The 57,671-nt window shown below is 44.5% G+C and carries 51 protein-coding genes, 1 tRNA gene and 1 pseudogene (1 of these 53 running past the window's edge); 32 read left to right on the top strand and 21 right to left on the bottom strand.

The features are described 5' to 3' along the window. Positions 1-76: 76 nt before the first annotated feature. Positions 77-1,258, top strand: coding sequence for an integrase core domain-containing protein (locus ICN27_RS00005; protein WP_216268528.1), 1,182 nt, complete (start codon positions 77-79; stop codon positions 1,256-1,258). Positions 1,259-1,504: 246 nt separating this feature from the next. On the opposite strand, the gene ICN27_RS00010 is transcribed toward ICN27_RS00005, so the two are convergent. Both ICN27_RS00010 and ICN27_RS00015 read right to left on the bottom strand, forming a co-directional pair. Continuing rightward, a complete protein-coding gene (locus ICN27_RS00010; RefSeq protein ID WP_216268529.1) occupies positions 1,505-2,854 on the bottom strand; it encodes a hypothetical protein in 1,350 nt (449 codons plus the stop codon). A gap of 2 nt (positions 2,855-2,856) precedes the next feature. Beyond that, complete coding sequence (locus ICN27_RS00015) at positions 2,857-4,515, bottom strand: hypothetical protein (protein ID WP_216268530.1); 1,659 nt, start codon at positions 4,513-4,515, stop codon at positions 2,857-2,859. Between the two features lie 122 nt (positions 4,516-4,637). Here ICN27_RS00015 and ICN27_RS00020 point away from each other — a divergent pair, with 122 nt between their 5' ends. Next, the gene (locus tag ICN27_RS00020) at positions 4,638-5,750 is read left to right on the top strand and encodes a hypothetical protein (RefSeq protein ID WP_216268531.1); all 1,113 of its coding nucleotides are present in this window, start codon (positions 4,638-4,640) and stop codon (positions 5,748-5,750) included. Here ICN27_RS00020 and ICN27_RS00025 read toward each other — a convergent pair whose 3' ends face one another. Further along, on the bottom strand, positions 5,751-6,998 hold the full coding sequence (locus tag ICN27_RS00025) for a DNA cytosine methyltransferase (RefSeq protein WP_071540160.1): 1,248 nt from the start codon (positions 6,996-6,998) through the stop codon (positions 5,751-5,753). Between the two features lie 38 nt (positions 6,999-7,036). After that, positions 7,037-7,612: a site-specific integrase gene (locus tag ICN27_RS00030; protein WP_216269205.1), complete on the bottom strand. Its 576-nt coding sequence runs from the start codon at positions 7,610-7,612 to the stop codon at positions 7,037-7,039. A gap of 1,016 nt (positions 7,613-8,628) precedes the next feature. Between ICN27_RS00030 and ICN27_RS00035 the strand changes: the two genes are divergently transcribed. The 3 genes from ICN27_RS00035 (at position 8,629) to ICN27_RS00045 (ending at position 10,730) form a co-directional block, all read left to right on the top strand. After that, positions 8,629-9,150: a hypothetical protein gene (locus ICN27_RS00035; RefSeq protein ID WP_216268532.1), complete on the top strand. Its 522-nt coding sequence runs from the start codon at positions 8,629-8,631 to the stop codon at positions 9,148-9,150. Between the two features lie 742 nt (positions 9,151-9,892). After that, entirely contained in the window at positions 9,893-10,336 is a 444-nt protein-coding gene (locus ICN27_RS00040) for a DUF6641 family protein (RefSeq protein ID WP_216268533.1), read from the top strand. A 124-nt stretch (positions 10,337-10,460) separates the two neighbouring features. Continuing rightward, positions 10,461-10,730 (top strand): hypothetical protein, encoded by a 270-nt coding sequence (locus tag ICN27_RS00045; protein WP_255534089.1) that lies wholly within the window; start codon positions 10,461-10,463, stop codon positions 10,728-10,730. Here ICN27_RS00045 and ICN27_RS00050 read toward each other — a convergent pair. The 10 genes from ICN27_RS00050 to def all read right to left on the bottom strand — a co-directional run bounded on the left by ICN27_RS00050 (position 10,715) and on the right by def (position 21,477). Continuing rightward, positions 10,715-11,167 (bottom strand): hypothetical protein, encoded by a 453-nt coding sequence (locus ICN27_RS00050; protein ID WP_216139791.1) that lies wholly within the window; start codon positions 11,165-11,167, stop codon positions 10,715-10,717. The two genes, ICN27_RS00045 and ICN27_RS00050, sit on opposite strands and share 16 nt — an antisense overlap. Before the next feature lie 21 nt (positions 11,168-11,188). Then, positions 11,189-12,466: a tyrosine-type recombinase/integrase gene (locus tag ICN27_RS00055; protein ID WP_216268534.1), complete on the bottom strand. Its 1,278-nt coding sequence runs from the start codon at positions 12,464-12,466 to the stop codon at positions 11,189-11,191. Between the two features lie 123 nt (positions 12,467-12,589). After that, positions 12,590-12,665 (bottom strand) — tRNA-Phe (locus tag ICN27_RS00060). 111 nt (positions 12,666-12,776) lie between these two features. Then, the gene (locus ICN27_RS00065; RefSeq protein WP_216268535.1) at positions 12,777-14,981 is read right to left on the bottom strand and encodes an OsmC domain/YcaO domain-containing protein; all 2,205 of its coding nucleotides are present in this window, start codon (positions 14,979-14,981) and stop codon (positions 12,777-12,779) included. A 110-nt stretch (positions 14,982-15,091) separates the two neighbouring features. Next, positions 15,092-15,772: a response regulator gene (locus ICN27_RS00070; protein ID WP_216268536.1), complete on the bottom strand. Its 681-nt coding sequence runs from the start codon at positions 15,770-15,772 to the stop codon at positions 15,092-15,094. 2 nt (positions 15,773-15,774) lie between these two features. Beyond that, the gene (locus ICN27_RS00075; RefSeq protein ID WP_216268537.1) at positions 15,775-18,069 is read right to left on the bottom strand and encodes an ATP-binding protein; all 2,295 of its coding nucleotides are present in this window, start codon (positions 18,067-18,069) and stop codon (positions 15,775-15,777) included. Next, positions 18,066-18,647 (bottom strand): DUF4390 domain-containing protein, encoded by a 582-nt coding sequence (locus ICN27_RS00080; protein WP_215308645.1) that lies wholly within the window; start codon positions 18,645-18,647, stop codon positions 18,066-18,068. Before ICN27_RS00080 ends, ICN27_RS00075 begins: the two co-directional genes overlap by 4 nt. Beyond that, positions 18,644-19,957: a 16S rRNA (cytosine(967)-C(5))-methyltransferase RsmB gene (rsmB, locus tag ICN27_RS00085; RefSeq protein WP_215308646.1), complete on the bottom strand. Its 1,314-nt coding sequence runs from the start codon at positions 19,955-19,957 to the stop codon at positions 18,644-18,646. Before rsmB ends, ICN27_RS00080 begins: the two co-directional genes overlap by 4 nt. A gap of 1 nt (position 19,958) precedes the next feature. Beyond that, positions 19,959-20,954: a methionyl-tRNA formyltransferase gene (fmt, locus tag ICN27_RS00090; RefSeq protein ID WP_216268538.1), complete on the bottom strand. Its 996-nt coding sequence runs from the start codon at positions 20,952-20,954 to the stop codon at positions 19,959-19,961. A gap of 7 nt (positions 20,955-20,961) precedes the next feature. Further along, positions 20,962-21,477, bottom strand: coding sequence for a peptide deformylase (def, locus tag ICN27_RS00095; protein WP_215308648.1), 516 nt, complete (start codon positions 21,475-21,477; stop codon positions 20,962-20,964). Between the two features lie 71 nt (positions 21,478-21,548). Between def and dprA the strand changes: the two genes are divergently transcribed. Further along, entirely contained in the window at positions 21,549-22,247 is a 699-nt protein-coding gene (dprA, locus tag ICN27_RS00100; protein WP_216268539.1) for a DNA-processing protein DprA, read from the top strand. A gap of 198 nt (positions 22,248-22,445) precedes the next feature. Then, positions 22,446-25,124, top strand: a complete 2,679-nt coding sequence (locus ICN27_RS00105) for a DNA topoisomerase III (protein WP_216268540.1) — start codon at positions 22,446-22,448, stop codon at positions 25,122-25,124. Between the two features lie 59 nt (positions 25,125-25,183). Here the strand turns inward: ICN27_RS00105 and mnmC are convergent. The 7 genes and pseudogenes from mnmC to rpmH all read right to left on the bottom strand — a co-directional run. Next, positions 25,184-26,185: pseudogene (gene mnmC, locus ICN27_RS10380) on the bottom strand (FAD-dependent 5-carboxymethylaminomethyl-2-thiouridine(34) oxidoreductase MnmC); the annotation flags it as partial. Positions 26,186-26,232: 47 nt separating this feature from the next. After that, the gene (locus tag ICN27_RS00110) at positions 26,233-28,080 is read right to left on the bottom strand and encodes a phosphoenolpyruvate carboxykinase (GTP) (RefSeq protein ID WP_216268541.1); all 1,848 of its coding nucleotides are present in this window, start codon (positions 28,078-28,080) and stop codon (positions 26,233-26,235) included. A 90-nt stretch (positions 28,081-28,170) separates the two neighbouring features. After that, positions 28,171-29,550, bottom strand: coding sequence for a tRNA uridine-5-carboxymethylaminomethyl(34) synthesis GTPase MnmE (gene mnmE, locus ICN27_RS00115; RefSeq protein WP_216269206.1), 1,380 nt, complete (start codon positions 29,548-29,550; stop codon positions 28,171-28,173). Positions 29,551-29,593: 43 nt separating this feature from the next. After that, on the bottom strand, positions 29,594-31,300 hold the full coding sequence (yidC, locus tag ICN27_RS00120) for a membrane protein insertase YidC (protein ID WP_216268542.1): 1,707 nt from the start codon (positions 31,298-31,300) through the stop codon (positions 29,594-29,596). 10 nt (positions 31,301-31,310) lie between these two features. Continuing rightward, complete coding sequence (yidD, locus tag ICN27_RS00125; RefSeq protein WP_216268543.1) at positions 31,311-31,550, bottom strand: membrane protein insertion efficiency factor YidD; 240 nt, start codon at positions 31,548-31,550, stop codon at positions 31,311-31,313. A 1-nt stretch (position 31,551) separates the two neighbouring features. Next, positions 31,552-31,800: a ribonuclease P protein component gene (rnpA, locus tag ICN27_RS00130; protein WP_255534905.1), complete on the bottom strand. Its 249-nt coding sequence runs from the start codon at positions 31,798-31,800 to the stop codon at positions 31,552-31,554. A gap of 77 nt (positions 31,801-31,877) precedes the next feature. Continuing rightward, entirely contained in the window at positions 31,878-32,012 is a 135-nt protein-coding gene (rpmH, locus tag ICN27_RS00135) for a 50S ribosomal protein L34 (RefSeq protein WP_011903922.1), read from the bottom strand. 222 nt (positions 32,013-32,234) lie between these two features. Between rpmH and dnaA the strand changes: the two genes are divergently transcribed. The 25 genes from dnaA to priA all read left to right on the top strand — a co-directional run. Next, positions 32,235-33,659 carry a chromosomal replication initiator protein DnaA gene (dnaA, locus tag ICN27_RS00140; protein ID WP_216268545.1) on the top strand — a complete coding sequence of 475 codons (1,425 nt, stop codon included), beginning with the start codon at positions 32,235-32,237 and terminating at the stop codon, positions 33,657-33,659. A gap of 265 nt (positions 33,660-33,924) precedes the next feature. Next, positions 33,925-35,040: a DNA polymerase III subunit beta gene (dnaN, locus tag ICN27_RS00145; protein WP_216268546.1), complete on the top strand. Its 1,116-nt coding sequence runs from the start codon at positions 33,925-33,927 to the stop codon at positions 35,038-35,040. A gap of 11 nt (positions 35,041-35,051) precedes the next feature. Next, on the top strand, positions 35,052-37,550 hold the full coding sequence (gene gyrB, locus ICN27_RS00150) for a DNA topoisomerase (ATP-hydrolyzing) subunit B (RefSeq protein ID WP_216268547.1): 2,499 nt from the start codon (positions 35,052-35,054) through the stop codon (positions 37,548-37,550). 5 nt (positions 37,551-37,555) lie between these two features. Then, positions 37,556-38,050: an SET domain-containing protein gene (locus ICN27_RS00155; RefSeq protein ID WP_216268548.1), complete on the top strand. Its 495-nt coding sequence runs from the start codon at positions 37,556-37,558 to the stop codon at positions 38,048-38,050. A 14-nt stretch (positions 38,051-38,064) separates the two neighbouring features. Then, on the top strand, positions 38,065-38,289 hold the full coding sequence (locus tag ICN27_RS00160) for a DUF3717 domain-containing protein (RefSeq protein ID WP_216268549.1): 225 nt from the start codon (positions 38,065-38,067) through the stop codon (positions 38,287-38,289). Positions 38,290-38,384: 95 nt separating this feature from the next. Then, entirely contained in the window at positions 38,385-39,152 is a 768-nt protein-coding gene (locus ICN27_RS00165; protein WP_216268550.1) for an ABC transporter ATP-binding protein, read from the top strand. Continuing rightward, positions 39,149-39,853, top strand: a complete 705-nt coding sequence (locus ICN27_RS00170) for an ABC transporter ATP-binding protein (protein WP_215308661.1) — start codon at positions 39,149-39,151, stop codon at positions 39,851-39,853. The genes ICN27_RS00165 and ICN27_RS00170 overlap by 4 nt, the downstream gene beginning before the upstream one ends. Positions 39,854-39,875: 22 nt before the next feature. Continuing rightward, positions 39,876-41,099, top strand: a complete 1,224-nt coding sequence (locus tag ICN27_RS00175; RefSeq protein ID WP_216268551.1) for an ABC transporter substrate-binding protein — start codon at positions 39,876-39,878, stop codon at positions 41,097-41,099. Between the two features lie 17 nt (positions 41,100-41,116). Continuing rightward, a complete protein-coding gene (locus ICN27_RS00180) occupies positions 41,117-42,037 on the top strand; it encodes a branched-chain amino acid ABC transporter permease (protein ID WP_215308663.1) in 921 nt (306 codons plus the stop codon). Further along, positions 42,038-42,967: a branched-chain amino acid ABC transporter permease gene (locus ICN27_RS00185; protein ID WP_370624458.1), complete on the top strand. Its 930-nt coding sequence runs from the start codon at positions 42,038-42,040 to the stop codon at positions 42,965-42,967. Between the two features lie 244 nt (positions 42,968-43,211). Further along, the gene (gene mnmG / locus ICN27_RS00190; protein ID WP_216268552.1) at positions 43,212-45,137 is read left to right on the top strand and encodes a tRNA uridine-5-carboxymethylaminomethyl(34) synthesis enzyme MnmG; all 1,926 of its coding nucleotides are present in this window, start codon (positions 43,212-43,214) and stop codon (positions 45,135-45,137) included. Further along, complete coding sequence (gene rsmG, locus ICN27_RS00195) at positions 45,130-45,792, top strand: 16S rRNA (guanine(527)-N(7))-methyltransferase RsmG (RefSeq protein WP_216268553.1); 663 nt, start codon at positions 45,130-45,132, stop codon at positions 45,790-45,792. The genes mnmG and rsmG overlap by 8 nt, the downstream gene beginning before the upstream one ends. Positions 45,793-45,816: 24 nt before the next feature. Beyond that, on the top strand, positions 45,817-46,587 hold the full coding sequence (locus ICN27_RS00200; RefSeq protein WP_215308666.1) for a ParA family protein: 771 nt from the start codon (positions 45,817-45,819) through the stop codon (positions 46,585-46,587). Between the two features lie 24 nt (positions 46,588-46,611). Continuing rightward, entirely contained in the window at positions 46,612-47,502 is an 891-nt protein-coding gene (locus ICN27_RS00205; RefSeq protein ID WP_216268554.1) for a ParB/RepB/Spo0J family partition protein, read from the top strand. Between the two features lie 33 nt (positions 47,503-47,535). Continuing rightward, positions 47,536-48,024, top strand: coding sequence for an ATP synthase subunit I (locus tag ICN27_RS00210; RefSeq protein WP_216268555.1), 489 nt, complete (start codon positions 47,536-47,538; stop codon positions 48,022-48,024). Between the two features lie 34 nt (positions 48,025-48,058). Next, positions 48,059-48,949: a F0F1 ATP synthase subunit A gene (gene atpB, locus ICN27_RS00215; RefSeq protein WP_216268556.1), complete on the top strand. Its 891-nt coding sequence runs from the start codon at positions 48,059-48,061 to the stop codon at positions 48,947-48,949. Between the two features lie 42 nt (positions 48,950-48,991). Further along, positions 48,992-49,258, top strand: coding sequence for a F0F1 ATP synthase subunit C (gene atpE / locus ICN27_RS00220; protein WP_028818346.1), 267 nt, complete (start codon positions 48,992-48,994; stop codon positions 49,256-49,258). 63 nt (positions 49,259-49,321) lie between these two features. Continuing rightward, positions 49,322-49,792 carry a F0F1 ATP synthase subunit B gene (locus ICN27_RS00225; RefSeq protein WP_216268557.1) on the top strand — a complete coding sequence of 157 codons (471 nt, stop codon included), beginning with the start codon at positions 49,322-49,324 and terminating at the stop codon, positions 49,790-49,792. 1 nt (position 49,793) lies between these two features. Next, positions 49,794-50,330 carry a F0F1 ATP synthase subunit delta gene (locus ICN27_RS00230; RefSeq protein ID WP_216268558.1) on the top strand — a complete coding sequence of 179 codons (537 nt, stop codon included), beginning with the start codon at positions 49,794-49,796 and terminating at the stop codon, positions 50,328-50,330. 45 nt (positions 50,331-50,375) lie between these two features. Beyond that, positions 50,376-51,917 (top strand): F0F1 ATP synthase subunit alpha, encoded by a 1,542-nt coding sequence (gene atpA / locus ICN27_RS00235; protein ID WP_215308672.1) that lies wholly within the window; start codon positions 50,376-50,378, stop codon positions 51,915-51,917. 17 nt (positions 51,918-51,934) lie between these two features. Beyond that, entirely contained in the window at positions 51,935-52,804 is an 870-nt protein-coding gene (atpG, locus tag ICN27_RS00240) for a F0F1 ATP synthase subunit gamma (protein WP_216268559.1), read from the top strand. Between the two features lie 55 nt (positions 52,805-52,859). Beyond that, positions 52,860-54,260, top strand: a complete 1,401-nt coding sequence (atpD, locus tag ICN27_RS00245; protein WP_215308674.1) for a F0F1 ATP synthase subunit beta — start codon at positions 52,860-52,862, stop codon at positions 54,258-54,260. A 21-nt stretch (positions 54,261-54,281) separates the two neighbouring features. Further along, a complete protein-coding gene (locus tag ICN27_RS00250) occupies positions 54,282-54,698 on the top strand; it encodes a F0F1 ATP synthase subunit epsilon (protein ID WP_046329360.1) in 417 nt (138 codons plus the stop codon). A 9-nt stretch (positions 54,699-54,707) separates the two neighbouring features. After that, positions 54,708-55,826, top strand: a complete 1,119-nt coding sequence (hemE, locus tag ICN27_RS00255) for a uroporphyrinogen decarboxylase (protein ID WP_216269208.1) — start codon at positions 54,708-54,710, stop codon at positions 55,824-55,826. 281 nt (positions 55,827-56,107) lie between these two features. Next, positions 56,108-57,671, top strand: the 5' portion of a protein-coding gene (gene priA / locus ICN27_RS00260; RefSeq protein WP_370624459.1) for a primosomal protein N'. Its footprint extends 548 nt past the window's final position; 1,564 of the gene's 2,112 nt are visible here — the first part of the coding sequence; it begins with the start codon at positions 56,108-56,110; its stop codon lies off the right edge, out of view.

Here is a 57,671-nt window from a genome sequence, read left to right on the forward strand (position 1 = left end):
TGTACGACTCGACACATAGTTAACACTTTATACCGGACACATACTTTACAGTTTTTGGCATAGGAGGGACCACTCTATGCCGTGGAATGAAAGTACGAAGATGGATGAAAAGCTACGTTTTGTGTCTCGTTACCTCGATGGCGAGAAAATTACTACCCTGTGCCAGGAGTTTGGCATCTCCAGAGTGACTGGCCATAAGATCATTGATCGTTATAAAGACAGTGGTTTAGAAGCCTTTACCGATCGATCAAGAAGGCCTTTTAGACAAGCCAACCGGCTGCCCTTCCAGGTTGAGCAATTGATTGTGAACCTGAAAAAAGAGTTCCCGACCTGGGGCGCTCCTAAACTGCGAGACCGCATCCATACTCACTACCCCGAGCTGTCTTTGCCAGCCAAGAGTACGGTACATGCAGTTCTCGATCGCCATGGTCTAGTGAAGAAGAAACGGATGCGCCGCCATCCCAAGCTTACCGGGACCAACTTATCCGATCTCAAAGAGCCCAATGCTCTGTGGTGCGTCGATTACAAGGGCGAATTTATGCTGGGTAACAAGCAATATTGTTACCCCTTAACCGTAACGGACTACGCCTCTCGCTTTTTGATTTGCTGTGAAGGTTTAGAGAGTACTCGTGAAGCGCAGGCCTTTACCGTCTTTGAGCAACTCTTTAAAGAGTATGGGCTACCGGGCAGTATCCGCTCAGACAACGGCGTACCGTTTGCGTGCGCTAATGCGCTTTATGGCCTGAGCAGTTTGTCAGTGTGGTGGTTGCGCTTGGGTATTGGCATTGAGCGCATTAAGCCCGGTAATCCCCAGCAAAATGGTCGCCATGAACGCATGCATTTAACACTCAAGCAAGCCACGACTAAACCGCCAGCCAAAACGATGTTGCAACAACAAGATAAGTTCGAAGACTTTATCCATGAGTACAACTATGAGCGTCCCCATCAAGCACTAGAGATGAAAAAACCGGCACAACTCTATACCCCCTCGACTCGAATATATGAAGGATTGCCAGATGTCAGTTATCCCTTCCATGATAAGACGGTCACGGTGACCAACTGTGGACGCATCTGCCTTGATGGTAAGAAGATTCACTTTAGTACGGTGTTCGCTGGTCATGACGTGGGCCTGCGGCAAGTCGAGGACGACGTATGGTTAGTGAGCTTTATGGATTACGATATGGCTTACTTTGATATGGAGTCTTCAAGGGTACAAGCCCTAGAAAACCCATTTGGTCCCAAAGTATTGGGGATGTGATTGGTAAATGTGTAAACCATGTGGTCGGTACCGGACGTAAAGCATGTGTCCGGTACGTACCATTTGAGTTTGGTGGCCCGGGGCGGAATCGAACCACCGACACAAGGATTTTCAAGACATTTGTTAGCGTAAGAGCCTTATTTTATATGCTTCAAATGCTTTTTTTGTGCTATGTGTTACAGACTGTGTTAAGCATACAACCTATATAATATAAGGATTTGCTGTCTATTTGGTAAGTGTATCACGTCACTTAACAATAATCACCTCATCCTTGCTCATCTTATCCACAGCATCAAATAATCTCTTATTACTGGTAATTCGTGCTTTCCAGTTCTTTGTACACATAAGTTCTTCTATTAAATGTAGGCAAGCTAATAGGTTTTTGGGCACAAATTGCTCTGCGTCTGCTTTGTCCAAAAATGCTAACTCATTAGCTTCTAACATTGAACGTACATATACCCACGTGTTGTGATGCGTTAAAAACGCTTGTGTCACATCATCAAACTTAACGTTGCTGTACTTGTCATACTTAACATTCAAGTGCGATAGCTTCAGCTTGTCACCTAATGGTGAGGGGAATGGGAACGCAAACTCATCCTTACTGTTTACATAGATTTTGGCACTTGGACAACGCACAGCACTAATTACCCAGCTTTCCTCTTTGTTTGTAAATTTGGGATAAACAGCAAGCTGTTCAAATTTGCCAGCAAGTATGTTTGGACTGGCACTATCAAAACTTACACGCAAGTTTGGATTAGTAGATTTACGTAATCCACGTTGTATCGCACTTAGTATTACTGCCCACTTTGTTTGCGAAACACCCAATACGTGTAACCAATCCATTCCTTTATCAAAAGCTCCTTCGTCACGCATCATTAATACTTGCGTAACTACTGCCATACTGCCACCCCTCCATCCAGTATCGCCAGCTAAAGCCCATCCACCAAACCTATAACCCTTTACAGCATCCCACCACTGCTTCATATCCTTGCTGTTAGTGCCTTGTATAACGTTTAGCCACTTAGTGTTGCCACGCTTATTCTTTTTAATAAATTCTAAGTTTTCAACTGTTAAATCAATTAACTGTTGCGTACTACATTTGTGGAATGGAGTGCTTTTGTTTTGCTCTAACTGTGCCCACAAAGGCATATCCAAAGTCATTGCGTAATCGCTATGTGTTTCTAACCAATTAACAATCCACTTCTTTAGTTCTGTTGCGTTTCTCCACGCATCGCATACTTCGTCTGCTGTCTTTAACTTGTTTAGTGCTGTAAAGCCAGCTAACGTGCCTTTACCAATTTGGAAGCCACCACTATCACCCAAAATGACTGTCTGCTTTTCATCCCTTGTAGTAACTATGTCGCTTTGTGCTTCACCAATCTTAAATTGCCCAGCACTATATAAAGCGTACTTGTAGTGCCATAACTTGTTTGCTGGGCTTAAGAAATCCAGCGAACGCATTGTGATGCCTTTGGGCATTGGACGCTTCTTATCCCTTGCCTTTTCACCAGCCACGCTTGCGGCTTTTGCGTAACCCTTTTGGATAGATGGCAAATAAACAGCAAAGTTATCCCAACGCTTATTAAAGTCATCCATTGTTATGCTCCGTATGCTTGGAAATAGTCTTCGTTACGTATGCCTTTGCTGTTCGTTGTAGGCACAGCAACAATATATTCTGCTGATTTGGTTTTGTACTTAAAGAAGATGCCTTTGCTATCCACTTCTACAGTAACCCCACCCACTAAGTCGCTATACACAAGGGAGTTCAGTATGGGAATGATGTCCTTAGCTAATGCCTCCACTGTTATTGCCTTTGCGTTGCTTGCGTGAGTGTACTTAATCAATTCCTCTTCCACGTAAGTATTGGCACGTTGGCAAAACTTAAAGGTAATGCCACTTTTGCCAAAAGCTAAAGCAATCACAGCGTATTCCTTACGCTTAATACTTTTGCCCAATCCATTTACCCATCTACTTAAAAACTCACCATTTAATTCTGCCAACCAATTTGTGTCCAACTTAGCTGTATGAACAGCTTTGAATTTCATTCCACGCTTAAGAATGGCTTGTTGTTTGCTTGCCTCTGATTTATGGATGGTAAGTGGATAAAAGCGAACATAACGATACTTTTTAGTAATGGTATTTTCTAATTCAAGTTTGTGTGTTGCTGCCTCACCTTTAATGGCTAATACTTTAGTAGGGGTGTCCGTTGTATAAAAATTTAAGTCACCACTATGTATTAAGCTATTTTCAATATACGTTCTATCGTTGATATTCAATGCCACACTTTGCTTGCTGTCTATTATTTGCTTGTTTGGCATTGCGATAGTTACGGGACTACACGCACTACGATTGGCACTTAATACAAATACACGCTTTTCTGCCATATATAGCAATCGCTTCAACATCATCATTGCTGTGCCATCAGCAGATTTGAACTTGCTTTTGTCTGCTAAAGAACGCGATAGACTTTGTAATGGTTTTGGCACTGTTTGCGTAGCAATAATTTCAGTAATTAAACGTACTGTGTAAGGCACGCTATCAGTACTACGTGCGTATGAACCAATTAACGCTTGCTCTATTAACGCTTTATCGTCAATTGCCTTTAATAGCTCATATCCACTTTTAGTCTTTCTAAACAACCCCAAACCAATGGAGCTGTCTGCTGTGGGTAATGAATGCTTAGTAGTGAACTTGGCTATGGGTGTGGCATTAGTAGCGTAGTACACATTGCCTTTTGCCAAATGCTCTTCGTGTCGTTTCTTCTCTACATTTACGTCAATTTTGGTTTTTTTGAGTTTTGGTTCTTTTGCTACGTCTACTTGGGTGCTGTCGTATGCTGCCAACCCTCTAATGCCACCTTTTGTATCTATAAACGTAATAATCTTTTGGATTGTGTTTTGCTTGTAAAACACCTTGTCTGCGTTGATTGCGGCATTAACCTTGTTTAATGCTCTATTCCATAAATCTATTGTGTTGCTATTAACTGTGCCATCCATACCCCACAAGTAACGTAGCAATGGGGAATAATTTTCGTCTGCCTTAATCTCTTTTTTGTACTGTATGCCGTTTTCTTTGTATAGCTTCTCTAATAAGCCTTTTTCCTTATTGGCTTCTTGCCACCACAAATAGACTTTGGCTAAACCCTCGTACAGCATATTGCGAGAACTGACATACATATGGGATTGTTTGTCAGCAAGCTGTTTTAACTGTGCCAGTTCTTTTTGTAACTTACTCTTTAAGGTTTGCTTTATAGCCATTTAACGCTCCTTATCAATTAATTGCTACTAAACAGAGATTATCATTTTTATAGGGATTATTTGATATCTTCGCTATTACTTTTGGAATATGATTATTGCTATCAGAAATCAATAAAAGTCATATGTCCGCAATCAATTTGGAACAAGTAAATCAAATTCTCTCTTTAGCTGTTAAAAATGGGAATGCGATATTACAAACAAATAACGCACCAACTTATGGTGATTCAATTGTTTGCGAGAACTTTTTAGTAACACTCTTAAAAGATGCGTGTAGCTCACTTGGAATTGATAGCAATGTAATAACTCATCACGGCGGACATTCATTCCCTGACGTAACAATTAACAACACTACTTTTGGCATTGAAATAAAAGGTGCGAAAGCACACAGGTCATTTAATGGCAATAGTGTGATAGCAAGCACTATGCGAGGCGGGTTAAAAAAAGTTTTTCTAATGTATTGGATTGGTGACGATAAAGAAGTAGGCTATCGCGATTACTTTGAATGTGTAGCCACCCCTGTTGTAACTCACTCTCCCCGCTTTCAATTGGACATTGATTTAGATTTAAGCAAATCAATGTTTGGAAGTGGTGAAGATAAAGTGGGCTTAGTCGAAGATGTTATTTTTGGTGGCAAGAACATCAACTCTGAAAAAATAATTCAGTGGATGGCAAATAGAGCGAGAGCAAAAGGGGAGACGCCGTGGTGGATAGCTACAGATGAATCCTTGCCAACAGGCTCAACAGGTTTAAGTAAGTTTACAAACCTTACGATGGACGGCAGAAATGCTTTCTTAAAAGTGGCTTTCTTAGCATTCCCACAAATATTTGATAAGTCGTCACCAACAAAATACAACGGCTTATTTGAATGGGCTATTCAGAGAAAGTCTATTTACACAACAAGAGATGATTATTCAGCAGGTGGAAAAGTTGAGATTCAAATTCCTGCCTTTTCTAAAGCAACTATTTTGGTTCCACAAGTAATACAAGTGGCGTCTGACGCACTCAAAAGTAACAGCAAAGTTTTTGTTAATGAGTTTGGAAACTTAAGTACAAGTCAATTCACAGACGCACATACATTTTTGGATGCCTACGCATTGGTACTTAAAAAACATCTACAGCACATATATGAAGAAGTAAAAGATAGCGATGCGGGAAATATTGGAGCAGATGAATTCTCTACTATGCTTGCTACCCACCTAATATCTAAAATTGATGTTGGTACGTTAATTGCTTAATTATCTTTTCTTAAACAACTCATCCCATATTTCATCAACTCTTTGTGCCAACCTGTAAGCCAATAACGGCGGGACAGCGTTACCTATAAGCCTGTAGCCATCTGAAGCAGAAAGTTTATTGGGTATAACAAATTCGTAGTCATTTGGGAATGTTTGAATCCTCGCACATTCTCGTACAGTCAACCTTCTTTGCTGTAGTCCTTTGCTCAATTCTTCAATATTCTTTCCACCGTTTTCTTCACTCAATCTTCTGAATTCAATGTTGCCGTGATGTTCAGCACGAATGGTTGGACCAGCTTTATATAAATTTACTTCTGCTTGTCCTTGTAGTTTTTTCCCAATGTACTTTGCTTTTGAATATGCTTGCTGTGATAAGTCTTTGCTTAACTCAGGCTCCTTAAGTCCAGCAAACGCAGATTTAGTTGTGCTTATTGGTAATATTTTTCTACCATCACTTGTTTGGTTGCCGTGTGTTTGTAATGGGTATGGGCTAAGTGCGTCAGGTAATGTGCCGTGCTTTTCAATATGCCTTACTACATCCGCTTTCAGCTTCTGCTTATTAATCCCAATAAAAATAACCCTCTCGCGAGTTTGTGGAATCCCGTAGTGCGTGGCATTCAAAACTTTTACAGGGACTACTATGTATGAGCTTCCGTCGATTGATGAAAAATCTTTTTCAATTACAGCTTTAGCATCCCCAAGTGACACCAAACCTTTAACGTTCTCAGCATAAAATATTTTTGGTTTTACTTGTGCGACATACTCACGCATCCAGTAGTAAAGCATTCCGCGATTTTCAGCTGTAGGATCTTCGTTGTCTTGTAATAATTTTTTATTGCCCAAGTGGCTTTTGTCAGAGCTAAACCCCAGCCTTTTTCCCGCAACGCTAAAGTCATTACAAGGGAAGCCACCAGTCACCACATCAATATCAGATAAGTTTTTTCTTGTACCCGCTTTTATGCTCTTAACAATGTCAACGATGCTTTCAGCTTCATAAACCCCAGTCACATCTCTTTTTTTACTGAAGTATGAATTCCACGCCTCTTTAGCCTTCTGATTTACGTCACACGCAAATACAGTTTCAAATCCCAAGCTATCTAATTTTACAAAGCCACTTTTATCTGCTCTTTTAATTAAATTTTGTTCTGCGAAATTGAGGCAAGACTTATGAACTTCAAAGTCGCCTTCAAAGCCAATGTCCATACCACCACAACCTGAAAATAAGGAGGCTACTTTACGCTTAGTCATTGTTTTCTATATTAAATTAGTGTTTGATTATATGACGCTTAAGCAAGCTCCACAGCCTTGCGTTTCATATCGTCATTAACATCTATGTAGCACTGTGTAGTGCTTATGTTCTTGTGTCCCGCCAAGCTCATTAGCACACGTACACTCACCCCTTGTGTAGCCAAATTCGTAATAAACGTTCTGCGTCCGCTGTGGCTACTTGCTCCATCTACACCTGCCCGTTTGTACAGATAGTGGAAGAACTGAGTAAGCGTATTAGGTGTAAATCCATCACTATCTCGTTTTTGACTGTAGAAGAACTTAACTGTTGGGGCACTTGGCTTATACACAGCTACGTATTTTTCAAACTCCTTACGTAGCTTGTCATTTACAAATACAGTCCTTGCTTCATTTGTTTTGGTGTTTTCAGCACTTAAGCGTATTTCGTTCTTAATTGTGCCGTCTGCGTTTACAACGTCGCTGTAGCGTAGCGTCGCAACCTCCCCAACCCTCATACCACTTAAAAACGTTGTGTACAGCAAACAGCGATTACGTGTGCTGTGCTTGCGTGTCGCCGTGTAATCCAACACTTTACGTATTTCGTGTTGATTTAATGTTTTTGCCTGCTTAGCCATAGTGTCTTTTCCTAACCAAAGTTTTGCTATAGCTACAGTTTGTTTTCTTTGTTTATTTTTTCCTACCTCTTTGTGCCAACTTGCTGTCATTTATAAAACCTCCATTTTTTACCCCTGTAAGTGCGAGAACCACTGTTTTTGAACCAATACCAAAGGATTTGTAAGAATCCTTTTGTTGTTGTATTTATTGGATATGTGTTCTAAATCCCACAGAAATACATAGACTTGTTAAAACCGTCTATGTGCTGTTTTACCTACCCCCCGTATGTGTTGGCATTCATTTGGGTGTGTTAATTGCTTACAGCGTTGATTTGAGGTGTTTACTATGCGTAGCGACGAGAGAAGAAGGTTTTGAAGTGTTTAACACTATCCATTTAGCAATTAAATGATTCAACCATTTAATTCTTTTTTTGCTAATTTCTATTAATCAGAGATTCTTTTAATTTGCTATTTTTGCTGTCGCTATTAAGCAGGCATTTGAGTGCTGTACTTTAAGAAACACACATACGCACATTAGGGAGCTGTAGGCTTGAGCGAAGAATGCCAAAGGATTGCTCCTTACCGTCCTTCTCTACGTGCGAAACGGGAACAAGCCTACCAAAATATAGTAATCAATAGCTTGCTGTGTGGCAACACAAATGAAAAACCCCGTAGGGCAATATGGAAAGCTCACATTTAAGTAAGACTCGCTCCATCCGTTTACGGGGCATTTAAATATTAACATTAAAAATTGGCTCCAACACGACTATCTACGCTGTTGGATTTAAGAAGGCGACTCGCTTCCTACCAAATAAGGTGGGTTCTTTTAAAAAGAACCCATAGTAACTTTGTGCCATCAGTACGAGGACAGACACTACTGACTATATGTTGAAGGTGACACAGCTCGCTTCAACGGCACGCTTAATTCTGACACAACTATAAATTTGAGGCAAATTGAGGCAGGCAATTCTGTTGTTTTGGGTGCTATGCTTTTGTAAACACAATTTATCTACCTTAAATAAAGGGCAATTGTTGATATGAATGAATTTCCAAAATTAGTTATTTTTTCAAATACAGCAATCCCACGCCTCAAAAGCACCTACAAAGGGGCTACTGTTAATACATATGATTTAAGGAAATTAGCTGTAGATAGCAATGAGCCTATTACTCAGCTATTAAGTATTTCGCAATACTTTGACAACACTCATCGTAAAAAAGCGATAGTGATTAGTGGCATTACTGAAGAACAGCTAACCTTCTTTAACCTAAGCAATACATCGTATCCATCGCTTAAAGTTGATAAAGAAGATGATTATGCTATTTTGCCTGCTTTAGAAGATGCCTTGTATTTCTTACAAAATAGATACCAAGCGTTAGGCGTATTTGAAGAGGCTACTTCAAGCATCTTTGATATTTTCAAATTTATGGGTGTTGTGAATTTGAATAAGATGAAAAAAAAGAATGATGCTGTAGTTGATAAAGCATACGATGGTAGTGATGAATTACATTACACATTAGAGGCTTGGTTCTTTGGTTGGTTTGGTGTTCACGTACCTTAACTGCTCACTGTTCTTTCTTTAAGCCAAAGTAATATAACTACCCATTGCGTCCAATAGGTAGCCATATAAGCTAAACACAACTTCAGTCAATGTTTAGTGCGTTGTAGGGGATTTGAGTATTTTCAAAATCCCAACAACTTAAGTTTCCAAATTGCGTTTCCTTAGTGCCGTAATGTAATAGGTGCGATTGAGTGTTAGCTAACGGTTCTGTGATGTAGATGTCGTTTGATTGATTTGCCTTAATGTGCCAACAATATGTCCATAATTCTTTTATGTCCTCTGTTGTCAGTATTTTTGGTATGTTGCCTAAATAGATGTTGTAGTGAAGTGTAAGTGTGGGTGATGCTGTATTGGTAGTTCCTTCAAGCGTAGGGATTAGTAATGGTTGATATGTAAGGGGTTTTCGTTTTGCTCCATTGCCATAAAGTTCTTTGTTAAAACAGTTTCGTGCGTGTCGCAAATCTTTACCCAAATTCACCTTCATTTGCTCTATGTCATTTGGGAGCTTGTGATAAGGGCGATAGTGACTATGGGCAACTACATAATGACTTATGTGCTTTGCTTGCTCATCTAAAAAACTACGGACGGTATTTGCTGTTATTCGCATATGTTTATTTATGCGAACCAAATAAAACCAATATATTTTTAATGAATCGTTTGGTTTACATAGGCAAATAGAGGTTGCTCATACCGTTTTTTTGGTACTAAATTAAGAGTGCCCATTAACTTATAGGAGAACGATATGAGCACATTAAGCACTTTGAAATTGGTAATAAGCAAGAAACATCAAACAGTCGCACCCATAGTTATTCGTCGCAATAAGCTATGTTCCAAATTGGATGAACAGCTCAATTTATGTTTGGCACAAAAGGAAGGTAAAACTTACGCGCCTACACGCTTGAAGACTTACGTTAACAAGCAAACAGGTGAACGTATGACAGCAGAGGTTGTTAAGCGTGTTAAAGAATGGTTTTGGGTAAGCGATAGTGGGAAGATTAATTTAGCTGTTAAGTATGGCGCCAAAACACTACCCTTAAATCGCAAAGGCGCTAACGCAATTGAGCTTAGCAATGGTGATGAACTTATCAGCACACTCAAATCATTAAAAGTGATGGTAGCTAATGGTGAATTGGATGACGCTATGAATGAGGTAAGCACAGCAACACGCGAAGCGTTTAATAAGTGATTTTATTTGCGTGCCCCATCTAATATGTATTTGGGGCACGTAAATGTAATAAAAAATAAATACTGTATGAAACGATACAAAGCTACAGTAAATGCGAGTGGAATGTGGATAGAAACTATCTTGTATGCCCAAAATCAAGCACAGGCATATAAATTATTTCAAACAATATTTGGAAGTGGCAATGTGCCTCATCAGCCCACACAACTTGGATGATATGAAGATACTTGAAATAACAACAATAAAGCCTTTAACTCCACAGCAAGCACGTATAGATGGACTTAAGCGACAAAAGGAAGCTAGTACGAAAGCACTACAAGCTGAGCGTGATAGGCAAAAGGTTGCTAAAGCACAGCAAACGATTGCCAATACCAAAAACAATCAATCAACTTTGTAGCCAATCCCAATCTCTTTTCTTTGTGCCGTTCGTAAAGCATTTAATTCTTTTGCCAAATTTAATGCTCTATCTGCCATTTCTTTGTCAAACTCATCTAACCTCCACATAGCACCGTGTAGCAAACTATTCCTTGCTTTAATTTCAGCCTCTATTTTCTTTGCCGTAGCTAACGGAATGGTTTTCTTTTTTTCCAAATAATTTATGTATTTCATCATTACGTCACGTGGGTTCTTTGTAATTGCTATCTCGCCCGTTTCCACTCTTTTAGCAACTACGTACATTGAAAATACTCTGTCTTCAATAATGCTAAAAGCCGTAACGTAAGCCGCTATATAAATTTCATCGTTTATTGACTTGTTAATAAGGCTAAATGCTTTACGCAAATTAATATGAACTTGTTTTCGTGCTTCTGCCGTATCGCCTATAGGACGTGCCATTGCTACCCCTATTTTAGATAATTACTGTTTATCAGAGATTATGGGTTTTACAGGTTTATGTTTGCCCATTCGCTTGCCTGCCAATTGGTTAGCTACGTGTGCGGGTGTTACGTGCCCATAATATTGCTCAATCATTGGTACGCTTGTACCCATTTGTTTAGACAGCTTATAAACGTCTATTCCCTCATCTAATATTGCTAAGTGCGCGTATGTATGTCGCAAGCTATAAAGCGTCCTTGCTTTGCTTCTGCCCTTATTCAAACCACTATCACGCATTAAGTGCCTAAACGTGCCACCTAAGTTTTCTGTCGTAGTGCCATCACGTAACCTAAACACAAATTCATCTACTCGCTTTTTGAGCAAGTTATCAAAACTCAATTTAGCAATTGCCTTATCCCGTAACTGTATGCGTTCCAAATAGTCCTGTACGTTGTGACGTGCGATTAAATCTCGTTTGCCTGTTTTGCCATCTACAGTAAATTGTAGATAACGCTCACCATTTGTTGTTACCCAATGTATGTCCTTCCATTTAAGTCCCAATGCCTCTGTGCCGTGTCGCATTCCTGTATTGGCAAGTACAAGTACGTAATCACGTAAAAGCTCCCTCATATCTTTTGTACGCTGTGTGTGTCCCTTTTTGCTCCACCTTGTCATAAAGCTCGTTAAGCTCTTATATTCAGATTTGCTAAATGCGGGACGTGGCTCGCTTTTACTACCTTCATTTTGTAGGTTGGGTAAATGAACTTTGCTCATATACCCCATATCTATTGCGTATTCCAAAACCCTATTTAATGCTGTGTTGTGATTGGTTATGGTTGAAGCACGTGGTTTTTTCTTCATTTCCCCTTCACGCCAAGTATCAAACTTTTTAAGTGCTTCGTAATCTATGCCGTTTACGTTGTATTTTTCAAAGAATGGAATAAGGTATTTGTTAATAACAGCGATGTATGTGTTGTAGACGCTTTTGCCATTGCCACTGTCTAACTCGTCTTGTAACTGCTTTACAACCACCTTCGCTACAGCACCAAACTTCTTACTTGTAATAACAATATCTTCGTCAGCTAAGAATCTTGCTCTGTCGTATGTTTCACAAGCCATCTTGCTTGCGTAGTCTGTGTTTTTTTCTTTTGTACTAATGCGTTGCCATTTATTAAACAGCTTGTAACGTGCTTGCCACTTGCCACTATTTTCACGTCTATATAAAACTACGTCACCATCACGCAGATGAATTAGCGTGTCACTGATAGCAACAGATTTAGTTGTTTTGGATTTGTGTGGGACAGCAAGTTTTTTTGGCATATGGGCACGCAACCCTTGTAAACATTGAATGTAATGTTTTACAGCGTATACCCATTTAAAAACTGTGTAAAGAGTGTGTTATAGAATTTTGTAACACACTATCGGGCTGTAGCCCTTTATTCTTGGTGGCCCGGGGCGGAATCGAACCACCGACACAAGGATTTTCAATCCTCTGCTCTACCGACTGAGCTACCAGGCCAAGAGTGGGAATTATAAATGAAAGTGCGTTCCCGCCTGAAAATCGGGTCAATTCTTCTTAAGTCTTGGATAAATCCCGATATTCCTTAGCTAGAGGCTCTTACATCAAGGCCTAAATGGTCGCGCCTGTTAATTTAGCTCTGGCAGCATGCAATTTTCTATAACTATCAATCAAACGGTGATGCCTATCGAGGCCCTCGAGCTTCATGCTTGTGGGGGTCAGGCCATAGAAGCGGGTAGTTCCATCTACGGACCCCACTACAGCATCCATTCTCTCGCTACTAAACATCCGGCGAAAGTTAACTATGTAGTCATCAAGCTCTAAGTCATCATCTAGCGCCATCTCTAACACTGCATTTAATGCCTGATAAAACAATTTACGCTCGACTGTATTGTCGTTGTACTGGAGGAAGGCACCAACTAGCTCATGCGCCTCGTCAAGTTGCTTTAAGGCAAGATGAATAAGCAGCTTCAACTCCAACACGGTTAGCTGACCCCAGGGCGTATTTTCATCAAACTCGATACCGATCAGCGTGGCGATATCACCGTACTCGTCAAGCTCATTATTTTCCAAGCGCTCAAGCAGTGCGCCTAAGCTTGCATCATCTAAATTGGCTATATTCAAAATATCGGCGCGGAACAGTAATGCCTTATTCGTGTTATCCCAAACCAAATCTTCAATTGGATAAACCTCAGAATAGCCTGGCACTAAGATCCGACATGCAATTGCCCCAAGCTGGTCATACACTGCAACGTAAGCTTCTTTGCCAATAGATTTAAGAATGCCGAACAAGCTAGCAAGCTCTTCATCGTTCGAGTTTTGACCTTTACCGGAAAAGTCCCACTCAACAAAATCGTAATCTGGTTTTGTACTAAAGAAACGCCAAGAGACGATGCCGCTCGAATCAATAAAGTGCTCAACAAAGTTATTGGGTTCAGTGACCGCTTCACTTGCAAAAGTGGGTGGGGGTAAATCATTGAGGCCCTCTAAACTGCGTCCCTGAAGTAGCTCGGTCAAACTTCGCTCCAACGCCACCTCTAAACTTGGGTGCGCACCGAATGATGCAAACACTCCGCCTGTTCTTGGGTTCATCAAGGTAACGCACATAACTGGATATACACCGCCCAGTGAAGCGTCCTTTACTAGCACTGGAAAGCCCTGCTCCTCAAGGCCCTGAATACCCGCCAAGATGCTGGGGTACTTTGCGAGCACTTCTTGCGGAACATCTGGCAAAGCAATCTCACGTTCAAGAATCTCACGTTTAACTGCTCGCTCAAATATCTCAGATAAGCATTGCACCTGAGCTTCAGCCAGCGTATTACCAGCGCTCATGCCATTACTGACATAGAGATTTTCAATCAGGTTCGAAGGAAAATACACAGTCTTGCCATCGGACTGGCGCTGATAAGGCAAAGAACAAATCCCGCGCTCGCTATTACCAGAATTGGTATCAATTAAATGTGACCCACGCAACTCGCCATCAGAGTTAAAAATGTTGAGGCAATACTCATCAAGTATTTCTTTAGGTAGGGCACCTTTAGGGCCAGGCTTAAACCAGCGCTCATTCGGATAGTGGACAAAAGCGTCATTAGCAATCTCTTCACCCCAGTAAGCGCCCGCGTAAAAATGGTTATTACTCAGTCGCTCGATATACTCGCCTAAGGCTGAGGCAAGAGCGCTTTCTTTTGTAGAACCCTTGCCATTGGTAAAGCACATTGGTGAGTGTGCATCGCGAATATGCAAAGACCATACATTCGGGATTAAATTGCGCCATGAAGCGATTTCAATCTTAATTCCTAAATTAGCCAACACACCAGACATATTGGCAATAGTTTGCTCTAGCGGTAAATCCTTTCCAGCAATGTAAGTGCTCAAATTTGAATCTGGCTTTAAAGCCAATAAAGTTTGAGCATCGGCATCTAAGTTTTTAACCTCTTCAATCACAAACTCTGGACCTGCTTGCACCACCTTCTTCACTGTGCAGCGCTCGATGGAGCGCAAAATACCCTGCCGATCGTTGGCAGAAATATCTTCGGGCATCTCAACTTGAATTTTGAAAATCTGTTGGTAACGATTTTCTGGGTCGACAATATTATTTTGAGAAAGGCGAATATGCTCAGTTGAGATATTGCGCGTATCACAATATAACTTCACAAAATAGGCTGCACATAAGGCTGACGAAGCTAAGAAATAATCAAAGGGGCCCGGGGCCGAACCGTCACCTTTGTAACGGATGGGCTGATCAGCAATTACCGTGAAGTCATCGAACTTGGCTTCAAGGCGTAGCTTATCGAGAAAATGAACCTTTATTTCCATGGGAATAATTCCGGAATGATATGAGCACTATTATCAGTCGCAACGGTGATACTGTGTGCCTTATCAACAGCCTCAGAATCATTAGCAGCGACTGATGGCGGGGCGGCGCCTTATTGCTCAGCTTTATTGCGTGAAGTATCGATTCCTAAAGCTTTTAGCTTGCGATATAGATGGGTCCGCTCTAGGCCAGTGTATTCAGAAATTTTGGTCATGCTGCCGCCCATGATGATCATTTGATGCTCGAAGTAGGCTTTTTCGAATAAGTCCCTAGCCTCGCGAAGCGGTAGATCAAAATAGGTTTTTGCAATCCCGCTGATGTACTCGCCGCTCTGAACTTGTGAGGCTTGCTCACTGACTACCGCTTTAGGACTTGGGCTTGATGATGGCGCAACTGACATTTTTTCTTCAGCGAGCTCAACATACTTAGGCGAACTTTCTAAGGCCTTACTTACCGTCTTGAGTAGCTTTTGGAGGGCAATCGGCTTTTCTAAGAAATTGAGTGCGCCTATGCGAGTAGCCTCAACAGCAGTATCAATCGTGGCATGCCCTGACATCATCACCACAGGCATGGTGAGCTGCCCAGTTTTAGACCACTCCTTTAATAAGCTAATACCGTCTACATCTGGCATCCAAATATCAAGCAAGACAAGGTCTGGACGCATTTGTTCGCGAATTGTTCGAGCCTGCATAGCACTCTCAGCCGCATACACGGTATGGCCCTCATCCGTCAGAATCTCATTGAGAAGCTCACGAATTCCCATCTCATCGTCGACCACCAAAATACTTGCCATTCTTATGCTGCCTCTTTTGCCAGATTCATAAACAAAATTGATACTTGCGCACCGATCACCTCATCCGCCTGCATGCGATTCCGGATTTCGATCTTGGCACCGTGATCATCTACGATTTTCTTCACCACAGCCAGGCCTAATCCAGTACCCTTACTCTTCGTTGTTACATAGGGTTCAAAGGCTCTTGCCAATATCTTAGCTGGAAAACCTGAACCGCTATCACTTATTGTTAAACGCACCGCATTTTGTGGCACACCATTCAGTTCACCATAAGGCACTAATTCTGTTTTTACTTCAACCGGCTCAGATTGATGAATACCCTCAAGAGTAGCATCTTGCGCATTTTGTAAAAGATTATGAATAATCTGCCTGAGTTGCGTGGGGTCACCCATAATATTTGGGGAGTGCGGATCAAGCCGAGTCTTTATGGGACTTCCTTCATACAAGCCCAGAATCTCTTGCGTCAAAGTATTGATCGAAACAGGTTTCAGTTGCGGACTTGGCGTCTTAGCAAAGTCTCTGAAGTCATTCACCATTTGCTTCATGGCCTGCACCTGTCCAATGATGGTTTCCGTACTGCGATTCATCATCTCTTCCTGCTCAGGGCTCAACTTGCCAGCCAACTTATGCTGCAACCTCTCTGCGGAGAGCTGTATAGGGGTGAGTGGGTTCTTAATCTCGTGGGCCAGACGTCTAGCCACCTCACTCCAAGCAATTGAGCGCTGCGCACTCACTACGTCAGTGATGTCATCAAACACCACCATGCGCAAATCTGCTGTTAATTCAGTTCCACGTATAAATAAAGTAACACCAGGCTCATTTTCAAACTCGTTTGTACTATGCAGCTGAATCTGTTTTTGCCACACTGGCGCTGATGTATTTTTATCTTTTGCTGTTTGACTACCCTCTACGCCAACAGCCAGCTTCATGGTGGCAAAACCCTCTTTGATGGCTTGATCAAACTCGACAAGGCTGGGGCTATCACTTAAAGGGCGTCCATCCATTTGCGTTAAATCTTGCCCAAAGATACGATCAGCGCCGGCATTGCTAGAAACCATATTAAAGTTTTTATCGAAGATACAAACCCCGGCAGTTAAATTACCCAATACCGTTTCCAAAAATGATTTGGATTCTTGTAGGGAAGTTCTGGTGTCGGCAAGCTGACGGGTCATCACATTAAATTGACGCGTCAACATCCCTAGCTCATCGCCTGTATCTAACTCGGGCTTGGGTGATAAATCGCCTTGGGCAACAGCCTGCGTTCCTTTTAAAAGCATCAGTAGGGGTCGAGCCAACTGACGACCCAGAATTAAGGCCAAAGTAACGGCAACAAATAAGGCAAAGAACAAAGTTAAGGTCAGCGTACCCACAAACATTTTTCGCAAACCAGTTCGGCCTAATGACTTCTCTTGATAGTCACCATAGGCAGACTCAACCGCAACAATATTCTTAGCCAATGGTCCAGGAATGAATCGCACTAATTGTAAAAAATATTTATCTTCTACATCTTTTCCGGGAGCCTGCTTTTTACGAACAATCGGCACAATAGCTCTTACTCGATAACCTCGTTGACCACCATCCGCTTCAATTTGATCTATAAAGGTGGCGCCTTTCTTTCTAAAAGCGTCTGCAATCACGTCTGGGCTGGGTGCAGGAAAATATTTCTTGGGTCGTGCCTCGCTTGTCAATATCAGGTTACGCCCAATATTAAACAAACTAACCTCTTGAATGCCAAATTGGTTGCGTGCTTTCATCACAATGGCAGCAACTTGCTCTGAACTAGTACCCGAAGGAACTGCGACTATTTGCTCGGCAATATAATTACCCTCAGCCAGAATTTCTTCTTGAGCAACTCGCAAGGTAACGCGCCCTAATTCAAGACCCGCATCTAGTGCGGACTCCACTTGAACATCGAACCAGGTTTCAATGCTCCGGGATACGAACTGTAGAGAAACTCCATACAGAATTAATCCTGGGACAACTCCAACTAAAGCAAAAATCATGGCCAACTTTGCCACTAGCCGCGTTCCAAAACGCCCTTTACGCCAACGAATCGCAATCACAGTCACCAAGGTCAAAATGACTAAGGTTAGACAAATTCCAATCACCACATTGGCTGCATAAAGCCAAATGAAGTAGTTATCAAAGAACTCGGTATTAGATGTTGCAATTGATAAGAGTGCCAACAATAAAAGTGCAAAGGTGCCAATCAATGCCATTGCCGTGGGCAATGCACGCCTTTTCCAGGCGTCTTTTTCAAACGCATTTGACCCAATGAAGTCTAAAGATATCTTCATCGTTTAATTAAGTTAGGGCCATTGTGTGAAAACGGGAAGCGCACCCAGTCACTTGTGACATTCCAGTCGCGATTGTTGAGCGCATTTATCTGAAATGGCTTGGGCAACTTACCTAAATCTAGACTCATTCTTAACGCTGCAGTGTAAGACTTGCTCGAATCAATCTGGCCGCCATCAATTACCCTCCAACCCCCAATACTTCCAACAGCCTGTAAAGCCTCAAACATGGTGTTGGCAGAAAAGGTAAAGCCTTCAGAAGCAATGCGGTATTGCTGAGTCATTGGCTGATACGAAAGGCGGGTTGATCGTTGAGCAAGCGCGGGCTTTTCATCAAACCAGTACCAACGCGAACGTGTTAAGTCAAACTCAGTTTGAAAATATAAAACAATGCCTTTTTGAACAGCGTCCTCTAAGCCCGGTGTTAACTCAATCTTAAACGTGGCATTCAGCAGCCAATCGTTATCCACCCGCTCCAGATCGGCAGTTTTGAGCTTGATTCCCTCTGCACGCACCGCCACTGAAAATAGACTCAGGGCTATCAAAACACAAAGGGTGAATTGTTTAATGCCTTGGCTCATGGCCCATTTTTCTTAAACAAAGCATAGTAAAAACCGTCATTTAGCTCAGCAGGCAAAATTTGCCCTGGTGCGCTTAATCGTAATGCATCAGCATGCTCCGCAGCAAACCACGTCGCCTGCTCCTCGCCCTCCTCTGGAAATACCGAGCAGGTTACGTACAACAGTGTGCCGCCAATCTTGAGCATCTTCCAAGCTTGCTCCAAAATGGCGCGCTGCCTAAATTGCAAAGCCTTAATATCAGCCTCACGTCGCAAAAAAGGAATGTCAGGGTGCCTTGCAACAATACCCGATGCTGAGCAAGGTGCATCCAAAAGAATTTTGTCAAACAGCTTGCCATCCCACCATGCTGCCTTTGAGGCATCACCGCGTACCACGCGAACGAGATCAGACTGCAGACGCAAACGGTCTAAATTGCCGCCAATTTTTCTAAGACGCTCACCATCTAACTCCAAGGCTGTCATATCGCACTGCGCCAACTCCAGTAAGTGAGCGGTCTTCCCGCCCGGTGCAGCACAGGCATCCAATATGCGCTCACCTGGTTTTGGATCTAACAATACAGCCGCAATTTGTGCCCCTGCGTCTTGAACAGAAACTGCGCCACTATAAAAGCCTGGTAAGTCTGAAACTGGCACCGCCTCCTGTAATAACAAAGCGGAATCCAATGCGACCCCAGCAACACTATCAATTGGTTCGGCTGCGATACCAGCTTGATGCAATAACTCTTGATATTCCTTGCGCGTATGCTGTTTAATATTTACCCGCAAAATCAAGGGGGCTCGTTGGGCCTGCTGAATCAGCATGGCTTGCCAAGTCTTTGAATAGTTTCGCTTCAGGCTAGCTCGCCACCAGGGTGGGAAAAACATGGGAATAGGATCTGGCGCATAAGGCTTTTCATTTTCAGCCTGTACCGCAAGGCTAATCTTGCGAAGCACTGCATTCACTAGACCCTTTGCATACATCGTGGGCTCATATGCGCTGCAAGCTTTTACAGCTTGATCAACGATTGTATGCGCTGCATAACCCCTGCCATCAGATCCGCCCTGTAAAAACAAAGCAATCGCAACACTTAATAAGTGCTCTACCTCTGGTGGAGGTGCCTTTGGGATAAATTGTTGAATGAATTCATGTGATCTCACCCACTTACGTAAGGCATCAAACGTGAGGCTTTGGACAATAGGTCGCTCATGAGACTCTAGCTGATCTAACACTTCGGTGAGCGATCGACCTACCATTACTTCACCAATTGCTTGCGCAGAAATAGTGATTGCCTCTGATAGCGGAAGACTGCGCGGTGTTTTTTGATCGGTCAAATTAATCTTTCTTGAACTGCATTATTTTTTCCTGCGCGCGGTAGCTCTGTAAACAAGCGCTAGCAGAAATCTTTTTTCCACCAGGCTTTTGCATTTCCAAGATTTCAATCACACCATCTCCACACTGAACGTACACGCCATGCTCACTAAAATCCAAGACCTGTCCCGGAATAGCGCCTTGGAATATTGGTACCTTATTAGGTAAACAAGAGTTCCAAAACTTCATTTGCTCGCCATCCAAACTACTGGTAGATCCAGGAAATGGATTAAATGCTCGAATACGTCGATCGATCTCTACAGCACTTAATTTCCAATCAAGCTCTGCTTCACTCTTTAATATTTTTTCTGCATAAGTAACTCCCCCCATAGCTTGTGGAGTTCTTGTGATGGCGATGCCTTCATTTAAATCATTGAGAGTCTTGACCATCAACTCAGCGCCCAAGACTGCTAAACGGTCATGCAGTGATACGCTAGTTTCTTGAGGTGTAATTTTTAGATCGCCCACTAAAACAGTATCGCCAGTATCGAGTCCAGCGTCCATCTGCATGATGGTCACACCAGTGTTAGCGTCACCACTTTCTATCGCGCGCTGTATCGGCGCCGCGCCGCGCCACCTTGGCAGCAAAGAAGCATGAATATTAAAACAACCATGCCTCCCATTCTGAGAGGCAAGATCAAGAATGGCTTGGGGAAGAATTAAGCCGTAAGCAACGACTACCATTGCATCAAAATCAATGTTAGATAAATATTGAAAGGTCTCTTGCGCTGCCATTTTTTTCTGCAAGTCTGGATGGTTCTGCTTGAGCGTTTCAGGTTGCAACACCGGGATATTTTTCTCTAGTGCAAACACTTTTACAGGGCTCGCCTGAAGATGCATGCCGCGACCTGCACGACGATCTGGCTGAGTTAGTGCTAGCACAATTTGATGGCCAGAATTTTCTATTGCACGCATTGCTTGTGCAGCAAACTCAGGGGTACCAGCAAAAACAATTTTCATTGGGCGCTTAGCGCTCGCCTACTAATTCTTTTGCGCGCTTTTTCATTTTGAGGGAAATACGATTGCGCTTCAACATCGAGAGGTACTCAACAAACACCTTACCTTGCAAGTGATCCATCTCGTGCTGCAAACAGACTGCTAGTAGGCCATCTGCCTCTACTTCAAATTCTTTGCCGTTGATATCTAGCGCCTTGACTCGGATGACTGCTGGGCGATCTACCTCATCATAATATTCAGGCACAGAGAGGCAACCTTCGCGCCAAGATTTCTTTTCTGGGCTTGCCCAAACTAATTCTGGATTAATGAAAACCATTAATTGATCTTGATTATCAGATACATCAATCACCACAATGCGCTCATGCACGTCCACCTGGGTTGCAGCTAAGCCAACCCCGGGGGCCTCGTACATTGTCTCAGCCATATCGGCCACAATTTTTTTGATGCGTGCATCTACCAACGCTACGGGTTTGGCAACCTTATGTAGGCGTGGATCTGGATAACAAAGGACAGTTAATAAAGCCATATCGGAATTATCCAACAGAGTAATCAAGCTGTCCCGATAGTGCTTTGCAGCCCTATGCTCAAAATTGCCTTATGCGCACATCCAAAAATCCAGACATCATCCAAATTCACCGAAATACCCCTTACTACCCAACTCGTCTCTTGGATTTATCTGATCCGCCCAATTCACTGTATATATATGGGGATATTCACCTGTTAAATTTACCCATGGTTGCCATAGTGGGTTCACGTGCCGCTAGCCCAGAAGGAATCAGGAATGCTTACAGTTTTGCGCAAGCCCTTTCTGCGGAGGGCTATCTCATTATTTCTGGACTGGCTCGGGGTGTTGACGGAGCGGCTCACCGAGGCGCCCTTAGGTCAAGTCAGGGGTATCGAACCATTGCGGTATGCGGAAGCGGGCTAGATATTGTGTATCCGCGAGAGCATCTAGACTTAGCTCAAGCCATCGCCAACAGTGGGCTCTTGGTGTCTGAGCTAGCTTCAGGACTGGGGCCAAAGGCTTGGCACTTCCCACGTAGGAACCGCATCATTGCGGCCTTATCTCTCGGAATACTCGTGATTGAAGCAGCGGAGCGCTCTGGCTCGCTTATTACAGCCAGGCTGGGCTGTGAGCTTGGTCGTGAGATTTTTGCGATTCCCGGGTCAATACACAACCCACTCTCTAAGGGCTGCCATCAACTACTTCAGCAAGGCGCCAAGCTAGTTCAATCCCCACAAGACATTCTCGAGGAGCTGCCAAAATGGTCAGAAACCTCATTTAAAGGCATTTAAAGCGCTATTTTAGAAAAAATAGGGGCTCTAATAGGCTCTTACCAAACCCCTAAAAATGAGGTTTTTGGACTTTTGTTAATTTATCGGTTAATAATAAAAAAGGGGCATGGAAATAGTCTGACCAGGATCTGGTTTAAATTGGTTACCCGTTTTCACCCATTAAAAACATCATTTCAAGCTCAAATTTAGGCAAAACGCGTGGCAACTAAAGCATCTACCAAAAAAAATAGTCCTAAGACTTCAGCCGTTGATCACCCTAAAGCCCTGATCATTGCGGAGAAACCTTCCGTTGCGAATGACATTGCCAAAGCTTTGGGTGGCTTCACTAAATATGAAGACTATTTCGAGAACGATGACTTTGTCATCTCCTCTGCAGTTGGCCATCTATTGGAAATTGCCGCACCTGAAGAATTTGATGTCAAACGCGGTAAATGGTCGTTTGCAAATCTTCCGGTTGTACCGCCCTATTTTGACTTACGCCCGATCGCCAAAACTGAATCGCGGCTGAAGGTCTTGCAAAAACTCATTAAGCGCAAAGACATTAATGAACTCATTAATGCATGTGATGCTGGACGCGAAGGTGAGTTGATCTTCCGCTTAATTGCACAGCATGCAAAAGCACCGCAGGCTATCAAACGTCTGTGGTTGCAATCCATGACGCCAGCAGCGATTCGTGATGGCTTTGCCTCCCTGCGCAGCGACACTGATATGCAACCTCTCGCAGATGCGGCACGCTGCCGCTCTGAAGCGGATTGGCTTGTTGGTATCAACGGCACACGGGCGATGACCGCGTTTAACAGCAAGAGTGGTGGATTCTTTCTAACAACAGTTGGTCGAGTACAGACGCCAACACTATCAATCGTGGTTGAGCGTGAAGAACTCATTCGGAAATTTATTTCCAAAGATTATTGGGAGGTGAAGGCAGAATTTATTGCTGCAGCCGGCGTATATGAAGGACGCTGGTTTGATCCTAAGTTTAAGAAAGACGCCGCATCTCCTGATACTCGTGAGAATCGCCTTTGGAGTGAAGCTGCTGCCCAAAGTATTGTGGCTGCATGTCGCGATAAAAAAGCGAGCGTCAAAGAAGAAGCCAAACCAGCAACTCAATTAGCACCACAATTATTTGATTTAACTAGCCTACAACGTGAGGCAAATGCACGCTTTGGCTTCTCTGCTAAGAATACTTTGGGTTTAGCCCAAGCACTTTATGAGCGCCATAAAGTGCTGACCTATCCACGTACTGATGCTAAGGCCCTGCCTGAAGATTATTTGGATACCGTCAAGCAGACCATGGAAAATCTGGCTGAAAACGCACAAGAATATCGCGCCTTCGCCAAACAAATCTTACAAGGCGATCCCAAGGATCCAAAAGCCAAGCCAGGATATGGTTGGATTAAGCCAAACAAACGCATTTTTGATAACTCAAAAATATCTGATCACTTTGCGATCATTCCAACCCTAGAGTCTCCAAAGAGCCTCAGTGAGCCTGAGCAAAAGCTATATGACTTGGTTGTCCGTCGCTTCTTGGCGGTGTTTTATCCTGCAGCCGAATTCCGCGTCACTACTCGCATCACCGAGGCATCGGGACATCACTTTAAAACTGAAGGTCGCGTACTGGTCACGCCGGGTTGGCTAACGGTATACGGCAGATCGAACCAAGCGGATGACGAGTTGGTGGCAGTACAAGAAGGTGAAACCGTCCAAAATGAATCTATTGCGGCGATCCCATTAAAAACTAAGCCGCCAGCGCGCTATACCGAGGCAACCTTGTTATCGGCAATGGAAAGTGCTGGTAAGTGGGTGGATGATGATGAAATGCGTGAAGCGATGGCCGAAAAAGGTTTGGGCACACCCGCAACTCGCGCTGCCATCATTGAAGGCCTGCTGGCAGAGAAATATATGGTGCGCGAAGCACGAGAGCTAATACCTACCGCCAAAGCATTCCAATTGATGACACTCTTGCGTGGCTTAGATGTTGAAGAGCTAACAAGGCCCGATCTCACAGGTAGCTGGGAAAACAAACTTTCCCTGATTGAGCGTGGTGAGATGAATCGCGATACCTTCATGCAAGAAATTGCACAAATGACGCAGCGCATTGTCAAGCGCGCTAAGGAGTATGACAGCGATACTATTCCGGGCGACTATGCGACTATGTCTACGCCGTGCCCTCATTGCAAGGGTGCCGTTAAAGAAAACTATCGCCGCTTTGCATGCGAGAAATGTGGATTTACGATTAGCAAAACTCCGGGTGGCCGTGCATTTGAATATCCCGAGGTAGAAGAGCTGCTGCGTGAAAAAACGATTGGGCCACTGCAAGGATTCCGCAGCAAGATGGGTAGGCCATTTGCAGCCATTATTAAGTTAAGTGAAATTCCTGAAGATGATGCTGATTATCCAAACGCGGGCTTTAAGCTTGAGTTTGATTTTGGCAACACTCAAGAGGATGAATCTGAAGCTATCGACTTTACTGGCCGGCAAGCCTTAGGTGTATGTCCAAAGTGCTCTGGTGCCGTATATGAAGATGGCATGCGTTACTTATGTGAAAGAAACACCGGTCCAGACAAGTCATGTGATTTCAAAACCGGTAAGGTCGTTTTGCAACAAGAAATTTCTGCAGAGCAAGTTCAAAAACTACTTACCGAGGGCAAAACTGATTTGCTAACCAACTTCAAATCTAACCGTACTGGCCGTGGTTTTAAGGCTTATCTTGCCTTGGGTCCGGATGGCAAAATTGGTTTTGAGTTTGAAGCTAAGGCGCCCAAAGCGGGGGCTGCAGCTAAAGCTCCGGCAAAGAAGCGGGCAGGTGCAAGTGCTGCCACCAAGTCTGTAGCAAAGCCTAAGCGAGTGAGCAAAGCGAAGTCGTCTGCGAGCACTTGAGCTGTAATCAGCTTAGCCGCTAAGGCCGACCAAAGAGCGCCTCTAGACCCCAGGGCTGTTGCTAAAAATATCCCTGGGCGTTGACTCAGCGCACCAATGATCGGTAAGCGATCGCCCGCAACACAACGAATGCCCACAAAACTTCCTGCCTTTTGAAGTTGCTCAGTATCGCCCTCTGGGTAATTCAATAACCCCTTTGCCTGCTCACGATTAAAGTCATCGCTTGAATTCCAATCTTGAGAATCCAATTCACCCTCATCAAAACTAGATCCCACTATCCATTGATAATTTCCATCGGGAAGTTGCTTGGCTGGCAAACAATAGCCATCACCCGTGATAGCCGTGCGCGGCAGTCGTGGTGCCCAAGAACTTGTCATATCAACAGAAAAGATGCTCAGCTGCCCGCGCACCGGCCTTAAAGGTAGTCGCACATCGATGCTTTCAACTAAGCTTTTGGTTTCTAGTGCTGCTGCAATAATGACTTTGCCAGCCGTCATGATGGGCTTATCTTGAGCGTTCATTAACTGCCAACCCACACCGATTTTTTCCAGCCGAGCTACAGCGATATTCCAGCAACAAGTCAACATTGGGTGGGGTTTTAGTGCATCCCGTGTTACCTCAGATAAGTTAAGTGACGCGCCCCGAGGAAGCCAGATACCATCTTGATTAATGCCGCAGATTTTCGATGCCTCTTCCGCATAAAGCGCTTTAGCCATGCCTTCATCGAGCTCGAGTGATTTGAGATAAGTGTCGACATCATCACGACTAAAAGTTTTGTCTCTCTTATTTGGCTGAAAAATACCATGCTGATTCCAAGTCTGACTCCAGCGAGCCTCTGCCATCAAAAATGCAATGCGAGTTAATCGTAGTAAGCGCGGGGCACCTCTTCCAACATGGGGATGGGCAATGGCGTATGCGTGACTTGAACATGCTGATGCAGGTTGGGAGGCGCGATCAATAATGCAAACTGCTTGGCCACGCTCGAGTAATTCACTAGCAATACATGCGCCTGCAATGCCTGCCCCAATCACCACAATGTCATGGTGTTGGGGTAAGGTCATTAAATAATGATGTTGTTAAAAAGACTTCTTAAATTTCTAGGGGTGGCCTAGGCGTTTAAGCGCTTCTCGATTTTGCTGCGCGCCTCAATTAACTCCTTGGGCAAACGCTCACCTAAATGCGCAAATAGCTCTGAATGAAGTTTGAGCTCATTTTTCCAGTCATCAACAGCAACAGTAATGGCTTTTTCAAACTTGTCTGCCGAGTAATCGAGTCCGCTCCAATGTATATCAGCATGCTCTGGGCAAATACCAAATACAGTTTCTTTGCCTTTAGCTGTGCCTTCAGCGCGGCCCAAGATCCAAGAAAGTACGCGCATGTTCTCGCCAAAACCAGGCCAGACAAATTTACCGTTTTCATCTTTACGGAACCAATTTACGCAATAGATCTTTGGCAATACAGCGCCCTCTGCAGCAAGCTTGCTACCGATATTCAACCAATGTTGGAAGTAGTCACTCATGTTGTAACCAGCAAATGCAATCATGGCAAATGGATCACGACGTACAACACCTACTTGGCCAGTAATTGCCGCGGTGGTCTCAGAGCCCATTGTGGCGGCCATATAAACGCCCTCGACCCAGTCACGCGCTTCGCTCACTAATGGGACTGTGTTTGAGCGACGACCGCCAAACAAAAACGCATCAATTGCTACGCCTTCGGGGTTATCCCAATTAGGATCAACCGCAGGGTTGTTTGTGGCAGCTACAGTAAAGCGTGAATTTGGGTGTGCAGCTTTACGGCCAGCTGCACCATCAGCAGGGGTCCAGTCTTTTCCTTGCCAATCAATTAAGTGTGCTGGAGGTGTATCAGTCAAACCCTCCCACCAAACATCACCATCATCAGTTAAACCGACGTTAGTGAAGATCACGTCTTGGTTTAATGAATCGAGACAGTTTGGATTGGTTTGACGATTTGTTCCTGGAGCAACTCCGAAGTAACCTGACTCTGGGTTGATCGCAAACAAACGTGTCTTGCCCGTAACGGAATCTTTGCGCGGCTTGATCCATGCAATATCGTCACCAACAGTGGTAACTTTCCAACCCTCAAATCCCTTTGGAGGAATCATCATGGAGAAATTGGTTTTTCCGCAGGCTGATGGGAATGCTGCAGCAATGTGATACTTCTTACCCTCGGGTGATGTCACACCCAAGATCAACATGTGCTCAGCCAGCCAACCCTGGTCACGACCCATATTAGATGCGATACGCAATGCGAAACATTTTTTACCCAACAAAGCGTTGCCACCATAACCAGATCCGAAAGACCAAATTTCGCGAGTTTCAGGATAGTGCACGATGTACTTGGTTTTATTGTTAGGCCAAGCGACATCTTTCTCGCCAGCAGCCAATGGCTTACCAACAGTGTGAATACAAGGAACAAATTCGCCGGTAGCGCCAAGTTGATCAATGACCGGCTTGCCCATACGGGTCATTAAGCGCATATTGATAGCAACGTATGGGCTATCGGAAAGCTCAACACCAATGTGCGCAATTGGGGATCCAATTGGGCCCATAGAGAATGGCACTACATACATTGTTCTGCCGCGCATGCAACCATCGAATAATGGCTGGAGGGTGGCACGCATTTCGCTTGGCTCCACCCAGTTATTGGTTGGGCCTGCATCCTCTTTATTTGCAGAGCAGATAAAGGTGCGGTCTTCTACGCGAGCTACGTCATCAGGATCTGAAAGTGCTAAGAAAGCATTTTTGCGCTTAGCGGGATTAAGGCGCTTGAACACGCCCGCGCTTACCAACAGCTCACAAAATTCATCATATTCAGCCTGGGAGCCATCACACCAGCGAATTTTGTCTGGCTTGGTTAAGGCAGCTACATCGGCAACCCATTGAATTAATTTATGGTTTTTTACGTATTCAGGTGCATTGGTGTTGATGGTCATGTGAATCCTATGAAATGTATTATTTTTGATCGCACTATTTTAACATTTTGGGTGTCTTTTTTATGAGCAAGCCCACCAAGAGCGAATCCTTTATTTACCAATACAAAATTGGCTAAATATCTTGCCCAAAAGATCGTCTGGGAGCAGTTTCCCGGTAATTTGTCCGAGCTGATCTTGTGCCAAACGGAGCTCTTCCGCAAATAACTCCAGCGATATATTGCCATTAGCGGCAAATTGTTGAGATTGCTCTAAGTGGGTGGCAGCCCTATCTAAGCAGTCTAAGTGCCGCCTGCGCGCCACAATTACACCCTCTTGAGAGCCGCCCCAGCCAACCAGCTCTAAGATTTTTTGCTTCAAGGCCTCGATACCTTGGCCCGTCTTGGCTGAAATGAACATGGATTGTTTTTCACCTTGCTCAGGGGTAGGGCTTATCAATAAATCCGATTTGTTGTTGACCTCCAGCACGGGGCACTTTGGGGAGAGTGCTTTCAATATTTGGCCTTTTAGCTCCACAATTTCAGCGGTAGTGCTTGTTTCTGAAGAGCTTGGGTCTTGTAGAAAAATAACTAGGTCCGCCGCCGCAATAGCCTCCCATGATCTTTCGATGCCCTTTGCCTCAACTAGGTCGCTGGTCTCGCGTAAGCCTGCGGTATCAATGATGTGCATAGGAACGCCGCCGATGGTAATACTCTCCTTGACGCGATCTCTTGTGGTTCCGGCAATAGGTGTAACAATAGCGACCTCCTCACCAGCCAAGCGATTTAGAAGAGAGCTTTTCCCAACATTAGGTGCACCAGCTAAAACTAGCTGGATGCCGTCTCGCAAAATCTTGCCCTGTTTAGCCCCTTCCCTTAGCGCATATAGCTTTTGCATTACAGCCCTCAGGCGTTCACGAGCTTGGGCATTCTCTAAGAACTCAATCTCTTCCTCGGGAAAATCTAGAGTGGACTCCACCAAAATGCGTAGTTGGGTGATCTCTTCAATTAGGCCGTTGATGTCATTTGAGAAAACTCCTTGCAGAGAGCGTGCTGCGCCACGTACCGCCGCTGCACTTTGAGCATCAATTAAATCTGCAATCGCCTCGGCTTGAGCTAAATCGATTTTGTTGTTCAGGTAGGCTCTTAAAGAAAATTCGCCAGGCTCAGCAATTACTAGGCCTTGATCTTTTCCTAGTTCAAGACATCGCTTCATGACCAGCTCTAAGAGTTGTGGTCCACCATGACACTGCAACTCTAGAACATCCTCACCAGTAAAAGAGGCTGGGGCTGCAAAATAAATAGCAAGAAGTTGATCAATCAATTCACCTTGCGCATCTCGAAGTGTGAGTAAGCTGGCTTGACGTGGTGTAAGCGTCTTATTAAATAAAGCAGTAGCTATAGGCAAAAGCTGAGGCCCACTAATACGAATGACGCCGACGCCGGCTTTGCCCGGCGCAGTGGCAAGCGCAATGATGGGCAGCTTTCTTGTCATCATTGCGTGCACTCTTTATTTATTTTTTAGCTGCTAAAAAAATTTATTTAACCAGCTTCTTTCCAAACATCTGATTTATCTGCCATTGCTGAGCGATCGACAGTAGATTGTTTACCACCCAATACAAGACCAAGCCCGCAGGGAAGAAGAAGAACATAACCGAGAATACTAGGGGCATATACATCATTACCTTCGCCTGAATTGGGTCTGGTGGTGTTGGGTTAAGTTTGGTTTGTACAAACATAGAAGCTGCCATGATGATTGGCAAAATTCCAATTGGAATTGAACTTAAGCCAATCAAATCACTAATGGATGTGTCTGGTAATGAAAGGTCGTGAACCCACAAAATCCAGGGGGCGCCACGCAACTCGACGGATGACAATAACACCCAATACAAGGCAATAAATACTGGGATCTGAATCACCACGGGCAAACAACCACCCAAGGGATTGATCTTTTCTTTACGATACATCTCCATCATGGCCTGATTCATTTTTTGTGGCTCGCCCTTGAATTGCTCTTTCATTGCGACTAGGCGAGGCTGCACCTCTTTCATGCGCGCCATAGATTTATAGCTTGCCGCTGAAAGGGGGAAGAACACCAGCTTAATTAAGATGGTCAATAAAATAATTGACCATCCCCAATTACCAACATACGAATGAATGTTGTCCAAGAGCCAAAAAATGGGTTTCGCTAAAATGGTTAGGTAGCCATAGTCTTTAAGCAACTCAAAACCTGGTGCGATTGTTTCAAGTACACGCTCTTCTTGTGGGCCAACAAATAGTTTGGCTTTTTCTACAACCGTAGTGCCTGCGGGGACCACCCCTAGAGGGGTTTGCATACCAATTCGGTACAGATTGTTGTCAATTTTATTGGCGTAAATATCGCGTACCGCCTTATCACTTGGAATCCATGCGCTTGCAAAATAGTGCTGAACCATTGCAATCCATGCTGGCTCACCTGCAGCCACCTGAGTGGGGATGGTGATTTTGTTCTTATCAATTGCCGTGAATTCGAGCTTATTAAACTTTTCTTTATCTGTGTAGGCTGCCGGCCCAGTAAATGTAGTTGCTGAAAAGGCGCCATCAAAGGGGCCAATTTTTTGTTCCTGAGAAGCATCACGCACAATCTCGGTGTATAGAACAAGCGGGTTGGGGTTGTTGCCGGCCTGTGTAATGCGATGTCCAACATCCACAACGTAGCTTCCCCGGTTAAGGATGAAGGTTTTTTCAAGCTTAACGCCATTGCGCTCGCTGACGAAAACAATAAATGGACGACCTGATTCATCTTTTCCAGACTGAACCAGCTTAAATGTGCTGGTGTGATTTGGAAGGTCACTATTTAAAGAAATCAAGCCGGAGCGCGCAAAGTATTTGTGTGTAGGTGTGTACTGGAACAACTCGACAGATTTGTTTTCTGGTGTAAAAGATTTGAGTAACTTTGCATCTACGACGTTTGCGCCGCTTGCGCTAATTTTCAACTCAAGAACATCATTCTGTAGTGTGAACTTTTCCGCGCCCGCCATTGCGTCACTATTAATGGTTGGTGTTGTTACTATGGCTGGTGTGCTCGACAGTTGGGCTGGAACATCGGCCTTGCTTGTGGTTGCAGGCTTATCAGTAGGGGTTGGTGCACTTGCTATAGGACCACCAAACATCGAAGGCTTACCCTCATGAACTTGCCAATTGTTGTACAACAAGAGGCCCGACATGGAGAAGACCGCCCAAAGAATTGTTTTTTTAAAGTCCATTTGGATTCACTTAATAATGATGAGATGTTGGTTTTACTGCAGGGTCGTGTCCGCCTTGTGACCATGGATTGCAACGCAATATGCGCCACACTGTTAGCCTAAAGCTTTTTAAAAATCCATAATTAGTAAAGCAGTCGCAGGCATATTGTGAGCATGAGGGTATGAATTTACAGTGCATGCCGACAAAAGGACTCAAGGCTATTTGATAGAGTCTTACAGCCTTAATGGCCAGTTTGTTAAGTAGGCACACTTTAAATTAGTCCTGCAATTTGGAGTCGCAGATCTTCTTTTTCTTTGTCTCGGAGTCTACCGCGCGTTTCGCGACCAATTGGTTTTTTTAGCTTCACCACAACATCACGGCTAAGGTGTGTAGTTTGAGCACCCCTAACCAACTCACGGATCATGCGTTTTAATCGGTTGCGATCTACTGCACGTTTAGCCAGTTTTTTAGCTACCGCAATCCCCAAATCTGGTTTTGCCCCCTGATTTGGAGATGCCAAATACAAACCCCAACACAAACTTGTCTTGGGGCGTGTTTTTAATAACTCAGAAATCCTGGCGCTATTCAACTGCTAAATTAAACGGCGAGGCGTTTGCGGCCTTTAGCACGGCGGGCATTTAATACCGCACGTCCACTCTTGGTTTTCATACGAATACGAAATCCGTGGGTACGTTTACGACGTGTTACTGAGGGTTGGTATGTTCTTTTCATGATTCATCCTGCAAAACCCAGTATTTTCCTTGTTGCTCGGCAAAAGGTCAACCGCTGAAGAAGAATATATAGGTATTTTTCTCTATTTATTTGGTGATATTTTGATAAACCCTTAATTTATATGGGTGTTTTTGTGTTATTCACAAGTTATCCACAGGTTTTCCACGCTTTTCCAGCTTGTGGATAACTTTATGGGATCGCTACAATGAATCCTCCAAAAATATGAGCCATCTACAGAATCCGATTACTTTGAACTCACCTAGCCCACTGGGGTTTTGGGACGGCGCGCTTGGCGCGCTTGCTCGCGAGCTTTCCCCCCAACAATTCAAAACTTGGATCCAGCCCCTGAGCTTGGTTTCTTTTGATGAAAGTGAGCAATCACTCATCGTTGGAGCCCCAAATAGATTTAAGCTTGACTGGATTAAGAAAACATTCTCTGACCGCCTCCAAGAGTTGGCAGATCAGTATTTTGGTCATCCAATCAACCTCAGTTTTGTGCTGAGTGTGGAAGGTTTGGGTGCCCAGACGGTGGGGGTCGCCACAACCCAGGAGCCGCCTGGGCAGCAAGAGTTTGTTGCGGCTACAGACAACAACTCCACAGAAGAGCAGGCCTTTGAGATTGAGGATCACTCTAAATTGAACCCCAACCTTACCTTTGATACTTTTGTAACGGGCAAGGCAAACCAATTGGCTAGGGCTGCGTCGATCCAAGTCGCCCACAATCCCGGCACCTCATATAACCCCATGTTTTTGTATGGTGGGGTGGGTCTAGGTAAAACCCACCTTATTCATGCCATTGGGAATCACCTTTTGAAAGAAAAGCCTGGCGCTCGGATTCGTTACATTCATGCTGAACAATATGTCTCTGATGTGGTTAGGGCGTATCAGCAAAAGGCTTTTGATCGCTTTAAACGCTACTACCACTCACTTGATTTGCTGTTGATTGACGATATTCAATTTTTTAGTGGTAAATCGAGAACTCAAGAAGAGTTTTTTTACGCCTTTGAGGCGCTTTTAAGCAATAAAGCTCAAGTCATTATTACAAGCGATACCTACCCGAAGGAAATGGCTGGGATTGATGACCGCCTTATTTCCCGCTTTGATTCAGGGTTAACTGTAGCAATTGAGCCGCCAGAGCTAGAGATGCGAGTTGCTATTTTAATGAAGAAGGCTTTGAGCGAAGGTATCCCCATGAGTGAGGATGTTGCCTTCTTTGTGGCCAAACACCTTAGATCTAACGTACGAGAGTTAGAGGGGGCTTTAAGAAAAATTTTGGCGTTTGTTCGTTTCCACGGTAAAGAGGTCACGATTGAGGTGGCCCGCGTGGCATTAAAGGACCTCTTATCCATACAAAATCGACAAATTTCTGTCGACAATATACAAAAGGCAGTGGCTGATTTTTACAGCATTAAAGTTGCCGACATGTATTCCAAGAAGCGCCCCGCAAATATTGCTCGCCCCCGGCAAATTGCCATGTTTATGGCAAAAGAGTTAACACAGAAAAGTCTGCCGGAAATTGGTGAATTATTTGGGGGGCGGGACCACACAACCGTTCTGCACGCCGTTCGGAAGATTGGAGAAGAGCGCTCCCACGACGGGCAACTTAACCACGAAATCCATGTTATCGAGCAAACCTTAAAGTCTTAGGTTTTTTGCCTGTGGATAAGGTTGTGGATAGTTCAATGGATAAGTTTGGGGATTGTGTGTGGATAAATTGTGGAAAGATGGCGCTTCATGCAAAAATAGGGTGTTGATAAAAAGTTATCCAAGATTTATGCACGGTTTATACAAAAGTTTTCCACAGGTTTTTTGGGTTTTAGTGGGTTGTTTTATATATAGTTTTTGACTTATCCACCGAAATAACAAGCCTTATTACTACTACTAATAAGATATATACAAGGAATTAAAAGCAATGCAACTCGTAAACACTTCAAGGGATAGTTTATTAAAACCACTTCAGGTTGTTAGTGGCATTGTTGAACGTCGACACACTCTGCCTATTTTGGCAAATCTGTTGTTTAAAAAACAGGGTGACAAAATTTCTTTTATATCAACAGATATAGAAATCCAAATCACTACGAATGCAAGTTTTGGTGTAGGTGCTGAGGATGTCACCACCACCGTTGCAGCAAGAAAATTACTTGATATTTTGCGTGCACTCCCTGAGGGACCGGTGGCGCTAAACCTTAAAGATAACAAGATGGTCGTACAGAGCGGCAAAAGCCGTTTTTCTTTACAGACCTTATCTGCAACAGAGTTCCCGGTAATGCAAAGTGTTGGTGAGGTAACTGCGAGTTGGAGAATGGCTCAAAAGAGTTTTCGCCAATTGGTTAGCCAAGTTCATTTCGCTATGGCGCAACAGGATATTCGGTATTACCTAAATGGAATGTTATTGGTTGTTGAGGGTAAGCAGGTAATTGCTGTGGCTACTGATGGCCATCGTTTAGCTTATTCTCAAGTTGAGTTGGCTGAGGCTCCGGTGGGCTCTGGGCAAAGGCAGGAAATTATTATTCCTCGTAAAACTATTCTAGAGTGCCAACATCTACTTGAGGATTCGGATGAAATGTTGGAGATGAGTCTCACATCTAATCAAGTGAAATTTACCTTCGGCGATATCGAATTAATCTCAAAATTGGTGGAAGGTAAATTTCCTGATTTTCAACGGGTAATTCCTAAAGGCCACAAAAACTCACTAGTGGTTGGGCGTGATGTTCTGCAATCTGCACTTCAGCGCGCAGCAATCTTGACAACTGATAAATTTAAGGGCGTACGTTTTTCTTTGTCACCAAATCGAATTACAGTTCAATCAACTAATGCTGAACAAGAAGAGGCGCAAGAAGAGATTGAAACCGAATACAGTGGTGATGTTGTTGAGATTGGCTTCAACGTAAGTTATTTATTAGATGTCTTGTCAAATCTAAAAAATGAAAAAATTCAAATTAGCTTAGGTGATGCTAATAGTAGTGCGGTGATTACTTTACCTGGTTCTGAAGATTTCAAGTATGTTGTGATGCCAATGCGTATTTAATTTAGAAAAAAATGACTGAAGAAAAAAAAGTAGTAGAGCAGTACGGTGCATCATCAATTCAAATCTTAGAGGGTCTTGAGGCTGTTCGTAAACGTCCGGGAATGTACATTGGAGATACCTCCGATGGTACGGGGTTACATCACTTAGTTTTTGAGGTTTTAGATAACTCAATTGATGAAGCGCTTGCAGGTTATTGCTCTGAAATTACCGTTGTTATTCAAACTGACAACTCTATTTCCATCGTTGATAACGGTCGCGGTGTACCAACCGGAATTAAATATGACGACAAGCATGAGCCAAAGAGAAGTGCGGCTGAGATTGTAATGACAGAGCTACATGCTGGCGGTAAGTTTGATCAAAACAGTTATAAGGTTTCTGGTGGCTTACATGGTGTGGGAGTTAGCTGCGTAAACGCGCTCTCTAAATGGCTGAAACTTACCATTCGTCGAGATGGTAAAGCGCATTACATGGAGTTTGCGCGTGGTGTCATTCAGAACCGCAACATTCAAGAAGAAAATGGTGTTGCTACATCGCCAATCACTATTACCGGCGACACAACCTTATCTGGCACAGAAGTTCACTTCTTGGCTGATGAAACTATTTTTGGAAACATTGAGTTTCACTACGAAATTCTTGTTAAACGCATTCGTGAACTCTCGTTTTTAAATAATGGTGTTCACATTAAATTAATTGATCAGCGTTCTGGCCAAGAAGAAGATTTTGCCTTTTCCGGTGGTGTTAAAGGTTTTGTTGAATACATCAATCAAACAAAAAATGTTTTACATCCTAATATTTTTTACGCTGAAGGTATTCGTCCATCAGACTTAGGTGGCAACATTACCGCTGAAGTATCAATGCAGTGGAATGATAGTTTTAGCGAGCAAGTTTTATGTTTCACTAACAATATTCCTCAGCGCGATGGTGGAACCCATTTGACGGGATTGCGTGCAGCAATGACCCGTGTGATCAACAAATATATCGATGAGCATGAAGTTGCCAAAAAAGCCAAGGTAGAAATTTCTGGCGATGATATGCGCGAAGGCCTTGCCTGCGTTTTATCTGTCAAAGTTCCAGAGCCAAAATTTTCAAGCCAAACAAAAGATAAGCTAGTTTCTAGTGAGGTTCGCGGCCCAGTAGAGGAGATTGTTGCAGAAGCCTTAAGTGCCTATCTACAGGAACGCCCAGCTGACGCCAAAATTTTGTGTGGAAAAATAGTGGATGCTGCGCGTGCACGTGAGGCAGCCCGCAAGGCTCGCGACATGACTCGCCGCAAAGGTGTTTTGGATGGTCTGGGACTACCTGGAAAATTGGCGGACTGCCAAGAAAAGGATCCCACCAAATCTGAGTTATTTATTGTCGAGGGAGACTCCGCGGGTGGCTCTGCAAAGCAGGGCAGAGATCGCCGTTTCCAGGCCATTCTTCCATTGAAGGGAAAAATTCTAAATGTGGAGAAGGCGCGTTTTGACAAGATGCTGGCAAGCCAAGAGGTGGTTACTTTAATTACCGTCCTTGGAACTGGCATTGGCGCTGAAGAATATAAGGCGGATAAGCTTCGCTACCATCGCATCATCATCATGACCGACGCGGACGTAGACGGTAGTCACATACGGACACTTTTACTCACTTTCTTTTATAGACAGATGCCAGAGTTAATTGAGCGTGGCCACATCTATATTGCCCAACCACCTTTATATAAAGTGAAGTTTGGAAAAAATGAGCAATACATTAAGGATGACGCCGAACTCAATCAATTGCTTTTAAAGATTGCTCTTGAGTCAGCATCACTGCAAACCCCCACAGGTGAAATTATTGAGGGCGCCGCCTTGGGTGAGTTGGCTAAACACTATCAAGTGATTCAGTCCATTGTTGATCGTCTATCGCGCACCATTGATGAAGATGCTTTGCGCGCGATTGCCTCTGGCACACAACTAAACCTAGATACAGAAAAGTCAGCCCAGGAATCTGCTGAGCGCTTGCGTGTAGCGCTCGCGGACGCTTTAAATCCCTTAGCGCTTCCACCTGAAATTATTGTTCAAAAAGAAGAGCGCACAGATCGCTACAAATTACTGTTGTCTCGCCGTATTCATGGCAACCTGAGGTTGTCGGCAATCAACTCTGATTTTGTTCATGGTGATGACTATCAAAGCCTCGCCAATGCGGCGGCGGTTTTATCTGGCAAGGTGCTGCCTGGCTCGAAAGTGCGTCGTGGAGACCCAGACAAAAACCAAAAGGAACAGGCAATCCAAAACTTTAGGGCCGCTTTTGCATGGCTGCTTTCTGAGGCCGAGCGCGTTCTCAGTCGTCAGCGCTATAAGGGTCTTGGTGAGATGAATCCTTCCCAACTATGGGAAACCACAATGGATGCAGGATCACGCACCCTACTCCAAGTCAAAATTGAAGACGCAATTACTGCAGATCAAGTCTTCACCACACTAATGGGTGATGAGGTAGAGCCGCGCCGCGCCTTTATTGAAAAAAATGCCTTAATTGCGCGCAATTTGGATGTTTGATTTAAATGAGTAAAAAGAAATTAGTAGCTCCAAAAATTGATCGTTCGCGTATTGTTGTTAAGTCCTCACCTATTCATGGAAAAGGTGTTTTTGTTGCGAAGCCAATTAAAAAGGGTGACGCCATCATTGAATACAAGGGTGAGCGTATTAGTTGGAAGTTGGCTGAGAAGCGCCACCCACATGACCCCAAAGACCCGAATCATACTTTTTACTTTTCCCTAGAAGATGGTCGCTGTATTGATGCGAAGTATGGTGGAAATGCTGCGCGCTGGATCAACCATTCTTGCAAGCCAGTTTGCGAAACCCAAGAGGAAAGTTTTGGTGGTGAGCCCCGCGTATTTATCTACGCCAAAAGAGACCTTAGGGTGGGTGAGGAGCTTTTCTACGACTACTCCCTCGGAGTTGATGGTCGTCTAACCAAGCAAATGAAAAAGGATTATGAGTGCCGTTGCGGCGCTAAAAAATGTCGAGGCACAATGCTGTCTCTCGATAAGAAGTAAATTATTTTTTCAACATGCTGTTTATTTCTATTCAGGATTTAGAGGCTGCTATTAATTATTGGCGCAGCCAATCGCCCGCAGTTGGCGAGGAACTTCACTTGTGTCCAGAGGCCGCCGCCCTTGCAAAACCATATGCTCTTATGATTGTTCAGGGAGCTCAAAGGGCTTCCATGGATGTTTTGGATGAAGCGGCAAGGTTGGCAATCCAAAAATTTTTAAACATTACCCAGGCGAATTAATCATTACGTCCTCAACGTTTTTAGGGTTATCGCTATATTAGTAAATCACCTCTTAGGGTATTCTCAAACTCTTGCCTATAGATGGGTATAAGGATTTGAGTTTGCAAGAAACAATATTAAAAACAATTGGCCTTGGAAAGACATTCAAGGGTTTTTCTGCGGTAAGTGATGTCAATTTAGATGTTGCTCGGGGGACTATTCACGCCCTTATTGGCCCAAATGGCGCCGGCAAAACAACTTGCTTTAACCTTCTAACAAAGTTTTTGGAGCCCTCGTGCGGCCAGATTTTATTTAATGGCTTTGATATCACCAAAGAGCGACCAGCCCAAATCGCGCGGCGCGGCGTAGTCCGTTCATTTCAAATTTCGGCAGTTTTTCCACACCTAACTGTTTTAGAGAACGTTCGTGTTGCACTGCAGCGAGGATTGGCCACCGAATTTCATTTTTGGAAGTCTGGAAGCTCGCTAAGCGTTCTCAATGAGCGTGCTGAACAACTTTTGTGTGAGGTGGGCTTAGCAGACTTTGCTCACGAGGAAACCTTAAACCTGGCATACGGTCGCAAAAGAGCCTTAGAAATTGCCACCACTATGGCAATGGAGCCCGAATTAATGTTGTTGGATGAGCCAACACAGGGCATGGGGCACGAGGATGTTGAGCGCGTTACCGAGCTAATTGATCGGGTTGCCAAAGGCCGCACCATTTTGATGGTTGAGCACAATATGAAGGTGGTTTCCTCTATAGCTGACCGCATCACAGTATTGCAGCGAGGTTCGGTATTGGCTGAAGGCTCCTATCAAGAGGTTTCCAGCAACCCCTTGGTGGTTGAGGCTTACATGGGTAGCCACGGGGGTGATGGCACATGAGCACAATGGCATTGGAGGTTAAAAACCTCGAGTCTTGGTATGGGGAGTCTCACATTCTTCATGGCGTGAATTTTGCTGTTCGTGATGGTGAGGTGGTTACCCTTTTGGGTCGCAATGGTGCTGGTCGCAGCACTATCTTAAAAACCATCTTAGGCTTAACCAGTAAAAGAACGGGCTCAGTAGAAATTTATGGCAGCCAAACTATTGCGATGCCAACCTACAAAATTGCTCGCTTAGGTGTCGGTTTCTGCCCGGAAGAGCGCGGCATTTTTGCTAGTTTGAGTGCTGAGGAGAATTTACTGCTCTTGCCAGAAATTGCATCTGGCGGCATGGGCTTGGATGAGATTTATGAAATGTTCCCCAATTTGTACGAGCGACGCAATAGCCCCGGTACAAGACTATCGGGTGGCGAACAGCAAATGCTCGCAATGGCACGCATTCTGAGGACGGGCGCAAAACTCCTATTGTTAGATGAGATTACCGAAGGCTTAGCACCAGTGATCGTTCAAAAGTTGGGTGAGGTGGTTACCAGCTTACGCAACAAGGGCTTCACTATTGTGTTGGTGGAGCAAAACTTCCGCTTTGCCGCACCCTTGGCTGATCGGCATTACGTGGTTGAGCATGGCAATGTAGTTGAGGTTGTTAATCAAAATGAGCTTGCAGAAAAAGCAAGCTTATTAAATGAGTATCTTGGTGTTTAGTGGTTATTTATAGGAGACATAAATGAAGTTAAAGCAAATTACTGCGTGTCTGGTGGCGGCAACCTTTTTTGGTTCAAACCCAGCATTCGCGCAAACATCTAAAGTGAGTGGTGACGTAATCAAGATTGGTGTTTTAACTGATCTCTCTTCAACGTATTCTGATTTGGCTGGTCCGGGTGCTGTGATTGCTGCAAAAATGGCGATTGCTGACTTTTCAAAAGATGGCACGGTTATTGGTAAAAAGATTGAGCTGTTGAGTGCCGACCATCAAAACAAAGCAGATATCGCCGCAAACAAAGCACGTGAGTGGTATGACAAAGATGGCGTCGATGTGATTGTTGAATTGGTGTCTACCAACGTCGCACTCGCCGTAATGGAGGTGGCGGAACAAAAGAATAAGATTACCCTAGTATCTGGCGCCGCTTCTTTGCCAATCACCAATGAAAAGTGTACTGCTAATAACGTGCACTGGACCTATGACACTTATGCGCTTTCAAATGGCACAGCAAAGGCTGTTGTTAAGCAGGGTAAAAAGAACTGGTATTTCCTTACTGCTGACTACGCTTTCGGAGCGGCTTTGGAGAAAGACTCAACTAACGTTGTTAATGCTAATGGCGGCAAGGTGTTGGGAACCAGTAAGCACCCATTCCCGAATAGCGATTTTTCTTCATACTTATTGAAGGCTCAAGCTAGTGGTGCTGATGTTGTTGCCTTGGCAAACGCAGGTCAAGACACAATTAATTCTGTAAAGCAGGCCTCAGAGTTCGGTATTAATAAAAAACAAACAGTCGTTCCTTTGTTGATGTTTATTTCTGATGTTCACTCTTTGGGTTTGAATGCAGCTCAAGGCATGTATTTAACCGAAGGTTTCTATTGGGATAAAGATGAAAAGACGCGTGCATTCGCCAAACGTTTTATTTTGCAACATAAGCGTATGCCGACTAGCGTTCAGGCCGGTGTTTACTCATCAGTTCTTGCTTACTTAGCTGCAGTTCAAAAAGCGGGCACTGACGACACTCAAGCAGTAATGAAGGCTTTGAGATCTACCAATATTGATGATGGTTTGTTCAAAGGAAAAATCCGTGCTGATGGTAAGTTCGAGCATGATATGTATTTGCTAGAGGTGAAGAAGCCATCTGAATCTACTAGCCCATGGGATTATTACAACGTCAAGGCGGTGATTCCAGCTGCCGAAGCAACACAACCACTTTCATTGTCACGATGCAAGTTGGTTAATAACAAGTAATTGGTTTTTTAATAAGCATGTTTGAACTTCTTGGAATTACCCCTCAAGGGCTGGTTGCCCAGCTCTTGGTGGGGCTTATTAATGGCTCCTTTTACGCCATTCTGAGTTTGGGCTTGGCCATTATTTTTGGCCTACTCAACATCATTAATTTTTCTCATGGTGCCCAGTACACCATGGGTGCTTTTGTTGCGTGGATTGGGCTGACTCAAGTTGGTCAATGGTTTGGCTTTCCTGAGTTCTCAATTAATTATTGGTTTGCACTAATTTTGGTGCCCTTGGTTATGGCAGGATTTGGTTTGATTCTTGAGCGCACCATGCTCAAGCGCCTTTATCACCTTGACCATCTTTATGGCCTGTTATTAACTTTTGGATTGGCTCTCATTATTGAGGGCATGTTCCGCCATTGGTATGGAATTTCTGGTGAGAGCTATCCAGCCCCCGAACTACTACAGGGCGCCATTCCACTGGAGTCGATTGGCATTATCTTGCCGAAATATCGCTTGTGGGTGGTGGTTGCCTCTTTAGTGGTTTGTTTCTCTACTTGGTATGTAATTGAGAGAACGAAGTTGGGCGCCTATCTTCGCGCTGGAACTGAAAATCCAAAACTACTTCAAGCATTTGGTATCAATGTCCCTCTTATGATTTCTTTGGCCTATGCTTATGGCGTTGGCTTGGCTGGCTTTGCTGGCGTTTTGGCCGCACCTATTTTTCAAGTCAACCCCTTGATGGGTTCCAATTTAATTATTGTGGTTTTTGCTGTGGTGGTGATTGGCGGCATGGGCTCCATCATGGGCTCTATTTTGACTGGCCTTGCTTTGGGTTTGATTGAGGGCCTAACCAAAGTGTTTTATCCAGAAGCATCGGGGGTAGTAATTTTTGTGATCATGGCAATCGTTTTGCTTATTCGTCCTGCTGGACTTTTCGGCCGGGAGAAATAAGTGAACCCAAAAATAAAATTGCTTTATGGCATTTTGGTTTTAATTGCCTTGCTGATGCCTTTTCAGGACTTCATCTATTTAGTGTTTGCCATGAAGGTCTTGTGTTTCGCTCTCTTCGCTTGCGCCTTTAATTTGTTGCTAGGTTTTACTGGACTTCTTTCTTTCGGGCACGCTGCATTCTTTGGAACCTCTGCTTATATCACCGCCTATCTTTGCAAAGAGCTTGGCCTGTCCCCCGAGTTTGGAATTGTGTTGGGCGTCTTGGGTTCTGGCATCTTAGGATTTTTGATCGGCTCTTTGGCAATTCGTCGTCAAGGTATTTATTTTGCGATGGTGACATTGGCGCTTTCCCAAATGGTTTACTTTTTGGCTGTGCAACTTCCATTCACTGGTGGCGAAGATGGTATTCAGGGTGTGCCGCGTGGAATGTTGTTTGGCTTAATTAATTTAAAAGATGACGTCAGCATGTATTACTTTGTGTTGGTTATTTTCTTGCTAGGATTTGCGTTGATCGTTCGCACGGTTCACTCCCCTTTCGGCCAAGTTTTAAAGGCCATTCGCGAAAACGAGCCTCGTGCAGTTTCTTTGGGCTACGACGTTGATCGCTTCAAACTCATTTCTTTTGTAATTTCAGCTGCGCTCGCGGGCCTTGCAGGCTCTTTGAAAACCCTAGTCTTTCAATTGGCAACACTGACCGATGTCCATTGGCACATGTCGGGAGAGGTTGTTTTAATGACTCTGTTGGGCGGCATGGGCACCATTCTTGGTCCAGTGGTCGGTGCGGGCATTGTGGTTGGTTTGCAAAATTATCTAGCCAACATTGGATCCTGGAGCACTATTGCAACCGGATTTATTTTTGTGATTTGTGTTTTGGCCTTCCGTAGAGGCGTAGTTGGTGAAATCATCCGCTTTTTTAAGAACAAGGGATGAGCCCTTTTTTATTAGGTTTTTAGTACGGCGCTGTGGCGCCGTACTCATTTAAGACCCTCAGTTCTCTGTCTTAAGTGCGGCGCAGTTTTGAGCCTTGTGAATTTTTTGCCCACCCTCCTACATAAATATTCAATTAAATCAATAACTTAGAAAATATTGATTGTGCATGTTTTTACTTGGGCTTGGATTTGTTTCACGTGAAACCTACAAAATGCTATGATCATCGCCCTATCTGAGGCAAATCATGCATTATTCAAAGAACTTCGATGTCATTGTGGTTGGTGGCGGTCACGCCGGAACCGAGGCTGCCCTTGCGGCTGCTCGAATGGGGTGCGATACCCTTCTCGTAACCCATAGTATTGAGAGTTTAGGGGCAATGAGCTGCAACCCTTCAATTGGTGGAATTGGCAAAGGCCATTTAGTTAAAGAGATTGATGCTATGGGTGGTGCCATGGCAGCGGCTACCGATGAGGCTGGCATTCAGTTTCGGATATTGAACTCAAGCAAGGGCCCTGCCGTTCGTGCAACTCGCGCACAAGGTGACCGGGTGTTATATAAGGCAGCGATTCGTCGCCGTCTCGAGAATCAAGAAAATCTGACCCTTTTCCAGGCCGCTGTAGATGATCTCCTGGTCCAAGGCGATGAGGTCCAGGGCGTAGTTACACAAATGGGCTTGAAGTTTATGGCCAAGAAGGTGGTGCTAACTGCTGGCACATTCTTGGACGGGAAGATCCATGTAGGTTTAAATAATTATGCTGGTGGACGGGCTGGTGATCCAGCAGCCACCTCTTTGTCTTCTAGGTTAAAAGAGTTGAAGCTTCCCCAGGGCCGCCTAAAAACCGGCACCCCGCCGAGGATCGATGGGCGCACCATTGATTTCTCAGTGATGTTGGAACAGCCAGGGGATTTGGATCCAGTGCCAGTTTTCTCTTATTTGGGTCGGCCTGAGCAGCACCCTAAGCAAGTCCCTTGCTGGATCTCACATACAAATGAACAAACCCATGACATTATTCGCGGTGGTTTAGATCGTTCCCCGATGTACACCGGGGTTATTGAGGGGGTGGGCCCACGCTATTGCCCTTCTATTGAGGACAAGATTCATCGTTTTGCCTCCAGAAACAGCCACCAAATCTTTTTAGAGCCTGAGGGCCTAACAACTAATGAGTTTTATCCCAATGGCATCTCTACTAGTTTGCCGTTTGATATTCAGTGGAGCTTGGTTCGCAGCATTCGTGGCCTAGAGTCTGCCGTAATTGTGCGCCCTGGTTATGCCATTGAGTACGACTTTTTTGATCCACGCCATTTGCGCCATAGTTTAGAGACTAAGGCAATTGCAGGCCTGTACTTTGCTGGCCAGATTAATGGCACAACGGGCTATGAAGAGGCCGCTGCCCAAGGTATGCTTGCGGGCATCAACGCTGGTTTGGCGGCAAAAGGGAAAGAGCCTTGGCTGCCTAAGCGTAGCGAATCCTATATCGGCGTCTTGGTAGATGACCTTATTACCTTGGGCGTCCAAGAGCCCTATCGTATGTTTACTAGCCGTGCGGAATACCGCCTTAGCCTACGTGAAGATAATGCGGATCTGCGCCTCACTAAGATTGGCCGCGAATTGGGTCTGGTCGATGATTACCGCTGGAATACGTTTTGCAGGAAACAAGAGGCTGTTTCACGTGAAACATCTCGCTTGCAAGACATTTGGATCGGCCCAAAACATGGCTCAGCAAAGGCTGTTTCCGAGCTTTTGGGCCAAGACCTATCGCACGAGTGTAGTTTGGCCGATCTTTTAAGGCGCCCTGGTATTACCTATGAGGCCATCACCAGTTTGGCTGAAGGGCTTTGGTCCCCGGGAGCCTTGGATGATGATTTGGGTTTGGCGCAACAAATTAGCGACCAAGTTGAAATTTCGATTAAATATCAAGGCTATATAGATAGGCAGGCTGTTGAGATTGCTCGGCAAGAGCATAACGAGAGCTTTCCTTTGCCGGAGGCTTTGGACTACGCCCATGTTCTCGGCTTATCCAAAGAGGTTCAGCAAAAGCTCAATTTGTATAAGCCTGGCACCTTGGGTCAAGCAGGCAGGATATCTGGTGTCACACCTGCCGCACTCTCCTTGCTATTAGTCCACCTTAAAAAGGGCTTAGGCCGCACCCAAGAAGAAGTCCATGAGTAATGACTTGGTTTCTTTGGGCATTGAGAGTTTGGGTCTCAATCTTAGTTCTGCCAACATGGCTGATTTAGAGCTTTTTTTGCAGGAAATGGGCCGTTGGAATCAGGTTCATAACTTGACTGCTATTGAGGGTGAAAAGAACTCTATTAGACTGCATCTTATTGATTCTATTACAGTTTTACCAGTAATGCGCCGTTTTCTAGGCATACTAAATCCTAAAATCGCAGACCTTGGGTCGGGCGGCGGCCTGCCTGCAATCCCGATTGCTATATTGCAACCAGACTGGCATTTGACTTTGATTGAGGCTATTCGTAAAAAAACAGCATTTTTGCAGCATGTGCGTGGGAAATTAGATTTAAAGAACATTCAAGTCTTGAGCGAGCGCGTTGAGGCAGTGGCCAAATCACAGCCAGGCCAGTTTGATGCAGTAATTTCTAGAGCATTTACCAATCTGGCCCACTTTTTAGAGCTCTCCCTACCCCTGCTGAAGCCCAATGGCTTGATATTTGCGATGAAGGCAAAACGCGCAGACGAAGAGTTGCGGGATGTTTGTATGGACGACTGGCGGCTAATAGCCGATGAGCCCTTGCAGATTCCAAATTTGGCGGTAGAGCGACGACTGCTAGTCTTATCCCCCGTGAGAAAATCACCCCTTTAAAGCACGACAATTTTAAGAAAAATTATGGCCAAAATATTTTGTATTGCAAACCAAAAAGGCGGCGTAGGAAAAACTACTACCGCTGTTAATTTGGCTGCTGGTTTAGCTGGACATCGGCAACGTGTTTTATTGGTGGATTTAGATCCACAGGGCAATGCGACGATGGGGTCTGGAATTGAAAAAGCAGACCTCAGTAGCACGGTATATCAAGTGCTGATTGGTCTTTCGTCTGTAAAAGAATCCGCAGTGCCTTGCGAGAGCTCTGGATACGATGTGTTGCCGGCAAACCGAGACTTGGCAGGCGCAGAAATTGAGTTAGTAGATTTAGACTCACGCGAACAAAGACTGAAGGATGCGCTCGCGCTTGTTGCGAATGACTATGACTTTATTTTGATTGACTGTCCCCCAGCACTATCTTTGTTAACGCTCAATGGATTGTGTGCAGCGAACGGTGTGATTGTGCCAATGCAATGTGAATATTTTGCATTGGAAGGCCTGTCAGATTTAGTAAACACGATTAAGCAGGTCCACGCAAACTTAAATCCTGATTTGGTGATCATTGGCCTATTGCGTGTGATGTTTGATCCGCGCATGACTTTGCAACAACAAGTTTCTGATCAATTACTTGAACACTTTGGCGATAAAGTATTTAAGAGCATCATCCCCCGCAACGTCCGCTTGGCTGAAGCCCCGTCCTATGGGCTTCCTGGGGTGGCGTTTGATAGATCATCGCGTGGCGCAAAAGCCTATTTAGACTTTGGTGCCGAGATGATTGAGCGCATTAAGCAAATGTAAAACCTAGGAATATTAAAAAAGATCATGGTTGCAATCAAGAAAAAAGGTTTGGGTCGCGGCCTAGAGGCATTACTCGGCGACAAGGCAGCAAAAGAAACCAACGCTGAAATTAATCGTTTGCCATTAAGTGCATTACAGGCTGGCAAATATCAGCCACGTCAAAAAATGGAAGTGGGCGCACTTCAAGAGTTGGCAGAAAGTATTCGCGAGCAAGGTGTGATGCAACCCTTGTTGGTTCGTTTGGTTGCGCCAGGAAAATACGAAATCATTGCCGGCGAGCGCCGCTTTCGTGCGGCCACTTTGGCCGGTTTACAAGAGGTGCCTGTATTAGTTTCTGGCGCTAATGATCAGGCTGCCGCTGCAATGGCTTTAGTTGAGAATATGCAGCGCGAAGATTTGAATCCGCTTGAAGAGTCTCAAGGTCTTGCTAGGTTGATTGAAGAGTTTGGTTTTACGCATGAGCAAGCAGCGAAAGCGGTAGGTAAGTCACGTAGTGCCGTTACTAATTTATTGCGTTTGAATCAATTGGTAAAGCCAGTGCAAGCCATGCTCTTGGCGGGCGATATTGATATGGGCCACGCCCGCGCGCTATTGCCTTTGCCTGGGGCAAGCCAAGTCGCCTTGGCACAAAAAATTGCAGCCCAAGGCCTGTCCGTACGTGAGGCCGAAAGAATGGCTACCGCTCTAGCGCTCGCTGGCGGTCAAATTGGGGACAAAAAAACCAACACTAAAGTAGCGGGTATTGCACCCAGCCGTGATCCAGACATGCGCCGCTTGACCCAAGAAATTGCAGATTTGATAGGTTTAAGTGCGGAATTTAAGTTCAAGGGTAAAGGTGGCGAGCTCAGAATACGTTTTAGCCAATTTGATGAGCTAGATTCCCTGTTAAAAAAGCTGGGTATTCGGGCAGACTAAAGCCCTTTTACTGTGCCTCAAGAAATGAATTTTGTGAATAAAGAACGGCCGATTCCTAGGCATCAATGGAATGAAATCGACGATGACTCCTATAAAGCTCTGAGTAAAGAGGAAATGGATGCATTACGTAAGGCAAAGCCGCTCAATTTTCGGTTATTGAATTCATGGTGGATCGTCTTAAGTCAGGTAGTACTAACCTTAATAATTGCTTCTGCCTGCTTTGTTTTTTCTAACCAGACTGACAAAAGCGTTTATACTTATTCGGCTTTGGTAGGCGGTTTGATTGGGTTTTTACCCTCAGCATTATTTTTGGCGCGCTTAGAGGCGGCAAAAAAGAATGTAAAATCAGGCCCTGGCGGATATTTGGCAGCAGTGGTTTCTGGCGAATTTATAAAAATTCTAGCAACCGTTCTCCTGTTTATTGGCTTTGCCTTAAAGCAACCTGATTTGAAATGGATTCCATTGCTTGTCACTTATTTGGCTACGCTCAAGTGTTATCTGCTAGTGTGGTTTTGGAAGTAACAGGCGGTAAATATAGATAAGGACAAGTTTAGAGATGTCTAGCGAAGTCAACGCAGCAGCAGGGGCGGCCCATCATGCGGCCAGCCAACCGCTTACACCGACTGCTTATATTGCTGAGCACTTACAAAACCTCAATAATATCGGCGGGGCGCAAACCTCAGTTATTGATTTCAGCATCATTAATTTAGACACCATCTTTTGGACCTCTTTAATGGGGTTGATCACAGTTTTCCTATTGGTTCTTGCCGCCCGCAGGGCATCCCCCGGTGTTCCTGGTCGCTTTCAATGTTTAATTGAAATGTTGGTTGAGATGGTCGATAACCAGACAAAAAGCATTGTTCATGGCGATAGAAGCTTTATTGCCCCGCTGGCCCTGTTTGTTTTTTGCTGGATTATTCTTCTAAATACCTTGGACTTAGTGCCGGTAGATTGGATCTTCGGGGTTAATCAATTTATTGGTGGTTTCGGGGTTCATATTCCCCATCACAAGATAGTCCCTACTACCGACTTGAACGCCACCTTTGGCCTGTCATTTTCAGTGTTGTTGTTGGTGTTCTTCTATAGCTTCAAAGTAAAAGGCCTTGGAGGCTTTTTGCATGAGCTGGTTTCAGCACCCTTTGGCGCAAAGTGGTATTTGGCACCTTTCAACTTGATTTTGAACATCATTGAATATATCGCTAAGGGCGTTTCCCTCGGCATGCGACTTTTCGGCAACATGTATGCAGGCGAACTACTGTTTTTGCTCATTGCCCTTTTGGGAAGCATGTGGACCTTTAACTTAGATTTATACATGCTTGGCTTCGTCGGCAATGTGATTGCAGGCTCAGCTTGGGCAATCTTTCACATCTTAGTTATTTTGTTGCAAGCATTTATTTTCATGATGTTGACCTTGGTTTACATTGGGCAAGCCCACAGTCACCATTAACTTTTTTATTTTTAACCTCACTTTCAATACTTAGGAGTAAACATGCAAGCATTTTTAGCCAACATCCAAGGACTAACCGCTATCGGTATTGGCCTCATCATCGGCCTCGGCGCATTGGGAGCCTGTTTGGGCATTGGCCTAATGGGCGGTAAGTTCATTGAGGGCGCTGCCCGTCAACCAGAACTGATCAATGAATTACAAACCAAAATGTTCCTTTTGGCTGGTTTGATCGACGCTGCGTTCTTGATCGGCGTTGGTGTTGCAATGTTGTTTGCTTTTGCAAACCCACTGCTCGCAGTTATTAAGTAATTGTTTTGGCGTGGATGACCATCGGGTCATCCTACTGTTCTCAACAATACTGAAAGGAATATCGTGAATCTGAACGCGACCCTATTCGCGCAAATGATCGTTTTCTTCGTCTTATGGTGGGTTGTTGCACGCTTCGTGTGGCCGCCGCTAGTTAAGGCGTTAGATGAGCGTTCAAGCAAAATTGCTGATGGCTTGGCATCTGCCGAGCGCGGTAAAGAAGCGCTCGCATTGGCAAGTAATGAAGCCGAGCAAGAATTAACTAAAGCACGCCAAGAGGGTGTGCAGCGTGTTGCAGAGGCAGAAAAACGCGCTCAAATGTCTGCGGAAGAAATTCGCGCAAACGCACAGGCTGAAGCTGCTCGCATCATCTCCCAAGCCAAACAAGATGCCGATCAACAAGTAACGCGCGCTCGCGAAGTACTGCGTGCTGAAGTAGCTGTGTTGGCCGTGAAAGGTGCAGAGCAAATTTTGCGTCGTGAGGTAGATGCAAAAGCCCACAGCACATTGCTTGATCAACTAAAGGCAGAACTTTGATATGGCTGAATTAGCCACAATTGCGCGGCCTTATGCTGAGGCACTTTTCCAAAGCACTAAGGCTGCTGAGCTTGCCACATGTTTAGAGCAGTTAAATGAATTGGCTCAGTTAGCCTCCTTACCAGAAGTTGCCGCTTTATCAAATAATCCAAAAGTATCTGCGGATGATTTAAGTAAGCTTCTTTCTGGCATGGTGAAGACAAAGCTTGACGGCAAAATCGCAAGCTTTTTGAGTCTTGTAAATCAAAACCACCGCTTATCAGCTATTCCTGAAATTGCTAAACAATTTGAGGCGATGAAGAATAAGAGCGAGGGTGCAGCAGAAGTAATGATTACTAGCGCATTCCCATTAGAGGGTTCTGCGCTGAATGATTTGTTGTCAAGTTTGAAGAAGCGCTTTGGGGGTAAAGAATTGCGCCCAACTATCCAAGTAGATCCTGCATTGATTGGCGGAGTTCGCATTCAGGTTGGTGATGAAGTAATGGATAGCTCTGTAAAAGCACAGTTAGCTCAAATGCAAGCAAGTCTTGGCGCATAAGTTATCCCTATTAAGAACATACGAAATAAGACCCAGGAGTAAGTAATGCAACTCAACCCTTCCGAGATCAGTGAACTGATCAAAAGCCGAATTAGCGAAATGGGTGTTGACTCCCAGCTTCGCAACGAAGGCACTGTAATTTCAGTGACCGACGGTATTTGCCGTGTACATGGTTTATCTGGTGTTATGCAGGGCGAAATGTTGGAATTCCCTAACAACACAATCGGACTCGCGTTGAACCTTGAGCGTGATTCCGTTGGTGCAGTAGTGTTGGGTGAGTACACCCACATTAAAGAAGGTGATCCAGTTAAATGTACTGGCCGTATTTTGGAAGTGCCAGTTGGACCCGAGCTCCTCGGTCGCGTTGTCAACGCACTTGGACAGCCAATCGATGGCAAAGGCCCAATCAACACGAAGTTAACTGACTTTATCGAAAAAGTTGCCCCAGGCGTTATTGCACGTCAATCCGTTAGCCAGCCAGTGCAAACTGGTTTGAAGGCGATTGATGCGATGGTTCCAATCGGTCGCGGCCAGCGCGAGTTGATCATTGGCGACCGCCAGACTGGTAAGACAGCTGTAGCGGTTGACGCGATCATTAACCAAAAAGGTAAAAACGTTTATTGCGTTTACGTTGCGATTGGTCAAAAAGCTTCCACGATTGCTAACGTTGTACGCAAGCTTACAGAATTAGGCGCAATGGAGTACACCGTTGTAGTTGCAGCAAGTGCTTCTGAGTCTGCAGCAATGCAATATCTCTCAGCATATGCCGGTTGCACGATGGGCGAATACTTCCGCGATCGTGGTGAAGATGCACTGATCGTTTATGACGACTTAACAAAACAAGCCGTTGCATACCGTCAGATTTCTTTACTCCTCCGCCGCCCACCAGGCCGCGAAGCTTACCCTGGCGATGTGTTCTATCTCCACTCCCGTTTGCTTGAGCGCGCTGCTCGTGTAAGCGCTGATTACGTTGAGAAATTTACAAACGGCTCAGTCAAAGGTAAGACAGGTTCATTGACCGCATTGCCAATTATCGAAACTCAAGCTGGTGACGTTTCTGCATTCGTACCAACCAACGTCATTTCGATTACCGACGGCCAGATCTTCTTGGAAACAGACTTGTTTAACGCTGGCGTACGACCTGCGATTAATGCCGGTATTTCTGTTTCACGTGTTGGTGGTGCAGCCCAAACTAAAGTTATTAAGAAGCTGTCAGGCGGTATTCGTACCGACTTGGCACAGTATCGTGAATTGGCAGCGTTTGCACAGTTCGCTTCTGACCTTGACGAGGCAACTCGTAAGCAGTTAGAGCGCGGTCGCCGTGTTACTGAATTGTGTAAGCAGGCTCAGTACAAGCCTTTGCAGGTTTGGGAAATGGCTGCCTCACTTTATGCTGTGAATAACGGCTACTTTGATGACCTCGAAGTGAAGAACGTATTGCCATTCGAAAAAGGTTTGCAAGATCATTTGAAATCTAAATACGCTGATTTAGTTGGCCGTATTGAAGAGACTAAAGATTTGAGCAAGGATGACGAGGCCGCCTTACGTGCTGCAATTGAGGATTACAAGCGTTCAGCCTCTTTCTAAGAGGGCTCGCATAAATCATGGCAAGCACAAAAGAGATACGATCTAAGATCAAGAGCGTGCAAAACACGCGCAAGATCACAAAGGCAATGGAAATGGTCGCAGCATCCAAGATGCGCCGCGCCCAAGAGCGCATGCGTAATGCGCGCCCATATGCCGAAAAAATTCGTGAAATTGTCTCCAATCTTTCTAAAGCAAATCCTGAGTTCCGCCCTGCTTACATGGCAACTCGTGAAGTGAAGAAAATTGGCACAATCTTGGTTACAACCGACAAAGGTTTGTGCGGAGGTTTAAATACCAACGTATTGCGTCTGATTGCAAACCAAGTGCGCGATATGGGCGGCAACAGTATTGAAATTGCATACACTGCAATTGGTTCAAAAGGCCTCCAGTTTTTAAATCGCTCTAAGGCAAAACTTATTTCTCAAACAATTCAGATTGGCGATACGCCACATATGGATATTTTGATTGGTGCAATTACAGCCCAATTAGAAGCGTTTGAGCGCGGTGAAATTGATGCAGTTTATCTGGCATATACCCGCTTTGTTAATGCAATGAAACAAGAGCCTGTTTTAGAAAAACTCTTACCTTTGGAGTCGGTCGCATTAACTCCAGAAGAGAAGGCAGGAAACTCTTGGGATTACATCTACGAGCCAGACGCAGAGTCTGTATTGAATGGCCTACTAAAGCGCTATGTAGAAGCAATGATTTATCAAGCTGTTGCTGAAAACATGGCTTCAGAACAATCTGCGCGGATGGTCTCAATGAAGGCCGCCTCAGATAATGCGAAGAATGTAATCGGCGAATTGCAATTGGAATACAACAAAACACGACAGGCTGCTATTACTAAAGAGTTGTCAGAGATTGTTGGCGGAGCGGCTGCGGTTTAAGCGGTTAGCGTTTAGGAATACGAAAGAATTCAGGAATTAAAAGCGGAGAAATGCGATGAGTAACGGAAATATCGTGCAATGTATCGGTCCAGTGGTGGACATTCAGTTCCCACGCGACAAAATGCCAAACATTTATGATGCGTTGACATTAGTTGATAGTGGCGAAAAATCATTTGCTGAAAAAGGCTTGACCTTTGAAGTGCAACAACAAATTGGCGACGGCGTAGTTCGCGCGATTGCTATGGGCGCAAGCGATGGTTTACGCCGTGGCATGGAAGTTGCTTCTACAGGCAAGCCAATTTCAGTCCCAGTTGGCCCAGCAACATTGGGTCGTATTATGGACGTTTTAGGTCGTCCAATTGATGATGCGGGCCCGATTGCCACTGAAGAGCGTCGCGCTATTCACCAGCCAGCACCAAAGTTTGATGAGCTCTCCCCTTCTGTTGACTTGCTCGAAACCGGTATTAAGGTTATTGACTTAGTTTGCCCATTCGCTAAAGGCGGTAAGGTAGGCTTGTTCGGTGGTGCGGGTGTTGGTAAGACCGTGAACATGATGGAATTGATTAATAACATCGCTAAACAACACTCAGGTTTATCAGTGTTTGCCGGTGTTGGTGAGCGTACTCGTGAAGGTAATGACTTCTACCACGAGATGAAAGAATCTAACGTTATCGACAAAGTGGCGATGGTGTTTGGTCAGATGAATGAGCCTCCTGGCAACCGTTTGCGCGTTGCGTTGACTGGATTGACAATGGCCGAAGCCTTCCGTGATGAAGGCCGTGACATTTTGTTCTTCGTTGATAACATTTACCGTTACACATTGGCCGGAACTGAAGTTTCTGCGTTGCTCGGCCGTATGCCTTCCGCTGTGGGTTATCAGCCAACATTAGCTGAAGAGATGGGTAAATTGCAAGAGCGTATTACCTCTACTAAGACTGGTTCTGTTACTTCTATTCAGGCAGTTTACGTTCCTGCGGATGACTTAACCGATCCATCGCCAGCGACAACCTTCTTGCACCTAGACTCCACAGTTGTGTTATCACGTGACATTGCTGCTTTGGGTATTTACCCAGCGGTTGATCCATTGGATTCAACCAGTCGTCAGCTTGACCCACAAGTGGTTGGTCAAGAGCACTATGAAGTTGCCCGCGAAGTTCAGATGACATTGCAACGCTACAAAGAGTTGCGTGACATTATTGCTATTTTGGGTATGGACGAGCTGTCACCAGAAGACAAATTAGCTGTATCACGTGCACGTAAGATTCAACGTTTCTTGTCCCAGCCTTTCCACGTTGCTGAAGTATTTACTGGTTCACCAGGTAAATATGTTCCATTGAAAGAAACTATCCGTGGTTTCAAAATGATTTGCAGCGGTGAATTGGATCACTTGCCAGAGCAAGCGTTTTATATGGTGGGTTCAATTGATGAAGCCATCGAGAAAGCTAAGAAGCTTTAATCGAATTCATCTAGGGAAATTATGTCAACCATACGCGTCGATGTAGTAAGTGCTGAGCAATCTATTTTCAGCGGAGAGGCTAAGTTTGTTGCGCTTCCTGGCGAGAATGGTGAGCTCGGTATTTTACGCGGCCACACTCCTTTGATTACACGCATTCGTCCAGGATCAGTTCGTATTGAAAAAGCTGATGGTGATGAAGAGTTTGTATTCGTTGCAGGTGGCTATTTAGAAGTGCAGCCGGATCATGTCACAGTCTTGGCCGATACCGCCATTCGTGGACATGACCTTGATGAAGCCAAAGCCAATGAAGCCAAGAAGCGCGCTGAAGAAGCAATGCAGAATCGTGGAACTGACTTTGACATGGCCCTAGCGCAGTCAGAGTTTGCTATGGCAGCAGCACAACTGGCAGCTATTGCTCGTTTCCGCCGTAAAAAATAAGAGTCGGATATTTCCTTGTTGTCTAACGATCGATTTTTAAAAGCCTGCTTGGGCGAAGCGGTTGATCAAACACCGCTCTGGCTCATGCGCCAAGCAGGCCGATATCTCCCGGAATACAATGCAACCCGAGCTAAGGCAGGTAGCTTTCTTGGACTTGCTAAAAATCCAGCTTATGCAACTGAGGTAACCCTTCAGCCATTGGATCGCTACCCTTTAGACGCAGCGATTTTATTCTCTGATATTTTGACGATTCCCGATGCTATGGGCTTGGGTCTGAAATTTACTGCAGGTGAGGGACCTAGTTTCGAGCACCCCCTTCGCACTGAAGAGGCAGTAAAAAAATTACGAGTTGCTGATATGAATCAGCTCAAATATGTTTTTGATGCTGTATCAGAAATTCGCAAAGCACTGATTCAGGATGGCAAACAGCGGGTACCGCTGATCGGTTTTTCTGGAAGCCCGTGGACATTAGCTTGCTACATGATTGATGGTTCAGGCTCAGATGATTTTCGTCATGCGAAGACTATGATGTTTAGTCGACCAGATTTACTTGAGCATATTCTGGAGATTAATATCCAGTCAGTAGCAGCCTACTTAATTGAGCAGGTAAAAGCTGGAGCACAAGCGCTCATGATATTTGATACCTGGGGAGGCTTGCTTCCAGATGGTTGGTATCAGCGTATGTCCTTGGCTGCCATGCAAAAAGTGGTTGAACTACTGCCCCGAGAGCATGAGGGACGCAAGATCCCAATTATTATGTTCACAAAAGGCGGCGGTATTTGGTTGAACGATATGGCGCAAATTGGGGCAGATGTTATTGCAATTGACTGGACTATGCCCTTAAGTCGCGCCCGTAAGCAGCTATTAGATATCAATAAGCCACTGGCTTTGCAAGGTAACCTAGATCCACTAATTTTGTTTTCAGAACCGAAGCATATTGCAAGTGCTGCAGAGGGTCTTTTGGGGGACTTGGCTAGCGCTCCCTCACTAAAACCAGGCCTTCATCCGCTGGATGGACATATCTTTAATTTAGGTCACGGCATCAACCAATTTACCCCACCTGAAAGCGTAACAGCTCTCTCCGAAGCGGTAATCTCCAAGTCAAAAGCTTTGCGGGCAGTGCGGTAGACGCAAGTAATTGCTAACTTTGCCAATATTACGGCAAAAAGTTATGCACAGAAATGTGCAAAATCATAAATACAGAGAGATTCGCAGGAATTATCAAACTTTACCTTTACAAACCATTGTAAGTCATTGATTTGTAATGAAAATTAATAAAATATTGATTTTCTATTCAAGATGGCATTCCTATAAAATAACTGAAGAGATACAAAACAAGGAATGATATCCACAGACTTATCCACAGGGTGAAATAACAAATTTTAGAAAACAACCCTAAACCTATCGTAGTGCAGGTGGTAGTAGATAAGCCTTTAGTGCAGGGCTTTGACTACCTATGGGATATTGAAAAATTAGGCAGATTCCCCGAAATTGGTAATGTAGTTGAGGTCCCCTTTGCAAGGTCTAAAGAAGTTGGGCTGATAGTAAAGGTGAGTAATCACTCTGAATATGAGATTGAAAAACTCAAATACGTAGAACGACTTGCCCCACTCCCGGTATTCGACCCCGCTCTATTGAGATTAATGAGCTTTACTAGTCAGTATTACATCCATGCCTTAGGGGAAACTGCTTTGCCAGTCATTCCGCAGATGTGGAAAAAGGCTGATGAATGGGAAAAGATACCTAAAAAACTGGAGTCAGCAGAAAACAAAAGTAAAAAAAATTCTCCTCTTCCCACAGAGGGCTTGATCACGCTGGATCAATTAAATTCAGAGCAGAAGATCGCTCTTCGCAAATTATTGGCAGAGGATCAAAAAGAAAAAGAATTTAGAGCAATATTGCTGCAGGGTCAAACAGGAAGTGGGAAGACAGCCGTTTTTTTAAATTGGCTTGCAAGCGCCCTAAGAGAAGAGAGCGCCCAAGTACTTTTACTAGTACCAGAGATTAACTTAACTCCGCAACTCGAGAGACGCGTGAGAGCATACTTCCCTGATAAAAAAATGGCGGTATTGCATAGTGGTATCAGCGAAAAGAAAAGAGGCGTTGCGTGGTATGAGGCAATGACTGGTAAAGCACAAATTATTTTAGGAACCAGGCTAGCTGCATTGACGCCGATACCTAATTTGCGAGTCATAGTGGTAGATGAAGAGCACGACCCATCATATAAGCAACAAGACGGCACTCGATACTCAGCAAGAGATTTGGCAATCTGGCGAGCGCACGATCAAAAAATCCCCATCCTCTTAGCTTCCGCTACTCCATCACTAGAAACCTGGTTGGCAGCTCAATCTGGCCGCTATGAAAATATTCGGCTTGATCAGCGTGCCCAAGGCGCAAGCTTGCCTAGTGTGCACTTAATTAATGCACGTGAGCCACAAAATCAATTTAGTCCGGGTGATGCAGGTGCGCCAAAGCAAAAAAGTCTGATTACAAAAACGCTTGCAAATGCCATAAGCAAATCACTTGCAGAAAAAAAACAAAGTTTGATTTTGATTAATAGACGTGGCTACGCTCCAGTACTCAGTTGCTCAGCATGTAATTGGTTATCAAAATGTACTCAATGCTCTACCTATACAGTAATGCATAAGGCCGGCGCATTAAGTAATAGATCAGTTTTAAATTGTCACCATTGTGGGTTGGTAAAGCCTATTCCACAGTTTTGCCCTGATTGCGGAAATGCAGATCTTAAAACACTTGGGCATGGGACTCAAAAGTTGGAGGATGCTATTGAAGAAATGTGGCCACAAGCAAGAGTGCTGCGGGTCGACACGGATTCAAGCAGAAAGAGCAAGGGAGCAGAAGCTCTCTTTGAAGAAATACATAGTGGCAATGTTGATATTGTCGTTGGTACTCAAATGATTGCCAAAGGACACGACTATCAAAACATTGGATTGGTCGCCGTATTAGACGCAG

It is taken from the genome of Polynucleobacter sp. Nonnen-W13 (assembly GCF_018881735.1).
Lineage (GTDB): Bacteria > Pseudomonadota > Gammaproteobacteria > Burkholderiales > Burkholderiaceae > Polynucleobacter.

What these genes read in the sequence shown, in the direction of transcription:
- yidC (WP_216268542.1), bottom strand. Translation starts at nt 31,300, where the DNA reads ATGGACTTTAAAAAAACAATTCTTTGGGCGGTCTTCTCCATGTCGGGC.
- dnaN (WP_216268546.1), top strand. Translation starts at nt 33,925, where the DNA reads ATGCAACTCGTAAACACTTCAAGGGATAGTTTATTAAAACCACTTCAG.
- ICN27_RS00160 (WP_216268549.1), top strand. Translation starts at nt 38,065, where the DNA reads ATGCTGTTTATTTCTATTCAGGATTTAGAGGCTGCTATTAATTATTGG.
- ICN27_RS00175 (WP_216268551.1), top strand. Translation starts at nt 39,876, where the DNA reads ATGAAGTTAAAGCAAATTACTGCGTGTCTGGTGGCGGCAACCTTTTTT.
- ICN27_RS00205 (WP_216268554.1), top strand. Translation starts at nt 46,612, where the DNA reads ATGGTTGCAATCAAGAAAAAAGGTTTGGGTCGCGGCCTAGAGGCATTA.
- ICN27_RS00010 (WP_216268529.1), bottom strand. Translation starts at nt 2,854, where the DNA reads ATGGATGACTTTAATAAGCGTTGGGATAACTTTGCTGTTTATTTGCCA.
- atpE (WP_028818346.1), top strand. Translation starts at nt 48,992, where the DNA reads ATGCAAGCATTTTTAGCCAACATCCAAGGACTAACCGCTATCGGTATT.
- ICN27_RS00230 (WP_216268558.1), top strand. Translation starts at nt 49,794, where the DNA reads ATGGCTGAATTAGCCACAATTGCGCGGCCTTATGCTGAGGCACTTTTC.
- ICN27_RS00200 (WP_215308666.1), top strand. Translation starts at nt 45,817, where the DNA reads ATGGCCAAAATATTTTGTATTGCAAACCAAAAAGGCGGCGTAGGAAAA.
- def (WP_215308648.1), bottom strand. Translation starts at nt 21,477, where the DNA reads ATGGCTTTATTAACTGTCCTTTGTTATCCAGATCCACGCCTACATAAG.
- ICN27_RS00025 (WP_071540160.1), bottom strand. Translation starts at nt 6,998, where the DNA reads ATGACTAAGCGTAAAGTAGCCTCCTTATTTTCAGGTTGTGGTGGTATG.
- gyrB (WP_216268547.1), top strand. Translation starts at nt 35,052, where the DNA reads ATGACTGAAGAAAAAAAAGTAGTAGAGCAGTACGGTGCATCATCAATT.
- dprA (WP_216268539.1), top strand. Translation starts at nt 21,549, where the DNA reads ATGCGCACATCCAAAAATCCAGACATCATCCAAATTCACCGAAATACC.
- ICN27_RS00030 (WP_216269205.1), bottom strand. Translation starts at nt 7,612, where the DNA reads ATGGCTAAGCAGGCAAAAACATTAAATCAACACGAAATACGTAAAGTG.
- atpG (WP_216268559.1), top strand. Translation starts at nt 51,935, where the DNA reads ATGGCAAGCACAAAAGAGATACGATCTAAGATCAAGAGCGTGCAAAAC.
- ICN27_RS00155 (WP_216268548.1), top strand. Translation starts at nt 37,556, where the DNA reads ATGAGTAAAAAGAAATTAGTAGCTCCAAAAATTGATCGTTCGCGTATT.
- atpB (WP_216268556.1), top strand. Translation starts at nt 48,059, where the DNA reads ATGTCTAGCGAAGTCAACGCAGCAGCAGGGGCGGCCCATCATGCGGCC.
- mnmE (WP_216269206.1), bottom strand. Translation starts at nt 29,550, where the DNA reads ATGACAAGAAAGCTGCCCATCATTGCGCTTGCCACTGCGCCGGGCAAA.
- ICN27_RS00250 (WP_046329360.1), top strand. Translation starts at nt 54,282, where the DNA reads ATGTCAACCATACGCGTCGATGTAGTAAGTGCTGAGCAATCTATTTTC.
- fmt (WP_216268538.1), bottom strand. Translation starts at nt 20,954, where the DNA reads ATGAAAATTGTTTTTGCTGGTACCCCTGAGTTTGCTGCACAAGCAATG.
- dnaA (WP_216268545.1), top strand. Translation starts at nt 32,235, where the DNA reads ATGAGCCATCTACAGAATCCGATTACTTTGAACTCACCTAGCCCACTG.
- rpmH (WP_011903922.1), bottom strand. Translation starts at nt 32,012, where the DNA reads ATGAAAAGAACATACCAACCCTCAGTAACACGTCGTAAACGTACCCAC.
- atpA (WP_215308672.1), top strand. Translation starts at nt 50,376, where the DNA reads ATGCAACTCAACCCTTCCGAGATCAGTGAACTGATCAAAAGCCGAATT.
- ICN27_RS00070 (WP_216268536.1), bottom strand. Translation starts at nt 15,772, where the DNA reads ATGGCAAGTATTTTGGTGGTCGACGATGAGATGGGAATTCGTGAGCTT.
- ICN27_RS00035 (WP_216268532.1), top strand. Translation starts at nt 8,629, where the DNA reads ATGAATGAATTTCCAAAATTAGTTATTTTTTCAAATACAGCAATCCCA.
- ICN27_RS00055 (WP_216268534.1), bottom strand. Translation starts at nt 12,466, where the DNA reads ATGCCAAAAAAACTTGCTGTCCCACACAAATCCAAAACAACTAAATCT.
- ICN27_RS00040 (WP_216268533.1), top strand. Translation starts at nt 9,893, where the DNA reads ATGAGCACATTAAGCACTTTGAAATTGGTAATAAGCAAGAAACATCAA.
- ICN27_RS00110 (WP_216268541.1), bottom strand. Translation starts at nt 28,080, where the DNA reads ATGACCATCAACACCAATGCACCTGAATACGTAAAAAACCATAAATTA.
- atpD (WP_215308674.1), top strand. Translation starts at nt 52,860, where the DNA reads ATGAGTAACGGAAATATCGTGCAATGTATCGGTCCAGTGGTGGACATT.
- ICN27_RS00170 (WP_215308661.1), top strand. Translation starts at nt 39,149, where the DNA reads ATGAGCACAATGGCATTGGAGGTTAAAAACCTCGAGTCTTGGTATGGG.
- ICN27_RS00065 (WP_216268535.1), bottom strand. Translation starts at nt 14,981, where the DNA reads ATGGAAATAAAGGTTCATTTTCTCGATAAGCTACGCCTTGAAGCCAAG.
- mnmG (WP_216268552.1), top strand. Translation starts at nt 43,212, where the DNA reads ATGCATTATTCAAAGAACTTCGATGTCATTGTGGTTGGTGGCGGTCAC.
- ICN27_RS00075 (WP_216268537.1), bottom strand. Translation starts at nt 18,069, where the DNA reads ATGAAGATATCTTTAGACTTCATTGGGTCAAATGCGTTTGAAAAAGAC.
- ICN27_RS00050 (WP_216139791.1), bottom strand. Translation starts at nt 11,167, where the DNA reads ATGGCACGTCCTATAGGCGATACGGCAGAAGCACGAAAACAAGTTCAT.
- ICN27_RS00045 (WP_255534089.1), top strand. Translation starts at nt 10,461, where the DNA reads ATGCCCAAAATCAAGCACAGGCATATAAATTATTTCAAACAATATTTG.
- ICN27_RS00015 (WP_216268530.1), bottom strand. Translation starts at nt 4,515, where the DNA reads ATGGCTATAAAGCAAACCTTAAAGAGTAAGTTACAAAAAGAACTGGCA.
- ICN27_RS00005 (WP_216268528.1), top strand. Translation starts at nt 77, where the DNA reads ATGCCGTGGAATGAAAGTACGAAGATGGATGAAAAGCTACGTTTTGTG.
- ICN27_RS00080 (WP_215308645.1), bottom strand. Translation starts at nt 18,647, where the DNA reads ATGAGCCAAGGCATTAAACAATTCACCCTTTGTGTTTTGATAGCCCTG.
- ICN27_RS00180 (WP_215308663.1), top strand. Translation starts at nt 41,117, where the DNA reads ATGTTTGAACTTCTTGGAATTACCCCTCAAGGGCTGGTTGCCCAGCTC.
- rsmG (WP_216268553.1), top strand. Translation starts at nt 45,130, where the DNA reads ATGAGTAATGACTTGGTTTCTTTGGGCATTGAGAGTTTGGGTCTCAAT.
- ICN27_RS00020 (WP_216268531.1), top strand. Translation starts at nt 4,638, where the DNA reads ATGTCCGCAATCAATTTGGAACAAGTAAATCAAATTCTCTCTTTAGCT.